Annotated in this window: 61 protein-coding genes (1 of these 61 running past the window's edge); 15 read left to right on the forward strand and 46 right to left on the reverse strand. The window is 51.4% G+C overall.

Annotation, left to right across the window (positions count from 1 at the left end; all coding sequences use genetic code 11):
* Positions 1 to 619: 619 nt before the first annotated feature.
* The gene (gene queC, locus BW941_RS06925) at positions 620 to 1282 is read left to right on the forward strand and encodes a 7-cyano-7-deazaguanine synthase QueC (RefSeq protein ID WP_076514894.1); all 663 of its coding nucleotides are present in this window, start codon (positions 620 to 622) and stop codon (positions 1280 to 1282) included.
* Positions 1282 to 1986, forward strand: a complete 705-nt coding sequence (gene queE / locus BW941_RS06930) for a 7-carboxy-7-deazaguanine synthase (protein ID WP_076514895.1) — start codon at positions 1282 to 1284, stop codon at positions 1984 to 1986. The genes queC and queE overlap by 1 nt, the downstream gene beginning before the upstream one ends.
* A gap of 12 nt (positions 1987 to 1998) precedes the next feature.
* Here the strand turns inward: queE and BW941_RS06935 are convergent, their stop codons facing one another.
* Both BW941_RS06935 and hdfR read right to left on the reverse strand, forming a co-directional pair.
* Positions 1999 to 2973: an alcohol dehydrogenase catalytic domain-containing protein gene (locus BW941_RS06935; protein ID WP_076514896.1), complete on the reverse strand. Its 975-nt coding sequence runs from the start codon at positions 2971 to 2973 to the stop codon at positions 1999 to 2001.
* The gene (gene hdfR / locus BW941_RS06940; RefSeq protein WP_076514897.1) at positions 2966 to 3817 is read right to left on the reverse strand and encodes an HTH-type transcriptional regulator HdfR; all 852 of its coding nucleotides are present in this window, start codon (positions 3815 to 3817) and stop codon (positions 2966 to 2968) included. The genes BW941_RS06935 and hdfR overlap by 8 nt, the downstream gene beginning before the upstream one ends.
* 132 nt (positions 3818 to 3949) lie before the next feature.
* On the opposite strand from hdfR, the gene BW941_RS06945 reads away from it, so the two are divergent.
* From BW941_RS06945 to argF, 5 genes are all read left to right on the forward strand, one after another.
* Entirely contained in the window at positions 3950 to 4294 is a 345-nt protein-coding gene (locus BW941_RS06945; RefSeq protein WP_076514898.1) for a MaoP family protein, read from the forward strand.
* Positions 4269 to 4694 carry an ATP-dependent zinc protease family protein gene (locus BW941_RS06950; RefSeq protein WP_068440268.1) on the forward strand — a complete coding sequence of 142 codons (426 nt, stop codon included), beginning with the start codon at positions 4269 to 4271 and terminating at the stop codon, positions 4692 to 4694. Before BW941_RS06945 ends, BW941_RS06950 begins: the two co-directional genes overlap by 26 nt.
* Before the next feature lie 59 nt (positions 4695 to 4753).
* Positions 4754 to 5659: a 30S ribosomal protein S6--L-glutamate ligase gene (rimK, locus tag BW941_RS06955; RefSeq protein ID WP_068440265.1), complete on the forward strand. Its 906-nt coding sequence runs from the start codon at positions 4754 to 4756 to the stop codon at positions 5657 to 5659.
* A gap of 115 nt (positions 5660 to 5774) precedes the next feature.
* A complete protein-coding gene (locus BW941_RS06960) occupies positions 5775 to 6944 on the forward strand; it encodes an aspartate aminotransferase family protein (protein WP_076515164.1) in 1170 nt (389 codons plus the stop codon).
* Positions 6945 to 6948: 4 nt separating this feature from the next.
* A complete protein-coding gene (gene argF, locus BW941_RS06965; RefSeq protein WP_139325778.1) occupies positions 6949 to 7872 on the forward strand; it encodes an ornithine carbamoyltransferase in 924 nt (307 codons plus the stop codon).
* Between the two features lie 18 nt (positions 7873 to 7890).
* Here the strand turns inward: argF and BW941_RS06970 are convergent, their stop codons facing one another.
* The gene (locus BW941_RS06970; protein ID WP_076514899.1) at positions 7891 to 8979 is read right to left on the reverse strand and encodes a GGDEF domain-containing protein; all 1089 of its coding nucleotides are present in this window, start codon (positions 8977 to 8979) and stop codon (positions 7891 to 7893) included.
* Between the two features lie 120 nt (positions 8980 to 9099).
* Entirely contained in the window at positions 9100 to 10578 is a 1479-nt protein-coding gene (gene glpK, locus BW941_RS06975; RefSeq protein ID WP_076514900.1) for a glycerol kinase GlpK, read from the reverse strand.
* A 142-nt stretch (positions 10579 to 10720) separates the two neighbouring features.
* Between glpK and BW941_RS06980 the strand changes: the two genes are divergently transcribed.
* A complete protein-coding gene (locus tag BW941_RS06980; RefSeq protein WP_076514901.1) occupies positions 10721 to 11641 on the forward strand; it encodes a LysR family transcriptional regulator in 921 nt (306 codons plus the stop codon).
* Between the two features lie 238 nt (positions 11642 to 11879).
* On the opposite strand, the gene BW941_RS06985 is transcribed toward BW941_RS06980, so the two are convergent.
* Entirely contained in the window at positions 11880 to 13355 is a 1476-nt protein-coding gene (locus tag BW941_RS06985; RefSeq protein ID WP_139325779.1) for an ATP-binding protein, read from the reverse strand.
* Between the two features lie 109 nt (positions 13356 to 13464).
* Positions 13465 to 14205, reverse strand: a complete 741-nt coding sequence (locus tag BW941_RS06990; protein ID WP_068440255.1) for a response regulator — start codon at positions 14203 to 14205, stop codon at positions 13465 to 13467.
* 461 nt (positions 14206 to 14666) lie between these two features.
* Here BW941_RS06990 and nrdA point away from each other — a divergent pair, with 461 nt between their 5' ends.
* The 4 genes from nrdA (at position 14667) to bcp (ending at position 19207) form a co-directional block, all read left to right on the forward strand.
* Positions 14667 to 16946 carry a class 1a ribonucleoside-diphosphate reductase subunit alpha gene (nrdA, locus tag BW941_RS06995; RefSeq protein WP_076514903.1) on the forward strand — a complete coding sequence of 760 codons (2280 nt, stop codon included), beginning with the start codon at positions 14667 to 14669 and terminating at the stop codon, positions 16944 to 16946.
* Between the two features lie 56 nt (positions 16947 to 17002).
* Positions 17003 to 18133, forward strand: a complete 1131-nt coding sequence (gene nrdB, locus BW941_RS07000; RefSeq protein ID WP_076514904.1) for a class Ia ribonucleoside-diphosphate reductase subunit beta — start codon at positions 17003 to 17005, stop codon at positions 18131 to 18133.
* A gap of 11 nt (positions 18134 to 18144) precedes the next feature.
* Positions 18145 to 18657, forward strand: a complete 513-nt coding sequence (yfaE, locus tag BW941_RS18080; protein WP_297532895.1) for a class I ribonucleotide reductase maintenance protein YfaE — start codon at positions 18145 to 18147, stop codon at positions 18655 to 18657.
* 76 nt (positions 18658 to 18733) lie between these two features.
* Positions 18734 to 19207: a thioredoxin-dependent thiol peroxidase gene (gene bcp / locus BW941_RS07010; RefSeq protein WP_068440249.1), complete on the forward strand. Its 474-nt coding sequence runs from the start codon at positions 18734 to 18736 to the stop codon at positions 19205 to 19207.
* A 14-nt stretch (positions 19208 to 19221) separates the two neighbouring features.
* On the opposite strand, the gene BW941_RS07015 is transcribed toward bcp, so the two are convergent.
* Positions 19222 to 20232, reverse strand: a complete 1011-nt coding sequence (locus BW941_RS07015) for a helix-turn-helix domain-containing protein (protein ID WP_076514905.1) — start codon at positions 20230 to 20232, stop codon at positions 19222 to 19224.
* Positions 20233 to 20327: 95 nt separating this feature from the next.
* On the opposite strand from BW941_RS07015, the gene BW941_RS07020 reads away from it, so the two are divergent.
* The 3 genes from BW941_RS07020 (at position 20328) to BW941_RS07030 (ending at position 21711) form a co-directional block, all read left to right on the forward strand.
* Positions 20328 to 20804: an Mpo1 family 2-hydroxy fatty acid dioxygenase gene (locus tag BW941_RS07020; RefSeq protein WP_076514906.1), complete on the forward strand. Its 477-nt coding sequence runs from the start codon at positions 20328 to 20330 to the stop codon at positions 20802 to 20804.
* Positions 20805 to 20920: 116 nt separating this feature from the next.
* Positions 20921 to 21271 carry a hypothetical protein gene (locus BW941_RS07025; protein ID WP_076514907.1) on the forward strand — a complete coding sequence of 117 codons (351 nt, stop codon included), beginning with the start codon at positions 20921 to 20923 and terminating at the stop codon, positions 21269 to 21271.
* A gap of 65 nt (positions 21272 to 21336) precedes the next feature.
* Positions 21337 to 21711: an MAPEG family protein gene (locus tag BW941_RS07030; protein WP_068438495.1), complete on the forward strand. Its 375-nt coding sequence runs from the start codon at positions 21337 to 21339 to the stop codon at positions 21709 to 21711.
* Between the two features lie 54 nt (positions 21712 to 21765).
* On the opposite strand, the gene BW941_RS07035 is transcribed toward BW941_RS07030, so the two are convergent.
* The 39 genes from BW941_RS07035 to fliF all read right to left on the reverse strand — a co-directional run.
* Positions 21766 to 22014 carry a hypothetical protein gene (locus BW941_RS07035; RefSeq protein ID WP_076514908.1) on the reverse strand — a complete coding sequence of 83 codons (249 nt, stop codon included), beginning with the start codon at positions 22012 to 22014 and terminating at the stop codon, positions 21766 to 21768.
* A gap of 166 nt (positions 22015 to 22180) precedes the next feature.
* Positions 22181 to 22561 (reverse strand): DUF2802 domain-containing protein, encoded by a 381-nt coding sequence (locus BW941_RS07040; RefSeq protein WP_076514909.1) that lies wholly within the window; start codon positions 22559 to 22561, stop codon positions 22181 to 22183.
* A gap of 9 nt (positions 22562 to 22570) precedes the next feature.
* A complete protein-coding gene (locus BW941_RS07045) occupies positions 22571 to 23050 on the reverse strand; it encodes a chemotaxis protein CheW (protein WP_068440243.1) in 480 nt (159 codons plus the stop codon).
* Positions 23051 to 23225: 175 nt separating this feature from the next.
* Positions 23226 to 24107: a chemotaxis protein CheW gene (locus tag BW941_RS07050; RefSeq protein ID WP_076514910.1), complete on the reverse strand. Its 882-nt coding sequence runs from the start codon at positions 24105 to 24107 to the stop codon at positions 23226 to 23228.
* Positions 24100 to 24420 carry a hypothetical protein gene (locus BW941_RS07055; protein ID WP_076514911.1) on the reverse strand — a complete coding sequence of 107 codons (321 nt, stop codon included), beginning with the start codon at positions 24418 to 24420 and terminating at the stop codon, positions 24100 to 24102. The genes BW941_RS07050 and BW941_RS07055 overlap by 8 nt, the downstream gene beginning before the upstream one ends.
* 1 nt (position 24421) lies before the next feature.
* Positions 24422 to 25195, reverse strand: coding sequence for a ParA family protein (locus tag BW941_RS07060; protein WP_076514912.1), 774 nt, complete (start codon positions 25193 to 25195; stop codon positions 24422 to 24424).
* Positions 25196 to 25428: 233 nt separating this feature from the next.
* The gene (locus tag BW941_RS07065) at positions 25429 to 26481 is read right to left on the reverse strand and encodes a protein-glutamate methylesterase/protein-glutamine glutaminase (protein WP_076514913.1); all 1053 of its coding nucleotides are present in this window, start codon (positions 26479 to 26481) and stop codon (positions 25429 to 25431) included.
* A gap of 13 nt (positions 26482 to 26494) precedes the next feature.
* Positions 26495 to 28804, reverse strand: a complete 2310-nt coding sequence (locus tag BW941_RS07070) for a chemotaxis protein CheA (protein WP_076514914.1) — start codon at positions 28802 to 28804, stop codon at positions 26495 to 26497.
* A 12-nt stretch (positions 28805 to 28816) separates the two neighbouring features.
* Positions 28817 to 29593, reverse strand: a complete 777-nt coding sequence (locus BW941_RS07075; protein ID WP_076514915.1) for a protein phosphatase CheZ — start codon at positions 29591 to 29593, stop codon at positions 28817 to 28819.
* 14 nt (positions 29594 to 29607) lie between these two features.
* Complete coding sequence (cheY, locus tag BW941_RS07080; RefSeq protein ID WP_436286953.1) at positions 29608 to 29982, reverse strand: chemotaxis response regulator CheY; 375 nt, start codon at positions 29980 to 29982, stop codon at positions 29608 to 29610.
* A 169-nt stretch (positions 29983 to 30151) separates the two neighbouring features.
* Positions 30152 to 30859, reverse strand: a complete 708-nt coding sequence (locus tag BW941_RS07085; RefSeq protein WP_302473559.1) for an RNA polymerase sigma factor FliA — start codon at positions 30857 to 30859, stop codon at positions 30152 to 30154.
* A gap of 21 nt (positions 30860 to 30880) precedes the next feature.
* Positions 30881 to 31699: a MinD/ParA family protein gene (locus BW941_RS07090; protein WP_076514917.1), complete on the reverse strand. Its 819-nt coding sequence runs from the start codon at positions 31697 to 31699 to the stop codon at positions 30881 to 30883.
* Between the two features lie 6 nt (positions 31700 to 31705).
* On the reverse strand, positions 31706 to 33049 hold the full coding sequence (gene flhF / locus BW941_RS07095; RefSeq protein ID WP_076514918.1) for a flagellar biosynthesis GTPase FlhF: 1344 nt from the start codon (positions 33047 to 33049) through the stop codon (positions 31706 to 31708).
* Positions 33050 to 33061: 12 nt separating this feature from the next.
* Positions 33062 to 35272, reverse strand: a complete 2211-nt coding sequence (gene flhA / locus BW941_RS07100; RefSeq protein ID WP_076514919.1) for a flagellar biosynthesis protein FlhA — start codon at positions 35270 to 35272, stop codon at positions 33062 to 33064.
* 94 nt (positions 35273 to 35366) lie between these two features.
* Positions 35367 to 36512, reverse strand: a complete 1146-nt coding sequence (gene flhB, locus BW941_RS07105; RefSeq protein ID WP_076514920.1) for a flagellar biosynthesis protein FlhB — start codon at positions 36510 to 36512, stop codon at positions 35367 to 35369.
* A gap of 8 nt (positions 36513 to 36520) precedes the next feature.
* A complete protein-coding gene (gene fliR, locus BW941_RS07110) occupies positions 36521 to 37297 on the reverse strand; it encodes a flagellar biosynthetic protein FliR (protein WP_076514921.1) in 777 nt (258 codons plus the stop codon).
* Positions 37298 to 37300: 3 nt separating this feature from the next.
* Positions 37301 to 37570: a flagellar biosynthetic protein FliQ gene (locus BW941_RS07115; protein WP_076514922.1), complete on the reverse strand. Its 270-nt coding sequence runs from the start codon at positions 37568 to 37570 to the stop codon at positions 37301 to 37303.
* 41 nt (positions 37571 to 37611) lie between these two features.
* Positions 37612 to 38379 (reverse strand): flagellar type III secretion system pore protein FliP, encoded by a 768-nt coding sequence (fliP, locus tag BW941_RS07120; protein WP_084188738.1) that lies wholly within the window; start codon positions 38377 to 38379, stop codon positions 37612 to 37614.
* On the reverse strand, positions 38376 to 38783 hold the full coding sequence (fliO, locus tag BW941_RS07125; protein ID WP_084188740.1) for a flagellar biosynthetic protein FliO: 408 nt from the start codon (positions 38781 to 38783) through the stop codon (positions 38376 to 38378). The genes fliP and fliO overlap by 4 nt, the downstream gene beginning before the upstream one ends.
* The gene (gene fliN / locus BW941_RS07130; protein WP_076514923.1) at positions 38758 to 39294 is read right to left on the reverse strand and encodes a flagellar motor switch protein FliN; all 537 of its coding nucleotides are present in this window, start codon (positions 39292 to 39294) and stop codon (positions 38758 to 38760) included. Before fliN ends, fliO begins: the two co-directional genes overlap by 26 nt.
* 12 nt (positions 39295 to 39306) lie before the next feature.
* The gene (gene fliM, locus BW941_RS07135; protein WP_068442311.1) at positions 39307 to 40275 is read right to left on the reverse strand and encodes a flagellar motor switch protein FliM; all 969 of its coding nucleotides are present in this window, start codon (positions 40273 to 40275) and stop codon (positions 39307 to 39309) included.
* Between the two features lie 9 nt (positions 40276 to 40284).
* Positions 40285 to 40815 (reverse strand): flagellar basal body-associated FliL family protein, encoded by a 531-nt coding sequence (locus BW941_RS07140; RefSeq protein WP_068442309.1) that lies wholly within the window; start codon positions 40813 to 40815, stop codon positions 40285 to 40287.
* Positions 40816 to 41058: 243 nt separating this feature from the next.
* Complete coding sequence (locus BW941_RS07145) at positions 41059 to 42435, reverse strand: flagellar hook-length control protein FliK (protein WP_076514924.1); 1377 nt, start codon at positions 42433 to 42435, stop codon at positions 41059 to 41061.
* A 65-nt stretch (positions 42436 to 42500) separates the two neighbouring features.
* A complete protein-coding gene (locus BW941_RS07150; RefSeq protein WP_076514925.1) occupies positions 42501 to 42827 on the reverse strand; it encodes an Hpt domain-containing protein in 327 nt (108 codons plus the stop codon).
* Positions 42824 to 44530 (reverse strand): fused response regulator/phosphatase, encoded by a 1707-nt coding sequence (locus BW941_RS07155; protein WP_076514926.1) that lies wholly within the window; start codon positions 44528 to 44530, stop codon positions 42824 to 42826. Before BW941_RS07155 ends, BW941_RS07150 begins: the two co-directional genes overlap by 4 nt.
* 9 nt (positions 44531 to 44539) lie before the next feature.
* Entirely contained in the window at positions 44540 to 44842 is a 303-nt protein-coding gene (locus tag BW941_RS07160; protein ID WP_076514927.1) for an STAS domain-containing protein, read from the reverse strand.
* 59 nt (positions 44843 to 44901) lie between these two features.
* Positions 44902 to 45948, reverse strand: a complete 1047-nt coding sequence (locus BW941_RS07165) for a protein-glutamate methylesterase/protein-glutamine glutaminase (RefSeq protein WP_076514928.1) — start codon at positions 45946 to 45948, stop codon at positions 44902 to 44904.
* A gap of 12 nt (positions 45949 to 45960) precedes the next feature.
* Positions 45961 to 46605 carry a chemoreceptor glutamine deamidase CheD gene (cheD, locus tag BW941_RS07170; RefSeq protein ID WP_076514929.1) on the reverse strand — a complete coding sequence of 215 codons (645 nt, stop codon included), beginning with the start codon at positions 46603 to 46605 and terminating at the stop codon, positions 45961 to 45963.
* Positions 46606 to 46616: 11 nt separating this feature from the next.
* Positions 46617 to 47414 (reverse strand): CheR family methyltransferase, encoded by a 798-nt coding sequence (locus BW941_RS07175; protein WP_139325781.1) that lies wholly within the window; start codon positions 47412 to 47414, stop codon positions 46617 to 46619.
* A 57-nt stretch (positions 47415 to 47471) separates the two neighbouring features.
* Positions 47472 to 50219: a methyl-accepting chemotaxis protein gene (locus BW941_RS18030; RefSeq protein ID WP_281251175.1), complete on the reverse strand. Its 2748-nt coding sequence runs from the start codon at positions 50217 to 50219 to the stop codon at positions 47472 to 47474.
* Positions 50220 to 50262: 43 nt separating this feature from the next.
* Positions 50263 to 50784 carry a chemotaxis protein CheW gene (locus BW941_RS07185; RefSeq protein ID WP_245820066.1) on the reverse strand — a complete coding sequence of 174 codons (522 nt, stop codon included), beginning with the start codon at positions 50782 to 50784 and terminating at the stop codon, positions 50263 to 50265.
* Positions 50785 to 50792: 8 nt separating this feature from the next.
* On the reverse strand, positions 50793 to 52874 hold the full coding sequence (locus tag BW941_RS07190; protein ID WP_076514932.1) for a chemotaxis protein CheA: 2082 nt from the start codon (positions 52872 to 52874) through the stop codon (positions 50793 to 50795).
* 4 nt (positions 52875 to 52878) lie between these two features.
* On the reverse strand, positions 52879 to 53241 hold the full coding sequence (locus BW941_RS07195) for a response regulator (protein ID WP_068436128.1): 363 nt from the start codon (positions 53239 to 53241) through the stop codon (positions 52879 to 52881).
* A gap of 29 nt (positions 53242 to 53270) precedes the next feature.
* Positions 53271 to 53552: an STAS domain-containing protein gene (locus tag BW941_RS07200; protein ID WP_076514933.1), complete on the reverse strand. Its 282-nt coding sequence runs from the start codon at positions 53550 to 53552 to the stop codon at positions 53271 to 53273.
* Positions 53553 to 53681: 129 nt separating this feature from the next.
* Positions 53682 to 54122 (reverse strand): flagellar export protein FliJ, encoded by a 441-nt coding sequence (gene fliJ, locus BW941_RS07205; protein ID WP_076514934.1) that lies wholly within the window; start codon positions 54120 to 54122, stop codon positions 53682 to 53684.
* Positions 54119 to 55444, reverse strand: coding sequence for a flagellar protein export ATPase FliI (gene fliI, locus BW941_RS07210; RefSeq protein ID WP_076514935.1), 1326 nt, complete (start codon positions 55442 to 55444; stop codon positions 54119 to 54121). Before fliI ends, fliJ begins: the two co-directional genes overlap by 4 nt.
* Positions 55419 to 56534 carry a FliH/SctL family protein gene (locus tag BW941_RS07215; RefSeq protein ID WP_076514936.1) on the reverse strand — a complete coding sequence of 372 codons (1116 nt, stop codon included), beginning with the start codon at positions 56532 to 56534 and terminating at the stop codon, positions 55419 to 55421. The genes fliI and BW941_RS07215 overlap by 26 nt, the downstream gene beginning before the upstream one ends.
* A 3-nt stretch (positions 56535 to 56537) precedes the next feature.
* Positions 56538 to 57554 carry a flagellar motor switch protein FliG gene (gene fliG, locus BW941_RS07220; protein ID WP_068436148.1) on the reverse strand — a complete coding sequence of 339 codons (1017 nt, stop codon included), beginning with the start codon at positions 57552 to 57554 and terminating at the stop codon, positions 56538 to 56540.
* A gap of 4 nt (positions 57555 to 57558) precedes the next feature.
* Positions 57559 to 57671, reverse strand: the final stretch of a protein-coding gene (gene fliF, locus BW941_RS07225; protein WP_076514937.1) for a flagellar basal-body MS-ring/collar protein FliF. It continues 1627 nt past the right edge of the window; only the last 113 of its 1740 coding nucleotides appear in the window; its start codon lies beyond the right edge, outside the window; the stop codon is at positions 57559 to 57561.

Consider the following 57671-nt stretch of genomic DNA (forward strand, 5'->3'; position numbering starts at 1 on the left):
GAATAAAACTGTCAACATTCACGTAAATGAATTTTCGACGAGTTCTTACTTGAAATCTTATGTCTCCACAACATCTCAGTAAGCACCCACACGAATTACTTAATGCTAATTTTTAAAGAACGTTGCTTTGATTTCGCTAAAAGCTTTCTCTCAAAGCGGGCTGCGTATTTTACAGAAGCAGCTTTCAATGTCAACAAGTCTTTTAAACTTTCTCAAGAGGCGAACCTCTTAATTTTGACATCCGATCGAGTCACCAGAGCGTCTCAATCAGTGCGAATCATTCTACCAGAGAATCTTTCGCTGTCAACCGTTAATTTTCAAAAAATCTTTTAGAATCAACAAGTTGCAAACCTTTTCCAGACAACTCCAAGGAGCCTCTCTGTCGGATCAGGCGGCGCATTCTACAGTCTTTTCAGACTTGGTCAACACCTTTTTTCGACCCGTTTTCCTGGTCGTTGCCAGCGCTGCTGGGTAACGATCAAGAGCGGCGCATTATAGAGATGCGGCGATTTGGGTCAACTACTTTCTGTAATAAATTTTAAGTAGTTACGCATACGCGTATACTCCCGCCTGCTCGACCCAGAATGTGTTGTACCTATATATAGAAGAGAGTCTCGTGATGGCAGAGAAGGCAGTCGTAATTTATTCCGGTGGCATGGATTCGTTCACCATACTCAACCGCGCTAAGAATGAAGGCTTTGATCTGTATGCTCTTACCTTTGACTATGGGCAGCGCCATAGCAAAGAGATTCAGTTCGCTAAGCGTGTTTGTGATGAGCTGGAGATCAGCCATAAGATCATCGACATCACTGCTATTAACCAGCTATTACAAAGTTCGTCTCTGACCTCAGACATTGAAATCCCTGAAGGTCACTACGAAGCTGCCAACATGAAGTCTACTGTGGTACCAAACCGCAATATGATCCTTCTCTCTCTCGCGATTGGTTACGCGGTAGATATAAGCGCTAACAAAGTCTTCTATGGTGCGCACTCAGGAGATCACGCTATCTATCCTGATTGCCGGCCAGACTTTGTCCATGCGATGAACCGGGTTGCCAAGCTGGCCAACTACGAGCCCGTCGATATCGTCACGCCCTACCTTAATAGCGATAAGACGGAGATTCTGGCAGACGGCCTGAAGATGGGGCTGGATTATGGCAAAACCTGGACCTGCTACAACGGCCGCGACAAAGCCTGTGGTAAATGCGGCTCCTGCACGGAACGCCTTGAAGCATTTGCTGCTAATAGCGCCACCGACCCTATTGCCTACGAGTCGGTGTGATGGCAAAGAATACCTACCGCGTTAAAGAGGTCTTCTACACATTACAGGGAGAAGGCGCTCAAGCCGGACGCCCTGCTGTTTTCTGCCGTTTCTCTAAGTGCAATTTGTGGAATGGCCGCGAGGACAGCCGCACTGCCGCTGTCTGTAAGTTCTGTGATACCGACTTTATCGGTACCGACGGACACCTGGGTGGTGAGTATTCTGCAAGTGAACTGGTAACAATCATTGCATCGCAGTGGCCAGGAGAGACCTCAGGGAATTCAGTTCAGGGAAAGCCCTATGTGGTCTGTACTGGTGGCGAGCCAGCACTCCAACTTGATTCAGTACTTATCGATGAATTGCATAAAGCAGGGTTTGAGGTCGCCATCGAAACCAACGGCACCCTGCCCTTGCCTGACGGCATCGACTGGGTTTGTTTGAGCCCGAAAGGTGACTCCAAACTTGCCGTCATCAACTGCGACGAACTGAAACTGGTATATCCACAAGCAGATGCTCTACCAGAACGCTTTGATTACATCGTCGCTGAGCATTGCTATCTGCAACCGATGGCTGACTTCGAGCCTGTAGTGATCGCCAGCGACAAGCTTGAGGGGGCAAAAGAAGGTCTATCTGTATCCAACACCCGCAAAGCCGTGGATTACTGCATGAAGCACCCAAAATGGAAGCTCAGTCTGCAGACCCACAAACTCCTCGGAATAGAATAACGCCACTCAGCGTCACAGGGTAAAAGCGACCTTCGTTTTCAGCTCGCCGGCCTCATAGCGCCGATGAACCTCTGCAACCGCACTCGCCGGTTGCACCTCCGTTTCAGGCACTGTGATGCGCCCAGCATCGACTTCTTTCGCTAACCAGCTGAGAAAGCGGCCATGGGTCGCTCTGCCATTACCACTCAGTAAAGGTAACAACATAAACACGGCATGAATGCTCAAGGCTTTAGCATGCGCTTGAGTCAGGTCGTAAGTATTACGAGCATTGATGGTTGCAACCTGCCCCCCGGGAGCACAGGCGTATAGCGCTGTCTGAAAGCTCTCACCACCGAAGGTATCAAGCACCTTATCGAACTGGCCTGCGTGTGCAGCCGCCTCACTGTGCGACAGTGCGGTCACATTAAACGAGGCGATCTGATCCCGGCGGATGTCATCACCGGCAGTGGCCGTAACAGCAACACCACGAAGCTTAGCGAGTTGCAGAGCCATCTGGCCGACGCCACCAGATCCTCCCATAATCAGACAGGATTCATCTGCCTGTAACTTCAGACGTTCAATCGCTTCAAAGGCCGTGATCGACACCAGCGGAAGAACGGCGGCCTGCTGCGCAGTCACAGAGCGGGGAGCTAATGCCATCAGGTCAGCATCGACCGCGATGTAACGACACAGCGTCCCACTACTGCCTTTTACTCCACCCGCACAGCCATAAACGACATCGCCTTCAGAGAAACCGGTCACCTGCTCACCAACGGCAATGACCTCACCGGCGAGGTCACAACCAACCACATGATTATCCGAGGCAATTGGCGCCAGTCCGGCGCGGATTTTGGTGTCGATCGGGTTAAACCCTGAAGCTATGACCCTGACCAGCAGTCCGCCGGGCGAAACCTGCGGCATCTCAAGTGAGGTTTGCTCCAGAACTGTGGGGGCGCCTGTTTCAGCGAAATGCCAGCCGCTGTTACTCTGCTGTGCGGTATTACTCATGGTGACTGCTCCCCAATAGTTGGCTGATGATATCGCCTATGAGCTCATCATCTTTACGAGTGCTCAGGTAACTCGCGAACACCTGGCGCGTCATTTCAGGGACATCGGATACCTCATGCAACTCACCACTTTCGAGGTAAGGTGCAACCATAGTCGCAGGTAAGTAACCGGCACCACCGTGCATCAGGATGCTGTCGAGCGCAATCCGGCCAGTATTGGTTTTGAGCACCGGCGCCGCCATACCTTTAAATTCCTGAGCGTGCTGAATACGGAATGACGTCCCCCAATCAACCATCACGTAACCGAGTTCAGCGGCCTGGCTCCATTCAGAGCACTTCTCAGAAGCGACCATGACCAGAGGAACAGATATAACTTCGCGGGTCACCAGTTCATCAGCTTTTGGGGCATCAAACACTAACGCCAGATCTAACGAGCGTTCAAGGATCTGTCGTACCAGCGCACTACTGCTATGCGCCATTGCGCTGACTGCCATACCGGGCCGCCTCAACAGAGCCGGCAGCTTCTGCTGTAGCACTGCGTCCCACAGGTTTGGCGTAGCCCCAAGCGCGAACTGATAGTGACGGTCATCGGCAATGGCCACCTCGTGGCGGATGCGCTGCTCGAGAAGCACACTACTTTCAGCCAGGGGGATGAGTTTCTCACCCGCAGGCGTCAACTGGATGTTGTTTCGCTGTCGGGAAAACAACTCAACACCCAAAAGACCTTCGAGCTGGCGAATGCGGAAGCTCACCGCAGACTGAGTCAGGTAGAGATTTTCAGCCGCACGCCCGAAGTGTCGGGTGCGTGAGACTTCCATAAATGTTTTAAGTAGATCCGTATCCATTTCAACCAGAAAACTTTCACGTAACGAGAAGATTTTTTCGTTTTACCACAGACACGCCCCTGACCATACTCCGCCCAACACAAAAGACCGATTTCTTTTGTGATCGACAACTTTGATGATGGCAGGTGCTTTATGAGTCAAATTCAAGCGAAAAGCTTTGAAACTTCAAAGAAATTCTTTGACGATGCTAACTTTCCACGTGGTTTTCAGCGCTCAGGTGACTTTACGCGCCAGCAGGCTGACATCCTCGAGAATATGGGCGATGCTCTGAAGTCGCTGCACGAAGGAACACGCGAAGCGGCGACCGATGAAGAAGTCCGCTTTGTTGACTTCTGCCAGCAGAAACTTGAGCCTATTAACGCGGTCGAACGCGCATGGGCCGCCTATTGCAAAGCGCTTGCTCGCAAGCAGATTTATTTTACAGCCTCCTCCTCAGCATCGGAGGCAGACTATGAGAACACGGAAACAGATGACTGATCATGTACTCGGCTTCATCGAAGCTGTAGAACTCCCGGACCTTGGCATCGGCTGCGACGCCAAGGTGGATACCGGCGCTGCTACCAGTAGCCTTCATGCTGACCATATTGAAGAGTTCAGACGCGATGGCGAACTCTGGGTGCGGTTTCACGTAAAGTTTAATAAACAGTCAGCCCGGATTGATCAAACGTGCGAAGCGCCGGTCGTCGAGCAGCGTGTGATCACCAGTTCGAACGGGCATAGCTCACAGCGTTATATTATCGGTACAGAAATGAACGTAGGGGGCCTGAGCTTTAAAACTGAAATCAGCCTCAGTCACCGCGGCAGTATGAAGTACCCTATGTTGATAGGCCGAAAGGCTATCAAAGGCCGCTTTCTTGTGGATGTCAGTCGCGGCTGAGCGAAGCATCTTATCTATTAATTTTTTCAGTCGTTGCTATGACCCATCAGGAACCCGTTATGAAAATTGCCATACTGTCACGCAGTGCCAGCCTCTACTCAACCCGACGTCTGATTGAGGCAGCCGAGGCCCGCGGACATGAAGTGCATGTACTGGATACGCTGCATTGCTACATGAACATCAACAGCGTCGACCCCAAAATGCACTATAAAGGTGAGCAATTAGAGGGCTTTGATGCTGTCATCCCTCGTATTGGCGCATCAATCACCTTCTACGGCACGGCGGTACTGCGTCAATTTGAAATGATGGGCGTATACCCACTGAATGAATCCGTAGCCATCAGCCGCTCACGAGACAAGCTGCGTTCCATGCAGCTGATGTCACGCAAAGGCATTGGCATGCCGGTGACCGGCTTTGCCCACAGCCCGGATGATATTCCTGACCTCATCCAGATGGTCGGTGGCGCTCCTCTTGTGATCAAGCTTCTCGAGGGGACCCAGGGTATTGGTGTCGTACTGGCTGAGACGAAGAAAGCAGCAGAAAGTGTGATCGAAGCCTTCCTCGGCCTGAAAGCCAACATCATGGTACAGGAATACATTAAAGAAGCGTCCGGTGCTGACATCCGCTGCCTGGTCGTGGGCGATAAAGTTGTTGCTTCTATGAAACGTCAGGCTGCCGAAGGTGAATTCCGCTCGAATCTGCACCGCGGTGGTACAGCAACGGTTGTACGAATCACCCCTGAAGAGCGAGCCACCGCAGTGCGTGCCGCCAAAACCATGGGGCTTAACGTCGCGGGTGTCGATATCCTGCGTTCAAACCATGGGCCGGTTGTGATGGAAGTGAACTCATCACCGGGCATTGAAGGCATTGAGTCTTCTACCGGTATCGATGTCGCCACTAAAATCGTGATGCATATTGAGAAACATGCGCGCGCACACAACACCAAAACAAAGGGCAAGGGGTAAGCGTTTACAAACAGCATCCCCTCTCGTATAGTTCGAATGCGCCCCAGTAAAACCGGGCGCGGTATTTATCTGGGCAGCCATGGCTGCCCTTTTGCGTTCTGAGGAAGAAACACATATGCACGCCATCATGAATACCTATGGCCGTTTACCCGTCACCTTTACCCACGGTAAAGGCTGCTGGTTGTACGACACAGAAGGCCGTAAGTATCTGGACGCCCTGACCGGTATCGCTGTTTGTGGCCTGGGTCATGCGCACCCCGCCGTTACCGCCGCGATTCAGGAGCAGGCGGGCCAGCTCGTTCATACATCAAATCTGTACGGCATCGGCCGACAGCAGGAGCTGGCTGAAAACCTGACCCGTATTTCGGGAATGGATAATGTGTTCTTCTCTAATTCAGGCGCAGAAGCCAACGAAGCCGCCATCAAAATTGCGAGAAAATACGGCCACCAGAAAGGCATTTCAGAACCTGTCATTGTCGTGATGACCAAAGCTTTCCACGGCCGTACGATGGCAACACTGACGGCTACCGGCAACGCGAAAGCGCAGGAAGGTTTCGGTCCTCTGCTGAATGGTTTCGTACGTGTCCCATATATGGATGACGATGCCATCCGTGCAGTCGTTCGCGCAAACCCGAATATCGTCGCGGTTATGCTGGAACCTGTTCAGGGTGAAGGTGGCCTGGCAACGGCCGGCGAAGATTACATTAAAGCTGTGCGGGATATCTGCGACCAGAATGACCTGCTGATGCTGGTTGATGAAATTCAGACCGGCAACGGACGTACTGGCAGCTACTTCTGCTATCAACAGTTCGGCATTACTCCGGATGTTGTTACCACAGCCAAAGGGCTTGGCAATGGCGTACCTATTGGTGCCTGTCTCGCCCGGGGCAAAGCAGCCGAAGTACTGCAGCCCGGAAGCCACGGGTCGACCTACGGCGGAAACCCACTGGCATGCGCCGCCGCGAATGCGGTAGTGACGACCATAGAAAATGAGAAATTGGCTGAGAACGCGGCTCACATGGGCAACTACCTGGCCAGTGCTTTCAACGTGCGTTTACAGGACAACCCTCTGTTCTCCGAAATCCGGGGACGTGGCTTAATGATGGGGATTGTTCTGAAAAAAGACTGCACAGAATTAATGGCAAAGGGCACCGAAAAAGGCCTTCTGCTGAACGTTACCTCAGGCAATGTTATTCGTCTTCTACCACCACTGACACTGACAGAAGAAGAAGCAGATCTGATCGTAGAGGGAGTTATGGAACTGATCCATGAACTCAATGAATGACCAAATGGAAAAGACAGTGAGACACTTTCTGACGCTCTCGGATACTTCTCCGGATGAGCTCAACTGGATAATTGAACGGGCCATCGAGCTCAAAAAGAAGCAGCGTGCAGGAGAAATCTACGAGCCGCTGAAGAACAGAGTACTGGGGATGATCTTCGAAAAGTCATCCACCCGTACCCGAGTATCTTTTGAAGCTGGTATGAGCCAGCTCGGTGGCAGCGCGATCTTCCTGTCACCACGCGATACCCAGTTAGGTCGTGGCGAGCCCGTTGAAGACTCTGCACGTGTACTCTCGCGTATGGTTGATGTTGTCATGATCCGTACTTTTGATCATGACATTATCGAACGCTTCGCTGCCTACTCTTCTGTACCCGTCATCAACGCCCTGACGGACGATTTCCACCCCTGCCAGCTGCTTGCAGATATGCAGACCTATGTAGAGCACCGCGGTTCTATTGCTGGCAAAACGGTGGCCTGGATTGGCGATGGCAATAATATGTGCCACTCCTACATCAAGGCGGCGGTACAATTCGGATTCAATCTGCGTATTGCTACGCCAGAAGACTTCGAACCTGATGCCCGCATCGTCAGCGAAGGCGGTGACCGTATTCAGCTGTTCAAAACCCCTGAAGAAGCTGTCGCAGGTGCGAACCTCGTCGTGACTGACGTGTGGGCTTCAATGGGTCAGGAAGAAGAGCAGGAAGAACGCATTCGCAAATTCCAGGCATTTCAGGTTTCTCCTGCTTTGCTGGACAAAGCAGCGAGCGACGTGATTTTCATGCATTGTTTGCCCGCGCACCGTGGTGAAGAAGTGACTGATGAAGTCATGGAAGATCCGCGTGCAGTGGTCTGGGATGAAGCTGAGAATCGCCTTCACGCCCAGAAAGCACTGCTGGAGTTCCTACTCTGCCAGGAAGAAGAGGACTGAGGCTGTCCTCTGTGGCGCTCAGTGCAGTGACAACTGCTGAGCGCCTTCCAGATAGACCTGATTACGGCCAAGGCGCTTCGCCTCATAGAGCATCCGGTCAGCCCGGTTAAGGACATCCTCAGAAGCCTCATCCGGATGATACTCGGCACCGCCGATCGATACCCGCTGCTCCAGGTCGACCTCAGAGAATCTATGATTCTCGACAGAAACGCGTATACGCTCCAGAACTCCTGACGCCGCTTCAAGATTTAGCCCTGACAGCAGCAGAACAAACTCTTCCCCGCCGTAACGAGCCGCCAGGTCAATTTCACGGACAGAAACCCGAAGCAGATGGGCGAGTTCAGCAAGCACCTGATCTCCTATCCTATGGCCGTATTCATCATTAACCCGCTTGAAGTAATCGATATCGATGAAGGCAACGACGAACGGGATCTCTTGCCGGATAGACAGAGCCCTCTGCTTTTCGAGGGTCTTAAGCAAATAGCGTCGGTTATTCAGCCCCGTCAGTTCATCTGTGACCGCCAGTTCTTCGATACGAGCCAGCGCGCGTCGTAACTCGGAATTTTTCTCGCCGTAGGCTTTCCTCAGAATAAAGAACTCGCGACCGATAAATGCATATACCAGCAGGCTCGTCATCAAAGCCACACCGATGACGACTTCAAATTCGGGTACAAGCAGTTCACTGGCGCTGTAGTGCGTAGAGAAAATAACTAACGAATAACAAACAACAGTAAACAGCGATATGCCGACAAACCCGCGGCCCGATAGCCGGAATACACCAAAAGGCATTATGTTGAGATAACCCAGAATCATGATTCCGCGGAGTTCAGGGGCCAGAACCATTAGCCCTGACATGTAAAGAATCACGAGCGCCATCACTGGCATCGTCATACTGGGATCGGAGGTCTCCATTGCTCTGCCCGAGTATATGTACCAGACAGTAATTCCATGGACGACAAGATATAAAGATACCATGGCGCCGAACCATGCATTCGGCGAGGCTCCGTACTCAATACCAAAACCGACGTAGTAAAGAATGCTGAATAGAAGAACACCCGCTGCAGCAAGGCTGTGCCGGCGTAAAATGTCCTTTCTTAGCTGCCCCATAAAGGCTTCCCAAAGTATCTTATCTGTCAGAATAATGGGGGACGGCGCACCCCGCCAGAGCCTTTTACATAAGGACAACAATTCCGGCCCGATTCCATCCTGTTGTCCGTTATAACCACTTCATGCCGGGCGGCACAAGCGTCCTACAGCATCTTTCCAGCCATCGTACAGTTTGTCCCTTTTCGCTTTAGAGATTTTTGGCACAAAGACCCGCTCCGTCTGCCACAAGCCTGCAACTTCATCCAGGCTCTGGTATACGCCGGACTGAATCCCCGCGAGGTACGCAACGCCCAATGCTGTTGTCTCGGTGATCTGAGGCCGGGTAACACGTACCCCGAGAACATCACATAAGAACTGAACCAGCCAGTCGTTCTTGACCATACCGCCATCGACTCTCAGCTCTGCCGCCTTCGCGCCATCGCCTTCCATTGCCGACAGCAGATCCCGCGTCTGGTAACAAACCGCCTGCAGGCCGGCCGTAACCAGCTCTTTGATTCCGCTATCGCGGCTAAGACCAAAAATCGCACCGCGTGCATCCGGATCCCAGTATGGCGCTCCCAGGCCTGCGAATGCAGGAACCATATAGACTGGATTTTCGTAACCCGTTTTCTCAGCGAGCGACTGACTCTCTTTCGCGTCCTTAATCAGCTGCAAGCCATCCCTGATCCACTGAATCGTGGCACCTGCCATAAAAATCGACCCCTCGAGAGCATAGGTCGTTTCTCCATTGATCCGATAGGCGATTGTCGTCAGCAGGCGATGCTGAGATGTCACTGCCTCGCGCCCAGTATTCAGCACCATAAAGCAGCCAGTCCCGTAGGTGCTCTTGATCATCCCCTCAGAAAAACAACCCTGACCGATCAAAGCAGCCTGCTGATCACCGGCCACGCCGCCTATCTGTACCGCTCCACCTAACCAGCCGCTCAGAGTCTTTCCGAAGTCTGATGCGCTGTCCTGAACCTCAGGAAGCAGTGAAGCAGGGATATCAAACAAGGAGAGCAGATCAGCGTCCCAGCACTCTTCATGGATGTTATAGAGCATGGTGCGACAGGCATTAGTTGCATCCGTTAAGTGAGAACGCCCGCCTGTCAGCTGCCAGATCAACCAGGTATCGACCGTGCCAAACGCTAGCTCCCCCGCTTCAGCGCGCGCTCGGGCCCCCTCAACGTTATCCAGTATCCAGCGGATCTTGGTAGCTGAAAAATAAGGATCCAGCAAAAGTCCGGTGCGTGCAGATATCTCATTTTTCTGGCCTTCCCACTGACGACAAAGGTCCGCGGTTCGTCTGTCTTGCCAGACAATAGCAGGATACACAGGTTCGCCAGTTTGCCTGTCCCAGATCAGTGTTGTTTCCCGTTGATTGGTAATACCAATCGAAACAATATCAGAGGCTCTGGCACCCACCTGCTTAAGGACATCGCGCGCGCACTTCAGTGAGGTCTGCCAAAGGTCTGAAGGCGCATGCTCTACCCAACCCGGATTCGGAAAGTGCTGCTCAAATTCTTCCTGCGACTGCGCAATCACTTCACCCGACAGACCAAATAATATGGCGCGGCTGCTGGTTGTTCCCTGATCAAAGCTAAGCAGATACTTCGACATACAGTGAGATCCAATCTGACTAAAACTCCAGACTAACTGCTCCAGGAAGTCGCTTCCAGATATGTCAGTAAAAATGCGGTGTATATGAATAAAATAACAGATAGCGCTAAACTGTCATGAAATATCCTCAAGAACTACCTCTATGCTTGATATACGCCATATGAAAACGCTTGTTGCTCTGAGAGACGCTGGTAGCCTGGTCGATGCTGCCCGGCGTCTGCACCTCACTCAGTCGGCACTATCGCATCAACTTAAAGATCTTGAGTCGCGTCTGAATACCCGTTTGTTCGAACGGAAATCGCGTCCTATCCGTTTCACACGGGCGGGCCTTGAGGTACTACAACTCGCTGACAACGTCTTACCTATGATTCAACGCACCGAACAAACACTGAAGAAGATCGAAGCGGGGCATGATGGACGACTCCATATGGCGATCGAATGTCACAGTTGTTTTGAGTGGTTAATGCCAGCCATAAATCAGTTCCGCGATCACTGGCCCGACGTCGAGATTGATCTCACAACCAGTTTCCATTTTCAGCCACTTGAGGCACTCAGACGCGGCGACATTGATCTGGTGATTACGTCAGACCCCGCAGATGATCCGGTGGTCACGCACATCCCGCTGTTCAGATACCAGTCAGTTCTTGCAATCGCTAACCAACACCCCCTGACCCAATACGACTGGATCAGCCCGGAGCACCTGAGCGAGGAAACCCTGATTCATTATCCCGTTGACCGCCGGCGCCTGGATATTTTTGAACGTTTTCTTGAACCCCATGGCATTGAGCCATCAGCAACACGGGAAACCGAGTTAACTCTGATGATGATTCAGCTCGTCGCCAGCGGGCGCGGCGTCGCCTGCCTGCCAAACTGGGCACTTCAGACCTACCTTGATGCAGGGTTGATATCCGTACGGCCGTTAGGTGAAGCTGGAGTCTGGCCTGTGCTATATGCAGCCATCCGAAAAGAGCAATCCGGAACTCAGTATCTCAAGGACTTCATCGAGACCGCCGCAGAAAGCTCATTTGCAACATTGGAAGGAATAGTTCAACCGGAAGCCTGATGTAACAAAACCGGCCAAAAAAAAAGGGCCTCAACAAAGGAGGCCCATTAAAGCGACACAGTGTGTCGCAACATTCTCACCACGTCTCCAAAGGATACGTGCGTTTATAGTGACCTGTATGAACCAAGTAATCTATAGCTGGAAGGTGACTATTTGTAACGTTATGTTACAGGTGTCTAAAAACGCACCGATTCACGACTCTATTTGTCCTTCATTGCAATTCGTGGCCGATACATTGTCAGTCTGTGTGAACACGCGGCCAGATCAGGCTGAAACGCGCGCCACCCAGTTCGTCACTGCGCCCCACCATTGCCCGACCGCCATGCCAGTACATAATCCGGCGCACAATCGATAATCCAAGACCATAACCGCCAGAAGCGCGGGTCCGACTGTCATCCAGGCGAGCGAACGCGCTGAAAACACGATCCCAGTCCTCCTCCGGAATTCCAGGGCCATCGTCTTCGACATCCACACGGCAGATATCGTCCGCTACGCTGCATCGCACTTTGACACGCCCTTTAGCATAACGCCCTGCGTTACCGACCAGGTTCTGAATAGCCCGGTGCACGTACCTCGGTTCAACCTCAGAGAACGGGAACCCCTCTGGACCACCCCCCTCAAATGATACGGCAACATGCTCTGGCGGTCGGGCCTCGCCGACCACCTGTTTGGCCACTTCAGCAACATTGATTTTCTGGAAATCAAGAATCGGCCCGCCCTCTTCGAGACGCGCATAGGTAAGAATTTCATCAATCAGCTCATCAAGTTCCTGAATGTCCGCATCCATACCAGCAAGCTGTTTGGAAACAAATGGATCATCCAGTACAGAGTCTTCTATGATCTGAGCACCAAAACGAATGCGTGCTACCGGTGTACGTAACTCGTGAGAAACGGCGCGGACCATTTCACGCTGAATTGAGATCAGACGCTGAATATGTTCAGCCATCTTATTGAAGGAATGACCCAGGCGGCCAACAGCATCTTCACCAGAAGTGCTCACACGCGCATTCAGGTGTCCCTGAGACAGACGACTGGTCGCCTGTTCAAGTTTTCGCAGACGCGTTTCAAAGGTGTTAACCACCCAATAAACGCCCAGGCCTATTAGTAAAACACCGATAGTGCCAATGACGAAAACAGCTCTGAAAGAATATGGATTGAATTTTTCAACCGGACCGAGACGCACCACCTGCTCAGCCCCCGGGATTTGTATGTAAGCATCCGCACCAGTGCCATCGACGGCAAGCTGCACTAGCACATCACCGTACTGCATACGCGCAAGGTCAGTTGCCGATATTTCCAGATCGGCGATATTCACCACGGACAGAGGGTAACCGAAGCGGCTCTGTACATCCGCCAGAAAGCTTTCGATTGCCTCTCCGCTGCGTTGCCATAGTTCGACTAACAGGCGAGCGGTGGCCCTGACCTGAAGCTCAGAAAGCTTATTAAAGTCGACATACAGCCACTGTCCATCAGGCATCATGCTGCGCATAGAGGCTGTTTTGCCATCAGGTGAAACAGTAACGATGACCTGACCTCGCATTAAGCGCGACCGCTCATACTCATCTTCCGGCCCACCGTCTTCAGAACGAATCGCAATAGACGCATCAAACGCTGCTTCAAGACGCGGCAAGGTCCCCTCATCCGATGCGAGGCGTTCACCAATCAGATACAGACTACCGCGGGAGACTTCTTCGTAGAACTGTGCAGAACGCACAAGGTTAACGAGCTGTAAAGCAGCTGAGCACAAGACTGCAACTGCCAGAAGAGCACCAAGGAGCCCGAAATATACCCGGATAAAAATAGCCGTTTACTCCTGTAACGGGTCAGAGCTCTTTAACGAACAAATAACCTTTGCTACGTACCGTCTTGATACGTTTAGGATTCATCGGGTCATCACCCACCTTCGGACGAATCCGCGAGACACGCACATCGATGGATCGATCCTGGCCGTCATATTCAATGCCACGTAACTGGTTAAAAATTTCTTCACGGGTCAGAACCCGTCCGGCGTTGCTACTGAGCAGCCACAACAGATCAAATTCGGCACTGGTCAGGTCAATACTCTCACCTTCCAGCCAGGCTTCACGCATCGAACTGTCGACAACCAGGTTACCGAACGTCAGGCGGGAAGATGAGCTGCCTTCTTCTTCCACTTCCTCTACGCCATCGCCAACTCGGCGCAACAGCGCGCGAATACGGGCCAGAAGAACACGTGGGCGGACAGGCTTAGCGACGTAATCATCAGCCCCCATTTCAAGACCCAGAACCTGGTCAAGGTCTTCAGTGCGTGCCGTCAGCATCAGGATAGGCCCTTTGTAGTGCGGACGAACAATGCGGCAGACAGCCAGACCATCTTCACCCGGCAGCATCAGATCAAGAACAACCAGATCCGGTTGTTCAGACTTGATACGATCAATAGCACGGCTACCATCGCCCTCTACTGTCACAATCAGGCCGTTGCTTTCAAGGTAATCCTTGGTCAAGGCAGCGAGACGCTCATCGTCTTCAACGATAAGGATTCGCCAGTTTTCCTCGGGGCTCTGTGTATTTTCGTGCTTTAACATGAAGACCTACCATTCCTAACAATCGAATGTTCCATTCAAGGAACCTGTGCTCGGCTACATCAGCCACAGCAACGCCTCTATCATAACTATAGATAACTTTAGACGCTGTTACGCTTTGTTGCACAGTAACAGTCGACATTTATATCAGAACGGCCGTTTTCACACTGAGAAACGATGTTCATCAGGCGGTGACTGGGCTGGCGTCGGTTACCCCCTTCATGTCCACCACATACGCACAACTTATCCACAATACGAGCTGTCCAATAGTGCCGAAACAACACAAGATATGGGGTTGAATTCACCCACCGGGCGCATTATCTTGTGGCGAAGTAAAAAACCTACATGACGTCAGAGACTTAGCGCGCTTCCGCAGTTAAAACAACCGGAATGTCAAGCATTAAGACACCGGCGCCGTCAGGGAAAGATGGAGTAGATTCCCCTTGAATACAGGCACAGAAAACATGAACGCTACCCTCAGAGTCACCAAACGCGACGGCAGTCAGGAACCGATTGATCTCGATAAGATCCACAAAGTTGTCACCTGGGCTGCAGAAGGGCTGGAGAAGGTATCTGTGTCAGAAGTTGAGCTACGTGCTCATCTTCAGTTTTTCGATGGCATCCAGACCTCGGAAATTCATGAAACCCTGATCAAAGCCGCGGCCGACCTGATTTCAGAAGAAGCCCCTGATTACCAGTATCTGGCCGCTCGCCTGAATATTTTCCACCTGCGCAAGAAATCCTACGGCCGTTTTGAGCCGCCAGCTCTGCTTGATCACGTTAAAGCGATGGTTGAAGACGAGCGTTACGACAAGCACCTGCTTGAGGATTACACCGAAGAAGAATTCGCGGCGATGGACGCATTCATCGATCATTCACGCGACATGAACTTCAGCTACGCCGCGGTGAAGCAGCTCGAGGGGAAATACCTTGTCCAGAACCGCGTAACGGGTAAAGTCTACGAAAGCGCTCAGTTCCTTTATGTCCTGATCGCTGCATGTCTGTTCTCGTCGTACGATAAAGAGCGCCGCCTCGACTACATCAAGCGCTTCTACGATGCGGTTTCCACGTTCAAGCTTTCTCTGCCGACACCCATCATGGCCGGTGTGCGCACCCCGACTCGTCAGTTCAGCTCGTGTGTACTGATCGAAGCCGGCGACAGTCTGGATTCCATCAACGCAACAGCCGGTGCCATCGTTAAGTACGTTTCACAACGTGCGGGCATTGGCATCAATGGCGGGCGCATCCGTGCACTTGGCAGCCCGATCCGTGGCGGCGAAGCATTCCACACAGGTTGTATTCCGTTCTACAAGCACTTCCAGACGGCAGTTAAGTCTTGTTCTCAAGGTGGTGTGCGTGGCGGAGCAGCGACTCTGTTCTACCCGATCTGGCACTACGAAGTTGAAAACCTGCTGGTTCTGAAGAACAACCGCGGTGTTGAAGAAAACCGCGTGCGTCACCTGGATTACGGTGTTCAGCTGAACAAGCTGATGTACGAGCGTATGATCAAGAATGGCAATATCACCCTGTTTTCACCGAGTGATGTGCCTGGGCTTTACGACGCCTTCTTTGAGGACCAGGAACTGTTCGAGCAGCTCTACACCAAGTACGAAGCTGATGACAGCATCCGCAAAAAGACCATCAAGGCGGTCGACCTTTTCTCAATGATGATGCAGGAACGTGCAAGCACCGGTCGTATCTACATTCAGAATGTGGACCACTGTAATACCCACAGCCCGTTCAATCCGAAGAAAGCGCCGGTGCGTCAGTCAAACCTCTGTCTTGAGATTGCACTGCCAACCAAGCCGCTGAACGATATCAACGATGAAAGTGGCGAAATTGCCCTGTGTACTCTCGCGGCATTTAACCTGGGTAAGATCGACGACCTGAACGAACTCGAAGATCTTTCTGATCTTATTGTGCGTGCGCTCGATAGCCTGCTCAGTTATCAGGACTACCCGGTACCGGCAGCACAGCGCGCCAGCCTTGCGCGCCGCACCCTGGGTGTTGGGGTGATTAACTTCGCCTATTTCTTAGCGAAGAACGGTGTTAAGTACTCCGACGGCTCAGCCAATGGCCTGACGCACCGCGCTTTCGAAGCGATTCAGTACTGGCTGCTGCGCGCATCAAACCAGCTGGCGAAAGAGCAAGGCGCGTGTGAAGCGTTCAGCGACACGACTTATGCTCAGGGTATTCTCCCGATCGACTCTTACAAGAAAGATGTCGACAAGTTCTGTGAAGAGCCTCTTCAGTACGACTGGGAAACGCTGCGCAAAGACATCGTGGATACCGGCCTGCGTAACTCTACCCTGACCGCTCTGATGCCATCAGAGACCTCATCGCAGATCAGTAACGCGACCAACGGTATTGAACCACCGCGTGGATACATCAGCGTTAAGCAGAGCAAAGACGGTATCCTGAAGCAGGTTGTGCCTGATTATGAGAACCTGAAGAAAAACTACGAGCTTCTGTGGCAGATTCCGGACAACCAGGGCTACCTGCAGCTGGTCGGTATCATGCAGAAGTTTGTCGATCAGGCGATCTCGGCGAATACAAACTATGACCCGTCCCGCTTCCCGGGCAATAAAGTACCGATGCAGCAACTGCTGAAAGACCTGTTGACCGCATACCGTAACGGCGTGAAGACTCTGTACTACCACAACACCCGCGACGGCATGGAAGACCCGCAGAAAGAAGCCGTACAGGAAGACGACGATTGTGCCGGCGGTGCATGTAAAATCTGATTTATTAAGGGGCGCGGCTATGGGGCAGCGCCCATAGCACGAGACTAAAACAGCGAATGGCTTACACAACTTTTAACCGTAACGAGTTTGACACTTTTGAGCAGCCGATGTTTTTCGGCGAGCCCGTCAACGTTGCACGTTACGACCAGCAGAAGCATAAGATCTTTGAAAACCTGATCGAAAAGCAGCTGTCCTTTTTCTGGCGCCCGGAAGAAGTCGACCTGACCAACGATCGCAAAGATTTTATGGATCTTCCGGAGCACGAGAAGCATATCTTCGTCTCTAATCTGAAGTATCAGACACTGCTGGATTCCGTTCAGGGCCGTTCTCCAAATGTCGCACTACTGCCTGTCGTGTCTCTGCCAGAACTCGAAACCTGGATTGAAACCTGGTCTTTCAGTGAGACTATCCACAGCCGCTCTTACACGCACATCGTGCGGAATATTGTCCCGAATCCGGCTGTTGTCTTCGATGACATCACCAAGAACGAATACATCGTCCGCCGTGCAATTTCGGTAACCAAGTACTACGACGACTTTATCGAACTGAGTAACTACTATCAGCAGCTCGGTGAAGGCAAGCACACAGTGAATGGTGAAACCATTGATGTGAACCTGCACGAACTGAAGCGCCGCCTGTACCTGACAATGGTCTCGGTCAACGTTCTTGAAGCGATTCGTTTCTATGTCAGTTTTGCCTGCTCATTCGCATTTGCTGAACGCGCGAAAATGGAAGGCAACGCGAAAATCATTAAACTGATCGCGCGTGATGAGGCCCTGCACCTCACCGGTACTCAGCACATGCTCCAGATTATGGCACGTGGTAAAGACGACGCTGAATTCGCACAAATCGCTGAAGAGTGCCGCGATGACGTCATCGGCATCTTCCGCGAAGCAGCTGAGCAGGAAAAAGAATGGGCTGATTACCTGTTTAAAGACGGTTCAATGATCGGTCTGAACAAAGACATCCTGAGCCAGTACGTTGAATACATTACCAACCAGCGTATCGGCGCGCTGGGCTTCGATCCGATCTTTGAAGTGCGTAACAACCCACTCCCGTGGATCAACGCCTGGCTGAACAGTGATAACGTTCAGGTGGCGCCACAGGAAGCTGAAATCAGCTCTTATCTGGTAGGTGCGATTGACAGTGAAGTTGATACTGCAGACTTCGGTGACTTTGACCTCTAATCTCTGATTCCATGACCAACGCACGCAGGGCGGCCCGTATCGGCCGCCGTCGCTGGGCCAGTTCGAGAACATTTTATTCTGACGCCCAGACCGAAATGGAACTGACCGGTGGCAGCACCACTCAGCTGGAAATGGATCTGGGCGAACTGCCCCTTCCCGCCACTACCAGATCGCTCCCCAAAGAAGATACCGTACTCGAGCAGGGTGACCTGTTTGATCTGCTGGCAGAATCTCCTGAGCCAACGCCGCAGACCATCTTTGAAGGCATGGAGAAACCTATCTTCGAAGTGGCATTCGCGGACGGTCGTAACGCACGTTTCCAGCACGCAAACACCTTGCTGGAATCCCTCGAGGCTCAGGATATTCATATCGAATATCAATGCCGCGAAGGCTACTGTGGCAGTTGCCGGGTGCGCTTAGTTGAAGGCGATGTTCACTATATCGAAGAGCCTATGGCATGGATTGATGATGATGAAATTCTGCCCTGCTGCTGTATACCGAAGTCGGCCCTGAAACTTCAATAGTTCAAAGTCTTGCATTCAATCGCCGCCTTCCGGTAGCCTTCATAAATTCTTATACACCTTTTATACAGAGGACACTATGGCACTCGACTTCCCAGAACTGGGTCAACCAGCTCCAGACTTCACCACCCTGAATCAACGCGAAGAAGAGGTTGCCCTCAGCGACCTTAAAGGTAAAAAAGTCGTACTCTATTTTTACCCGAAAGCTATGACACCAGGCTGTACCGTTCAGGCTTGCGGTCTGCGCGATACCCAGAAAGAGCTGGACGACCGTAATGTGGTTGTTCTGGGTCTTAGCCCGGACGCTCCGAAGCGCCTGCAGAAGTTCATTGATCGCGATGAGCTGAATTTCGACCTGCTTTCAGATGAAGATCACGCCATCGCTGAGAAGTACGGCGTGTGGGCCATGAAAAAGTTTATGGGGCGCGAGTTTATGGGCGTTCATCGTATTACCTTCATCATTGATGAAGACGGCAAGCTCGTCCACATCATGGAAAAAGTCAAAACTAAAACCCATCACGACGACCTGATCGCAGCGTTGGATGCTCTGTAATTTCAAAACAGAAGTCAGTCACTACGACGATACTGCAGGGGAGTCATCCCCTGCCAGCGTTTAAACGCTTTGCTGAAGGCGCTGCCGTCGGCAAAGCCCAGCAGAGCACTGATGTCGGCAATCGGTACGTCTGTTCCCCTAAGCAACTGCGTCGCCCGACGCTCACGTTCGGCATCCAGTAACTGTTGAAAACTGGTTCCGGCTTCAACGAGGCGACGCTGTAGCGTACTGACGCTCATATATAAGCGTGAGGCAATTTCCTCACGGTCAGTAGCAAGGTGCACAGCTTCCTGCAAGCAACGCTCTACCCGTACTCTTACTTCAGGCTGCTGAACCCGCTTTAACTGCGCATCAAGCAATTGCTGGTGCATTCCTGCAAGCGCAGGCTCCCCACCGGGCAGAGGCTTCTGAAACCACCCAACGTCATACACCAGAGCGTGCTTGCCCGCTCCGAATTCCGGAATACATCCATACGCACGTTCGTATTCTTCTGCCTCCGCCTCGTCAACGGTAAAACCCAGCAGCACTCTCACCGGCGGCACCGGGCGGCAGTATAGCCACTCTCCAAACTTCTTAAGTAACAGGAGTACGGTGTCTATCTGATCACGACTGAATGACCTGTCACCCGGCAGATAGATCACATGCATCTGGCCATTATCTTGATTGAGAGAAAAACGCCCGCCTTCACTGATGACCGACGAATAACGCTCTGCCATGCTCAATGCCTCCAGCAGACTCCGACTGTGCATAAGGTTCATGGCAAGTAGGGGGAAATGCAGCGGCGTCAGATACTCCCCCAGCCGCAGACCCAGCGGCTGGTCTGTCGCCGCTGCTGCGGCTCTCCAGAATAAAAGTGTACGCTCCAGATCAATACGCGCATCAGGTTCTGACAGCTCACCAGGCATAATGCGAGCCTCCCGCAGGACGTCCTCTGCAGAAATGCCAAGGGAACGAAAACCCTGAAGTAATACGGTCAACCAGTGTACCGATACACGTAACTGGGTTGTTTTGCTCTCTCGCGTCATAATGATTGTTTAGAACAAACCTCTGACCTGCAATGACAAGATAAAGCCCGAAGGCTGGCGTAGACTGGATATCATAACAACAAACGGAGACTGCGATGAGTCGTAAAACTGTTGATCAATGGTTCGCCGAGTATGGCGAGAGCCATCAAAACCCGCTGAACAAACTGATCCACTGGTTCTGTGTACCACTCATTTACCTGGTGATTTTTGCGCTACTGTGGGAGATTCCGCAACCTGACTGGCTCGCTTCCATACCACTGGTCAACTGGGCTGTCCTCGGCGCGGTCGTTACCATGACCTTCTATGTAAGGCTGTCTAAACCATTGGCCAAAGGCCTGGGAATATTCACGCTGATTTGCCTTCTTTTTCCTGTTATCTATGAGCAGATGACTGATACCCCACTATGGCTCACCAGCATTATTGCCTTTGTGATTCTCTGGATTATGCAGTTTGTCGGTCACCATATCGAAGGTAAAAAGCCGTCATTCTTTAAAGATATTCAGTTCTTACTGATTGGTCCCGCCTGGGTGGTCGGCTTTCTCTATGACCGCCTGGGTATCAGCTATCGCTAAACTGACTAATGCGACATGTGGGCCTTACGGCCTGCATGTGCCATTGGCCACCCGTGAGAGATCCGTTAAGGTCAGTGAACTGGAATCATAACCACTTCACATCAGGGACAGCCATCTTGCGTTTTTCACTCCGTACCTCTGCTGGTTTTTCAACCTTGCAGACCACCGCAGGGATCATTATCAGCGGTATACTCACAGGTACTGCTCTCCACTACTTTCCTGACCTGCTCGATCAGGCAGATCGCGAAGTAACCCGTTACGCAGCGTCTGCGGAAGCAATTCACCAGGAAGTATGGGAAACCTATGAGGAAACACAGGGCATAAACGCCAAACCTCGACGGGAATCGGTGCGACACGGCTTCTCTGCCGCAAATGACCTTGTCGCTTCTCCACTCGGTGGCTACTGTTTTGACCCGGAAGCACCTGAGGGCAACCTCCAGGACTGTCCTGTCGCGGCTTCAGATTAGGCCCTGTTAACTCTGCGTAACTGAGGTCTGTTGAGAGCCAATCAATATCAGAACAAGGAAATACTATGACTCTCGCCTACTGGTGCGTGCTGGCAGCCGCACTGATGCCATTCCTTTTTACGGGTATCGCCAAATTCAGCGGTGGACGTTACAACAATTACTCGCCGCGCGAGTTTCTTGAAAAACAGGAAGGTTTCCGCAAACGTGCCCACTGGGCTCAGCTGAATAGCTTCGAAGCATTCCCGATGTTCGCTGCTGCCGTGATTATTGCTCACCTGACCGGTGCAGAGCAGGATTACATTAATACTCTGGCGATTGCGTTTATTGGTATCCGTATCGTGTACGGTGCAATGTATCTGGCAAATCTAGCCGCACTGCGCACACTGGTGTGGGCCGCTGGTCTGGCCTGCGTGATCGCTCTGTTCGCAGCGGGCGCATAAGAGCAAGGGGGCAGTACCTGACTGTTCAGAGACTGATAAGCAAGCAGTCGACAGTTATGCAGTCAGGTGGTGACCCCGGAGTTTGTAGCAATACGATGGGTTGCAGTAGATGACGATCTGACGGCCCTTGTCAGGCGTCTCAATCATATACAGGTCATTGAATCCCGGAGTGTGCTCAGAAAACATCGTGTTCTTCAGGACCTGTGCGTGCCATTGAACCGATCTGTCATACTCGTGTACAGCAGGTTGATCCGTCGCAGCAACAAGTGCCACAGCCATGATCGTCGATAGCAGGTATTTCATCGATACCCCTCCTCGCTGACGCAAACACCTTTCTGTTCATCAAAAAGGCAGTATCAGTAAGTATAGAAGAGCTTTCTGAGCCGGCATGGCCTTTCACGTTGAGATTCGTAACCGGTTCACATATTCAAAGCGGGAAACGCCTGAAATGTTATCGAGGTCTCACCGATCAGGCATTCACACTCTGACGCATAGAGACAAGAAGCTCAGCTTCGGCTCTGGCAACACCCAGTGAGTCGATCAGGTCTTCAGCAGACGCCCCCATTCCCGCGAGACGAGATGCCTGCTCAAAACGCGCATCAGGTGCCGCAGACGCAGGCCGCTTGTCTGCCGCTGCCGCCCTGGCTTCTACCTGCTTCATCCGGCGCCCGAGACCAATTGCACTTTTGCTGATGGCCTCCTGCCCCTGCTGCAGCTGGAAAATTTTGTCCTCCAGTTGCTGTGTCTCCCTGCTTTGCTGTTTACGCAGCGCGACGATAAATCCTGCCGCTGCCAGCAAAACAGTGAAATTTCCGATGAGTAACCAATGAACCAGCGTCAGTGTTGGCATGACAGACCCCTATAGACCGTGAAGTTCTGTCCACTCCTCATCTGTCATCAGTTTTTCAAGATCCACCAGAATAAGAAGTTCATCGTTCTTATGGCAGACACCCTGAATAAACTTGGCGCTTTCTTCATTGCCGACATTCGGAGTGGTTTCGATTTCTGACTGACGTAGATAAACCACCTCAGCCACCGCATCCACGAGAATGCCCACGACCTGATTCTCTGCCTCGATAATGACGATACGAGTCTGGTCTGTGGTGTCCGATGTCGGCAAGCCAAAACGCTGTCGGGTGTCGATCACAGTGACGACATTACCCCGCAGGTTAATGATGCCCAGTACATAAGGTGGCGCCCCGGGTACTGGTGCTATTTCGGTATAACGCAGTACTTCCTGAACCTGCATTACGTTAATACCGTAACTCTCGTTTTCAAGCCGGAAGGTTACCCATTGGAGTACCGGATCTTCCGCACTTTTAGCGGCAATTGCTGACATAAAACATCCTCGCTAAGAAAGGCCGATGCCTGACAGTGTCAAAAACACTACAAACCTTTCTTAACTATAGATCAGAGCACAAAGTGTACCAGCCGAAATGAAGGAAAATTTGTAACTTAAAAAAAGAGAGCCCAAAGCCGGGTAAAGCGCTGGTTTACAGCGGCTTTCCAGGGGTTCAGCCTTGCGTCGACTTCAAGTGAGACTCAAGAAGATCGACCAGGCTGGGTACATCCAGCAAAGCACACATCTCTGAAATGACAGTGCCCGCCAGCCAAGGGCGTTTACTTGCGTCTCCGCGCCATTTAATTGACTCAGAAACCAGTGTAATAGTGTCGCAAATACCTTCGCAAGCGAGCGCCCAAGGCGTACGATCCAGCTGAATGAGGTATTCGTATCCAGATTCACGTAAAGATATGCCGCGCTCTGGCATAATCAATCTGGCGCTGTCGACGATCGTCAATTTGTCCGTATCGCTCTGCCATACCCCCAGAGACCAATCGGATTGACCAAACAGTGGCGTTACTTTCATGTTTTCAGCTGGGTATACGCCCCCCAACTGGGAAAGAGGAATCGCGAGCTTTAAACCAGCAACACTGAACAACAGACACTCGACACCCTGACTCGAATCCCACAGCAACTTCTTTTTATCTTTCGTAACTGTGGCGTTCTCGCCTGCTACGGTGACGCTGGTCTGTAGCTCCTGCGAAACAATATTTGCCTCTGGGGATGCCTCTTCAACCTTAACTTCTGGATCAAGGGCGTATGGGTCCCAGTCCTGAATTTCATCTGTGACTACCTCCGGCTGAAGCGAAAGTGACGCTTCTTCCATCAGAGTCCCGACAATCTCCGATGTATCGACATCATTCACCACCACAGGCTCTGTTGCAGCTGCTGTTTCAGTCAGAACTGGGGTCTCAGTCACCACAGATACTTCTGTAGCGACAATCAGGAGTTGGTCGAGATAGTTCTGGAGAACACCATCAACCTGATTTTCTTTAGTAAGAGTACTGGCTTCCTGCGCAGTGACTTTGTCGTCCGTCAGCTGGCTTTCAGACATCGAGGACACCTGCGCAACACGACAGGACGTGAAGTTTCAGCCGGCTGGGGGGAATCGTCTGAACGACATGCAACAACCGCAAAGCGGTAATGCGGTTGATCGCTACGGCATTAACCTTCAGCGGTGGCTTTAATGGAATAACCCGCATTCCCAGAGCAATGGTATCGGTCGCAACCGGTTTGTACTCTTCTTCAGGCGCCTGTGCCGCAGCGCCAGCGAGCAGGTCGCTGACGATAGCTTTTCTCGGGTCCTCATCGACTGTCGTCAACAGACTGTCGAAGTACCCCATCAAGACATCCGTATTCCCCGACATATCAGCGTTTCTCTCCACTTAATTGGGCAAGCAGATGGCGATACGCCCGGACACCACGAGTATTCGGATCTAACTGGTGGGGAAATATTCCCTCATGACTGGCATCACGCAACCGGGTATCCACTGGAATTGCTTCATCCCATAACGCTCCCTGATAGGTACGTCGCATTTCTTTGAGGCTGGTTAATGAAGCGGATGTACGCCGATCGAACAGCGTCGGAACGATTGTATATGGCAGCTCACGCTTTTGTGACTTCATGACCATTTTAAGGGTATGCACCATTCGCTCCAGACCTTTGAGCGCCAGGTGTTCAGTCTGGGTTGGAATAACCAGCTGCTGGCAGGCAGCAAGGGCGTTGACTAACAGGACTCCCAGAATAGGCGGAGTATCCAGCAAGGCATAGTCATAATCATCCCAGAGCTGCGCCAGGCTCCTCGCGAGTACCAGCCCCATACCGTCCTGACCACTTACCTGCCGCTCAAGAGTGGCAAGGGAGGTTGTCGCAGGAAGCATAGAAACATTCGGCAAGCTGGTTGGCTTCAATGTATCGCGGATGTAATCCACATTGCGCCAGCGTTGCTCAAAGAATAAGTGATACAGACTTCTTTCAAGACCGTCCGGGTCCTGGCCAAAGTAACTGGTCAGAGAACCATGGGGGTCGAGGTCTACCAGAAGCACACGGTGCCCCTGGTCAGCCAACAGCCCCCCCAAAGAAACTACCGATGTCGTTTTACCCACCCCACCTTTCTGATTGGATATCGACCAGATTTTCACAATAGTATTCCTCTCCGCTCAAAGCAGAACGTCTGCTTATCGCATGAATCTCAATGCCCTACCAGAAACCAAGCAAATATCATGTCAGTTTTAAAATAAACTGGTATTTACGGTCAGAAGTTCACCTGCAACGGTGGGTTGTCAGGCAATGAGCTAATGAGCACAACCCAGATTATGCATAGCACAGAAAGAAGCGGCAAAAGCCTGCCGTGTGAGTGGAGTTCCAGACAGAGTCAGAGCTGACTCATGAACTTACTAACATCATTAAGTGGAAGGACACGATCAGCTAACCCTGCATTGATCACAGCCATCGGCATTCCATAAATAACGCAGCTCTGTTCATCCTGAGCCCACAAGTGACCACCCGACTGTTTGAGTAACCGGGCTCCTTCACGCCCATCTGCTCCCATCCCCGTCAAGACAATGCCTAACGCCTTACTACCGTAATGTTTTGCAGCAGAGGCAAGAGCAACATCGACACTCGGTCGATAGCTTACCCGCTCGTCACTTTCCAGAATATGAATCGATCCACCGTGGCGTTTATCAACAATCAGCTGCTTGCCCCCCGGTGCAACATAAACGTGCCCCGGCTTTAAAACATCACCCTCTTCTGCCTCTTTAACACTTAACGCACTGAGATTATTCAGCCGCTCAGCAAACGCTGCGGTGAACGAAGCAGGCATGTGCTGCACGATAATAATGGGCTTGTTAAATCCTGCAGGCAAACTCTTGAAAATATTCTGCAGAGCAGCAGGGCCACCGGTGGACGTACCAATGACCACCAGTTCAAGATGACGCGGTACCGGCTCGTTCGCCCCTGCCGCAGTGGGCGTCTTTTTTTGTGAAGGTTGAGATGGGGAGGTTGAAACCTGCGCTGTGCCCTTCAGCTGCCCCCTCGCTACGCCAATAATTTTTTCGGCAAGTAACTTACGGATAGAGGCTGCGTTGCGGGCAATAGCATCGAAATTCTTCGGTAAAAAATCGACGGCTCCAGCGTCCAGAGCATCCAGAGTTACCCGGGCACCTTCAAAGGTCAATGACGAAAACATCAGAACTGGCACCGGGGTCGATGCCATTATTTTTCGTACTGCGGTGATGCCATCCATGACAGGCATCTCGTAATCCATGGTGATTACGTCAGGTTTGAGTTTGTCATTCAGCTCAATGGCCTGAAGTCCGTTTTCAGCAACGCCAATGACCTCAAGACGAGGATCGGCATTGATAATATCTGTCACCCGGCGGCGGAAAAAACCTGAATCATCCACCACCAGAACTTTTAAAGCCATAATACTTCCTGTGTCAGGCCGCGCTCGATTGTCGAGTCGCATAACGCGTCAGCATGCTTGGAATATCAAGGATCAAAGCAATGCGGCCATCACCTGTAATGGTTGCTCCAGCCATCCCGGCGGTACCGTGGAGCATTTTCCCGAGTGGCTTAATAACCACTTCTTCCTGACCAATTAACTGATCAACGACAAAGCCGACTTTGTTTGTACCTACCGAGACCACTACCACATGAGCGGACTCGTCGGCTTTCGCAAACTGCTCGCCTTTCACCAACCAACGCTTGAGATGAAACAGTGGAATAGCACGTTCACGCACAACCACAACTTCCTGCCCATCGACGACATTGGTCTGAGTAAGATCCAGGTGGAAAATCTCATTTACGTTCACGAGTGGGAAGGCGAACGCCTGATCTTTCAGCATTACCATCAGCGTCGGCATAATCGCTAGCGTTAAAGGCACTTTAATACTGATCGTTGTACCTTCACCCTTGAACGAGTCAATCGATATCGTACCGTTGAGCTGTGTGATTTTTGTCTTAACAACGTCCATTCCCACGCCACGGCCAGAAACATCGGATATCTGTTCTTTAGTGGAAAAGCCCGGCGCGAAAATAAGATTAAAACATTCATTGTCTGTCAGGCGGTCTGCGGCATCCTGATCCATAACACCTTTTTCTACCGCCTTGCGTCTCAGAACATCAGCGTCCATACCGGCACCGTCATCCTGAATCCGTAGCAGAATATGATCGCCTTCCTGCTCTGCTGAGAGAATGACCGTACCCACGCGACTTTTGCCACTGGCTTCGCGCACATCTGGTTGCTCAACGCCGTGGTCTACCGAGTTACGTACAAGGTGAACCAGTGGATCTGCGAGTGCTTCCACCAGGTTTTTATCCAGATCCGTTTCTTCACCACGCAATTCGAGGTTAATTTCTTTCTTAAGCTGTCGCGCAAGATCCCGAACAACACGGGGAAAACGCCCAAAGACTTTCTTGATAGGCTGCATCCGCGTTTTCATAACGGACGACTGAAGATCACCTGTGACCACATCCAGATTGGCGACCGCTTTCGCCATCGACTCATCGCTGCTCTTGAGTCCCAGACGAACCAGACGGTTACGCACCAGCACCAACTCACCCACCATGTTCATGATGTCATCGAGGCGCTTAGTATCAACACGAACAGTCGCCTCGGCCATGGCCTCTTTTTCGTTCTTACGAGCGTCCGGTTTTGCTTTTGGTGCAGAGGCCGCTGCAGGAGCGGAAGATTTAGCCGCAGGTTTTGCTGCTTCAGGCTTGGCTGCCGGTGTAGCTGCTGGTTTAGGCGTTGCTGCTTCAGGCTTTTTAGCGCCGGTTTCTTCTGGCGCTTTCGCAGCAGGAGGTTTAGCTCCTGCCGCAGATGAGCCCTGTGGTGCCGCTGTGTCTGTTGCACCAGGCTTACCTTTTCCGTGTAAGCGATCAAGCAATTCTTCAAATTCAGAATCGGTGATCAGGTCACTGTCCCCTGCTCCCGCCGGCGACTCTGGAGTAGCTGTTTTTTCTGGTTCTGCAGGTGCCGGGGCTTCTGGCTTATTCGATGCCGACGAATCGCCGGGCTTACCTTTTCCATGAATCTGATCCAGCAGAGCTTCAAATTCATCTTCTGTGATTTCATCGTCAGACGCTGATGCAACAGGTCCACTGTCTGTGTCGAACAGATCATCTCCACCAAAAAGGTTATCATCATCACCAGTATTCTGTGCGGCAGCAGGGGCCTTCGTAGCAGCAGATGCAGCATCAGATTTTTCATCTAACGCATCAAGCAATTGCTCAAATTCATCATCGGTGATGTCGCCGTTGTCCGCATCCGCTAAAGTGCCTTCTGCAGAAGGCGCTTCAGCTTCTTCGACTACTGATTCTTCCACTGCAGCAGCTTCAACTGCTGGGGCTTCGTCCTCAGGCAATGCCAGATGATGCAAATTATCCAGCAAGCTCTGCTCTGCGGGCTCTGGCATTTCACCAGAACGCACACAGTCAAACATTTCATTCACGGTATCCAGAGCACTGAGAACCACATCCATCAGGTCTGCATTCACCGATCGTTTGCCATTACGAAGCGTATCGAACACGTTCTCAGCTGCATGGCAACAATCAACCAGGGGGTTCAACTGCAAAAAGCCTGCACCGCCTTTTACCGTATGAAAACCACGGAAGATTGCGTTCAGGAGATCCTTATCGTCTGGACTGTTTTCCAGATCCACCAGCTGCTCTGACAGCAGTTCCAGGATTTCTCCCGCCTCTACGAGAAAGTCCTGGAGAATCTCTTCATCAGCATCGAAACTCATTCAACCGCTCCTCTAAAACCCTAAGCTCGACAACAGATCATCGACATCATCCTGGCTACTTACTACACCATCGGCTTTGCTATCGGTCTGCGGACCTTCAGGGTTAATGTCCGGGCCGCTATCGGGCGCCGGCGTACTTTGTTCAAACTCATGGTTGATGCCAGTAATCTGATCAACCTGCCCTGCCATTGAGACCAGTGTGACCAGTCGCCCTTCCACATCGCGGATCAGATTGATCACTTTGTGAATGACCTGCCCGGTCAGATCCTGAAAATCCTGGGCCAGAACAATTTCAGAAAACTGTTTTTTTATTTCCGACGAATCTTTAACGCTGCTGGAAAGATATTCATCAATATCACGACTGAGTTCGCGAAATTCGGAGGTATTCATTTCGCGTTTCATAAATCGTTTCCAGCGAGCAGAAAGTTCCGCTGCCCGATCGCCCATGGCGCCCGCCAAGGGGCCACCAGCATCGGCAATATCCATCGTACGATTGGCTGACTTATCCGTCATTTCGAGAACGTACGTCAGCTTATCGGTTGTCTCAGTGATATCAGACGCGGCACCTACCGTATCGACATTCAGATTCTTGATCGACTCATGCAAGGCACGGGTCAGTCGTCCGATCTCGTTATACAGTGTGCGGTCGCGCAACTGATTAAGGTCGTTTACCAGAGCAACCGCTTTACCAATATCTCCCTGCTCAAGCTGTTCAAGCATATTCTCAGCAAGCGAGCGTATCTCCGAGCCGACCTGGTTGTCCTTATTGTCCAGGTTTACATCCACCATGGCGCTACCTTTAATCAGCCTTCGACGCGTTCAAAAATCTTGTCGATTTTTTCTTTAAGTACTGCCGCAGTGAAGGGCTTAACGACGTATCCGTTCACGCCCGCCTGTGCCGCTGCAACGATCTGATCGCGCTTGGCTTCCGCAGTGACCATCAGAACTGGCAGAGTTTTGAGGCGCTCGTCTTCCCGCACATGCTTGAGAAGATCCAGGCCTGTCATCCCTGGCATGTTCCAGTCGGTGACCAGAAAATCGAAGTCGCCATTCTGCAGCATCGGCAACGCTGTTGTGCCATCGTCTGCCTCCTGAGTGTTGGTGAAACCAAGATCACGCAGCAGGTTTTTGACGATACGTCTCATTGTTGAAAAATCATCCACAATGAGAATTTTCATGTTCTTGTCCAAAACGACCTCCAATATACGACTTTTACAAACCAAGCCGGTCCTGAATTAAGTTTAGACCCAGTTAGCGGTTTATCCAGAAAGAGAGAGAAAGAATAGAAAAGAATAATGACGGCGTCTGATATGGTCTGAAAGCGCTGGACGCGCCGGTAGGGAAAAATCAGGCCCAATCACTCAGACGCGCGCGTAAACGGTGTGTGGCTTGAGAGTGCAGCTGACTCACGCGAGACTCGCTGACGCCTAATACAGCGCCAATTTCTTTGAGGTTCAGCTCTTCGTCATAGTAAAGAGCAAGAACGAGCTGCTCGCGCTCTGGCAGGCCTGAAATGGCTTCCGCCAACTGACGACGAAATGCATCCCTCTCCATGCCTTTTCCGGGCCCGGGGGTGGAGTCATCCATCAGATCGGGAGAACTGTCGTTTTCCAGCAACTCTTCATAGCTGAACAGACGACAACCCGCACTATCCTTCAGTATCTGGTGGTACTCGTCCTGGCTTATACCAAGGACAGCCGCAACCTCACTGTCGTCGGCATCACGACCTTTGACTGCTTCAACCTGTTTAATCGCATCCTGGATACGGCGGGCGTTGCGATGCACTGAACGGGGTGCCCAGTCACCTTTGCGTATTTCGTCGAGCATGGCCCCACGAATCCGGATACCGGCGTAGGTTTCGAAGCTCGCGCCTTTGCCGCCATCGTATTTACGCGCAGCTTCAAGCAAACCGATCATGCCCGACTGGATCAGGTCATCTACCTGCACACTGTCCGGTAAGCGTCCCATCAGATGATGAGCAATCCGCTTCACCAGACCCGCGTGTTCCCGGACCAGATCGTCGAAATTAGTATTCTGAACGTCGGAGTACACCAGACAACTTCCCGTCGACACCCGTCATGCTCCTACCTGATCAACCAGCCGGTCCACGAAGAACTCAAGATGTCCGCGTGGCGTGGATGGCAGCGGCCAGCTGTCTACTTTCTTGGCTAACGCCCGGAAAGACGTCGCTGCTTTTGACCGTGGATAGGCTTCAATTACCGCCTTCTGACGCTGTACCGCTCGCTTAACCGCATCGTCAGAAGGAACTGCGCCAACGTATTGCATAGCAACATCAAGAAAACGATCAGTGACTTTGGTCAGCTTGGCAAACAAAGCCATACCGTCCTGCGGTGACTTCACCATATTGGCAACGACACGGAAACGGAACAGACCGTAATCGCGGTTCAGAAGTTTAATCTGAGCATACGCATCCGTGATCGAAGTCGGCTCGTCAGTCACGACTACCAGTACTTCCTGTGACGCCCGGACAAAACTCAGGACGGTATCTGAAATCCCCGCTGCCGTATCGATGATCAGTACATCAATATCGTCGCCGATATCGCTGAACGCCTGAATCAGCCCGGCATGTTCCATTGGATTCAACTGCGACAGTTTCTGGGTCCCCGAAGAGGCAGGCACAATTCTGATACCACCGGGGCCTTTGACCAGAACTTCTCTCAGGTCACACTCGCCCTGCAGCACATTTTCAATTGTCTTGTTCGAGCTGATACCGAGAAGAATATCGATATTTGCCAGACCGAGGTCGGCGTCAAGAATAACGACACGCCGGCCCATTTCAGACAGGGCAATACCAAGATTTACGGAGACATTGCTTTTGCCAACACCGCCTTTACCGCCGGTGACTGCTATGACCTGTACAGGATGACTCGCCATCTTCAATTAAACTCCGTGTTGAAAGCTTTGCTGTTGTGTTGCCATATTCATTGCTTCTGCCGCCTGCCAGCGCGTACGCGCCATTCGAGCCATCTGCTCAGCCAGATTGACCAATCTCGATGCATCCGGGTAATGCAGATCATCCGGGATGTGAGGGCCGTCGGTGATCAGGGTCAGTGGCAAGCGGGTCAGAGCGGCAACACTGAGGCCAGCCCCCAGGCTGAAACACTCATCCAGTTTGGTGAAAATACAACCATCCAGCCCCGCTGGCTTGAAGTGCTCGTAGTTCTCCTGAAGGCAACGCGCCTGACTTGTCAGAGGCAGCACCAGAAACTTACGAACATCACGACCAGTCTGTTTAAGCATAGACAACTGTGACGAAAAATGTGGGTCCTGACTGGCAAGTCCAGCACTATCGATCAATACCAGTTTCTTCTTGCGCAGCGTGCTGAGCGTTTTCACCAGATCACCATTCTGCAGCACCACTTTCATCTCGACACCCAGAATCCGGGCGAACGCCTGAAGCTGGTCATGCGCTGCCATACGATAGTTATCAAGCGTCACAAAGGCGACCGAGTCCGGCCCATGGCGCTGAACAAATCGCGCAGCAATTTTGCCCAAAGTAGTTGTTTTGCCTGCACCGGTCGGACCGACCAGGGCGATGGTTCCGCCCTTTTCGAGTACGCCCTGAGGCAGTAACGGCAAGTCGCTCTGGATGACACCCAAGGCGGATTTCCAGGCCTGTTCAAGGTCACCGCTCTGATCACTCATGCTGACCACCCTGTCCGCCCACGCTGGCTCAAGACCAATATCCTGACAACGCTGCCACAACTGCGACTGCTGCCAGGTCAGAGGGCGACGGGTATCCCACGCACTGCCCTGATGACTGACCAGCCAGTCTTTCAGCTCGCGCAGTTCACCCTGCATTTCCTGCAGGCGGGTCTGGTAGGTTTCTTCTGATTGTTTACGCGCTTCAACAGCCTGCTCCGCCAGTCGGGTAGCGGCTGCCACATCCGCTTCAGTGCGACTCACCTGAGCTGACGCTTGCTGAGAATCTCTTTGCTGAGGTGCATAACGCGCCGCAGTGTCAGCTGCATATTCCTGACGCTGAGCGGCACTCGCCCGTGCTGCCTGCTTCGCTGCTTCCAGCTCACGCTGAAGGCGCAGCTGACGATCCAGTTCGCTCTGTTTTGCCGAATCGATCTCTCCCAGCATCTCGCTACTGGCCACAACTTCCATGCCGTTATCCAGGCGTCGGCTGGATACAATAACCGCATCCGGGCCCAGCTCAGCCGACACCATTTTCAGTGCCAGCTGCATGTTGTCTGCGACGAAACGTTTTACCTTCATAATTCAGCCTCGTTACGACTTGCCACCAACGGCAGCAACAATCGTAATGCTCTTGTTGTCCGGCACTTCCTGGTAAGCCAGTACGTGCAATTGCGGAATACTGTTCCTGACGAACTGCGACATCGCCGGACGTAATTGCGAAGTCACCAGAAGCACCGCTGGGCGGCCTGCCGCTTCTTGTGTCTGCACCGATTCATTCAGTGAGCGTTGCAAGGTATCTGCCATGCCTGGCTCAAGTACCAGACCTTGCTGGCTACCCTGTTGCGCACTTTGCTGTAAGCTTTTCAGCAATAATTGTTCCAGCCCCGGATCCAGCGTCATAACCGGTAATTCGTCGGTATTTCCGAAGATATTCTGAGTAATCATGCGGGCCAGAGCCAAACGAGCGGCAGAAACGAGAGCGGCAATATCTTGACTCTGAGCCGGAGAGTTCGCCAAAGACTCGGCGATAGAACGCAGATCCCGGATAGGCACCTGTTCACGCAGCAGGTTTTGCAGGACCGCGAGAAGCTGACTGATGCTGACTTTGTTGGGCACCAATTCTTCGGCCAGTTTCGGAGATGTCTTCGCCAGCATATCGACCAGATGCTGAGCATCCTCATGACCAATTAATTCATGAGCATGAGTCTGTAATTTCTGGTTCATATGCGTTGCGACCACGGTACTGGCATCGACGACGGTATATCCAAGCGTTTGTGCCCGGTCTTTCAGATCTGGAGTGATCCAGTAAGCTTCCATACCGAAGGCTGGGTCGGTCGTCGCCATACCTTCGATTTTGCCGTATACCTGGCCTGGGTTAATCGCCAGCTCACGCTCAGGATGAATTTCTGCTTCCGCCAGCGTCACACCCATCAGGGTGATCCGGTACTGATTGGGCAACAGATCAAGATTATCCCGGATATGTACCGACGGAATAAGAAAGCCAAGTTCCTGCGACAGCTTGCGACGAACGCCTTTAATGCGGCTGAGTAGTTGCCCGCCCTGGTTTTTATCCACCAGCGGAATCAGCCGATAACCCACTTCAAGTCCAACGCGATCCACAGGCTCCACGTCGTCCCAACCTAACTCTTTAACTTCCAACTGCTTCATCGCCTCGGCGGCTTTTTCCTGCGGCGCCGCTAAGGCATTCCCCGCTCCTGCACCGGCACCTTCAAGCGCCGGGGTCTCTTTTGGCTTCCCACCCAATCGTCGTACGACTGCATCGCCCAGCTCTCCGCCTTCTTTTTTCCAACGAATAACATAGGCAGCCAGGCCAGCAACAAGAGCGGCACTGATAAATACCGTGTGTGGCATTCCCGGAACAACACCCATTAACAGAAGTAGACCGGCAGACACAGCAAGCGCGCGGGAAGAACCAAACATCTGGCCGAAGACCTGCTGCCCCATGTCTTCGTCACCGCCATTACGGGTGACCATAATGGCCGTTGCAGTCGACAGCAGCAGTGATGGAATCTGAGCGACCAGACCATCACCAATCGCCAGCAGCGTATACGCAGATACTGCATCACCAAAGGTCAGGTTGTGCTGAGCCATACCGATGGCAAAGCCACCCACCACGTTAATGATCAGAATCAGAATGCCAGCGATCGCATCACCTTTTACGAATTTGCTGGCACCGTCCATGGCACCATAGAAGTCCGCTTCTGCGGCAATATCTGAACGACGTTTTTTCGCCTCTTCGGCCTCAATCAGGCCGGCATTCAAGTCAGCGTCAATGGCCATCTGCTTACCGGGCATAGCATCCAATGTGAAGCGCGCGCTCACTTCTGAAACACGGCCAGCACCTTTGGTCACCACCACAAAGTTGATGATCATCAGAATCATAAAGACCACCAGACCCACGGCATAGTTACCGCCGATCAGCACCTCACCAAATGCCTCAATTACTTTACCCGCAGCATCGCCACCTTCGTGGCCGTACAAGAGTACAACCCGGGTAGAGGCCACATTGAGCGCCAGACGCAATAACGTAGCGATCAGTAGAATGGTCGGGAAAATGGCGAAATCTAACGGGCGCTTTGAATAGACACTGACCAGCAGTACGACAATCGATAAGGCAATGTTAAAGGTGAAAAAAGTATCCAGCAGAAAGGGCGGCAGTGGCAGCGTCATCATGCCCAGCAACACCAGCAGCATGACCGGAATGCCGAGATTGCCCTGCATAAGGATTGAGGCTCCGCTCTTCAGTTGTCCGACTACATTGCTTCCGGAGGCCGCTGCCATTTAGATACCCGTCAAAAAAATGTTCTACCGACTGGGTATCGCAAGAAGTGTTCCCGTTTTAATTCAGACAGTCATTTTTATCGAACTTTTTAAGTTATGAAGGATCCGGGTCGACTCTCAGATCACGAGGAATTGGCATATCAGGCTTACGTTCAGGCTTCGGCCCTTTACCTTTGGCGAACTGATCCATCTGATAGATATACGCCAGTACCTGCGCCACGGCGACATAGAGCCCTTCTGGTATTTCATCGCCGACTTTGGTGTGTGTGAAGAGCGCCCGGGCCAAGGGCGGAGCCTGCATCTGAGGTACGTTATTTTCTTTAGCGATTTCACGAATTTTTAAAGCAACCCGATCTGAACCTTTCGCCAGCAACACAGGCGCAGCACTGGCGCCCGCGTCATAGCGTAGCGCAACCGAGTAGTGAGTTGGGTTAGTAATTACAACATCTGCTTCAGGCACATCAGCCATCATACGGCGCTGAGCCACTTCCCGTTGTAACTGACGAACCTTACTCTTAACCTCAGGCTTACCCTCGGTTTCTTTATATTCGTCTTTAATTTCCTGCATCGACATACGCATCTTCTTTGTGAAGCTGTATATCTGCCAGGGCACATCAACAATGGCGATCAGTGCCGTAGAGGCACACAGGGCAAGCACACTCCAGATAATGATAGTGACGGCATGGTCAATCGCGGATTCGGTGTTCTCATACTGAATGCGCATCGCATCCTGAAAGAAGAACATAAGCGTCAGCCAGGCGACGGTACCGACAACCAGTACTTTCGCCCAGGCCTTAAACAGTTCAACCAGAGAGTTGGCAGAGAACATCCGCTTCAGACCACTCAGCGGGTTTAAACGGTCGAGCTTCGGTGTGATAGCTTTCCCTGAAAATAACCATCCCCCGACTAAAAGTGGGCCGGCGAACGCGGCGATCAATACCACCACCAGCCAGGGCGCGAGCGCAATGGCAGCTTCAAGTGCAGATGCATCGAGATACGATGTCATCATACCGGTATCAAACGCAGTATCCCGATCAAATGAAAATGAATGTTTAGCCATCGCAGCGATGCGCTCTGACATAAAGGGACCAAACATCAGCAAGCCGGCAGCCCCCATGACCAATACCATGGTGGTGCCCAGTTCTTTAGATCGGGGAACCTGGCCTTCGTCCCGCGCCTTCTGCAAACGTCGGGGGGTGGGTTCTTCTGTTTTTTCCTGACTACTATCCTGCTCTGCCATAACAACCTCTAGAGAGTGATCAGCTTCTTCAGGAACTCGAAGAGAACATCCATGTAGCCATGAAAGCTAGATGCCATCTCATCAATGTTCAGCCACATAATTAACAGACCAACGATCATGGTCACCGGAAAACCGAGCGCAAAAATGTTCAGCTGCGGGGCCGCCCGGGTCATGACACCAAATGCCAGGTTCACAATGAGCAGCGCGGTCATAGCAGGTAGAGAAATCACCACCGCGGCAGCAATCATCCAGCCACTCCAGTTGACCAGGAGTCCGAATTGCTCAGCGGAAAAACTTGCCATACCAATCGGAATAGAGCGAAAACTGTCGACCAGTACTTCAATCAGTACCAGATGCCCGTTCAACGAAAGAAATACGAGGCTGACCATAAACAGAAACCACTGCGAGATCACGACCACCGAAGCGCCCTGACTGGGGTCTACCGTGGTCGCGATACCCAGGCCGGTCTGCATCGCGATCAATTGCCCGGCAATCACAAACACCTGCATGAGTAATTCGGTCACGAATCCGAGTAAAACGCCAATAAGTAGTTGTTGCAGGATAATAATAACGGACGCAAGGGAGATGGCTTCGACCATAGGAATCGGCGGTAACAGCGGTACGACGACTAACGTAACTGCAACGGCAAGAAGCAGGCGTACCCGCATTGATACCATGCGGGTACCGATCAGGGGCATCACCATCAAAAGACCGGATATCCGCGCAAAGGGATATACGTAACGAGTAATCCAATGGCTGATATCCAGAGCTTCGAACTCAATCACAGATCACCCGATCAGGAACGGAATATTAAGATAGATTTCGCGTGTAAAATCGAGCACAGCGCTGACGGCCCAGGGGCCAAACATGATCATCGCCAGCAAGGTAACCACTAAACGCGGCAGGAAACTCAGTGTCTGCTCGTTAATCTGGGTGGCCGCCTGAAAAGTACTCACCATCAGACCGATAATCAGACTGGGAACAATAATGACAACAACAATGGCCAGCACGATGTAGAGTGCGCTGGTAAAGATATCGCCGATGATCGCTTCAGACATTCTGGCCTCCTGCTGCTGGTAACGTCTTCATAAACCCCTGCCTATATCGTTCCGAAACTATTCGCCAGAGTGCCCATGATTAATGCCCAACCATCAATCAACACGAACAGCATGATCTTAAATGGCAACGATATAATGATCGGAGAGAGCATCATCATACCCATCGCCATCAGGATACTGGCAACGACAAGGTCAATGATCAGGAACGGAATAAATATCAGAAAGCCAATCTGAAATGCCGTTTTCAGCTCACTGGTAATAAACGCCGGAATCAGGATATGAATTGGTGTTTCTGCCGGACCTGCAATATCAGTACGACCACTGATGCGCACAAACAAATCAAGATCCGTCTCACGTGTTTGCGCGAGCATAAACTCGTGCATGGGCACTGCAGCTCGCTCTAGCGCTTCAAGCGGTGCAATTTCTTCAGCGAGATATGGCTGAATCGCCTCAGCATTCACGATGCGGAAGACAGGCATCATGATAAACAGCGTCAAAAACAACGAGAGGCCAAGAAGTACCTGATTCGATGGCGTCTGCTGCAGGCCAATGGCCTGTCGGAGAATCGCCAGTACAACAATAATTCGGGTAAATGACGTCATCATAATGAGCAGCGACGGTAATACCGTCAGCAGCGTCATTAATACAAGGATCTGGATAGTAACTGAGTACTGACCACCGTTGTCATTGGCGGTATAAACAACGGCAGGAATACCGCCAGGGCCAGTTACCGGGGCCGCAGGGTCTGCGCCGAAAGCGAACGCCGGCATCATAAGAAACAGAGGCAGCCAACGCATCAGAGTCTTCATTTGCGTACGGCCTTCTTCAGAATATCGGCAAAATCAGCGGGCTTATTTTCTGCAACATCAATCGGTTGGTCCAGCGTTGCCAGCGTGTTAATGCCGTGCGGTGTAATACCAATCACAAGCTGTTGTTCACCGGCCTGAATAATGGCCACTTTTTCGCGCTGCCCTAAGGGTAGTACCGCAAGTGTTTTCAGGTGTTGAGCACCGCCTGTCCACTGACCAACGCGGGTTTTATTCACCAGCCAGGCCAAGCCAACAATAAGACCAAGTATCAGGATCAGGAAAAGCACGACCTTTCCAGCACTGGCCATCGGTGTCGCTTGCAGCATAGGCGTCACCTGTTCTTCAGCGAACGCCATGCCGGGCAGCAAGAGTAAAAATTTAGCGCAGGCGGTGTATACGTTCACTCTGACTCACCACATCCGTCAGGCGGATACCAAATTTATCGTTAACCATGACAACTTCACCGTGCGCAATCAGGGTTCCGTTCACCAGTACATCCAATGGTTCACCAGCAAGACGATCAAGCTCTACAACAGAGCCCTGATTTAACTGCAGCAGATTCCGGATAGGTATTTTGGTCGCACCTACTTCCATTGAAATACGAACCGGAATATCGAGGATGACCTCCAACTCAGGGTTATCACCATTGCCACCGGGGCGACCTTCATCCTGCAGTTCATCAAGTTCAACCTGCTTTACAGGGTCAGGCTCTGGTTCAGGTTCTTCATCATCTGTTTCTCCCGCTTCTTCCATGGCAGCGGCCCACTCATCGGCCAGCGCCTGATCATCTTCTTCACCTTCCGCTGCACTTTCCTCGCCGCTGGCCTCTTCAATACCACCCGCTACTTCATCAGCAAGTTTCTGAGGATCTAATTCTTCTTCGGGTGACTGATCCTGATCTTTTTCGTCACTCATAACCTGCTCCTGTCAGCGTTTTCTGTGAGAAATCTGTTCTTTAATTTTGACAGCCAGATTCTCATTGGATATGCCCATTTTCCCGGTAAAGATTGGAATGCCATTCGCTTCCAACACAAAGTCTTCGGGGATTTCAATCGGTATGACATCACCGGTTTTTAATGCGGCAACTTCTCGTAGTGTAATGTCGCGCTGCGCCAGTGTTCCGTGTATTTCGACGGGAGCCTCGAGAATGTCCTCACGCAGCGACTGCTGCCAACGTTCATCAACGTCGTCCACGTCACTCTGGAAACCAGCGTCCAGAACCTCGCGCATCGGTTCAATCATCGAATAAGGGATAGTCAGGTGGAGGTCACCACCACCGCCATCAAGCTCAATATGGAAGGTACTGACAACTACGACCTCGCTTGGACTGACGATATTGGCCATGGCTGGATTTACTTCCGACCCCACGTATTCAAATTCAACAGGAATCACCGGCGACCAGGCTTCCATCATGTCGTTGAATACCTGCGTCAGAATCAACTGAACAACCCGAACCTCTGTCGGCGTAAATTCACGTCCTTCAATCTTTGCATGACGCCCATCGCCGCCAAAAAAATTATCCACCAGTTTAAAAACCAGCTTGGCATCAAGAATAAATAGTGCCGTACCACGCAAGGGACGCATTTTCACCAGATTCAGACTGGTAGGTACATACAGAGTGTGTATGTACTCACCAAATTTCATAATCTGTACACCGCCAGACGCGACATCAGCGCTGCGACGCAGAAAATTAAACATGCTGATGCGGGTGTAACGTGCAAATCGCTCATTGATCATTTCCAGCGTTGGCATACGTCCGCGGACAATACGGTCGTTGCTGGTAAGATCGTAGGATTTGATTCCGGCCGCATCGACCTCTTCTTCAGGGCCAATGTCGCCGTCGTCTACACCATGCAATAAGGCATCAATTTCATCTTGCGACAGTAAATCCTGCACACTTAATTCCTACTGCATTACAAAGTTGGTAAACAGCACAGCTTCGACACCGTCAGAGCCTGCTTCCCGTTCCATCATTTCCGTGATCGCGCTTTTCAACGCATTTTGCAGAGCAACCCGTCCTTCGGCTGTTCGTAATTTCGCGAACTCCTGGCGGCTGACGATATTGATCACCTCGTTTCTCACCATGGGTTCATGCAATTCAAGAGCATCTACGATGGATTGCTGACGCGTCATAATTTCGATGCTTGCCTGTACATATCTCTGACGCGTACCGACCTGAAAGCTGATGACGAATTCTGGCTTCAGTTTGACGTACACCGCAGGAATTTCAGGCTCTTCAACGACCTCTTCGACCACTTCTTCGTCTGTGACCTCTTCCTCTTCGCCACCGAGTAAGAAGAAGGCTGCGGCACCGCCGCCCGCCAGTAAGACGATCAGAACGATGGCGATGATGATAATGAGCTTCTTCTTACCACCACCCGACTGTTCTTCTTCGCCTTCCTGACCTTCCAGCTTGAGGTCCTGTTCTTTTGCCATTTGGGAATCTCCTGTATGAAGTCAAATTTGCAAAGCTTGTGCCACGTTTTTTCGCCAAAAAAATGACATCAAAACCCTACGATAAGTCTGACTTCAGTGTAGAAGTAAATTGCTGTGGCAGCCGATGGAATTGGCCAATCAAACAGAGGACGCGAAGAAACCGATGGGCCGGAGTCTCAGTTAGCTATAGAGAGAATGGCAATGTCAGGCCTGACGCAAACACTGCAGGCCTGACCGATCTGGTTAAGCGAATGTATCCAGTAGGGAATCAGGGGCCGGTGTATGAGCCTGATTTATGCCGACTACCTCCTCCCCTTCAGCGCCAGATCCGCCAGCAAAACCCGCATTTGAGCCGTCAGAGTTATCAGAAGCACCGCCCCTACCTTGACCACCACTGTCGGCAGAAACACTGAACTCACTCAACTCAATCCCCTCAGCAGCAAGTGCATCCCGCAGCCGCTGGGCGCTGTTGTCGAGTACATCTTTCACCTGGTGACTCTGTGCAGACACCTGGACACTGGCTTGATCGTTCTGTACCTGCATACGGATTTCGAGGCTGCCCAACTCAGGAGGGTCAAGCTGAATACGCGCCTGCTGAACATCGTTCGCGACCATAGTCATCAAACGAGCACCTAACGCTGGCGTCCACTCCCTACGGTCCTGCCCAAATTCCAGTCGCTCCCGGAACTGGCGCTGGAGCTTCTGCTCAAAACCTTCCTCAAAACTGTAGTCTTCTGAGACGAGTTCTTCGGTTGGGCTCTCTGCATTAATCATGTCTGCATTAGCGGCGGCAGCGGTCGTCGCTGCGGCTGGCTGAGACTGAACCGCTGCAGGCGTTACAGAGGCTTGTGTCATCGATGCCCCTCCCTGACTGTTCAGCATACTCTCTCTGAAACCGGACGTTTCCAGGCGCGTATCATCGGCAGTGACTGGTTTAAATACGTCACTGACCAGTTCACTCTCGGCTTCTTCTGAAACGGGTTCAGCGCCATTAGCTGTCGCGGCGGTAAGTTGCGGCTTACCTGAGATTCTCTGATCACTCTGCTGGCGCATCTCGCCAGAGTTCTGGCTGCGTATCGCATTCGCCATCGGCGAAACAGTCGCGACCGCAAGCGGTGAAGCAGTATCTGTCACACGATCCGAAGGCGTGGCTAGTGTAACGTTAGCCGATGCATCAAGATCAGCACCGTCAAAGTCTTCAGCTATATGACCGCCTGACGCCACTTCTGTATCGGCGTAACGCACTGAAATGTCTTTTCCTTTCTGAATCTGAGCCATCAGGGTGTCGCCCATCAGCTCCTGGCCTGATGTATCAACAGGCTCACCAGTAGAGAGAAGCGAGAGGCTTTCCCCCGACAATGCGGTGTCCTTGTCGCCTGATAAACCGAGCGGCAAGTCCAGCGGCAGATTTTGCCCCTCTGAGATTGCCGCCAGGGCCGAAGGTATGCCGCCAGTTTTTTCTGTATCCAGCGGTTGAAGCTGCATCTCATCAAGCAAACTTGAAAAGTCACTCAGGCCAGAGGCCCCGTCACCACTGAGCTTCAGGTCCTGAAAGTCGATATTTCCGCCAAGCGACATCAGCAGTGACGCCATCGGGCTGTTTGGAAGAGAAGGGTTCATCCCGGTCTCCTGTTATCTGGGTTACCGGGGATATCGCAAAAGGTGGGCCAGTTTTTAATGAAGAGCTACAGAAACTCGCTCAATTGTTCGCGAACATGGAGATAGGATTGCTCCAGACGATCAATCGCGCCACCAAGTTGGTTTACAGCACCATCAATCGCCATCTTTTCTACTGTGTGCGCTTGCTCTGCTAAATCAACCGCGCAGACATTGCTGCTCGCACCCTTAAGACTGTGCACAGTCATCCGGACACTTTCGCAATCCCCCTCACTCAAAGCCTTTCGCATGTCTGGGAAACGTCGGTCGCTATCGCGGATATACAACTCAATAAGAGGCTGAAACTCCTCCTCCATAATCTCCTTAAGCATGTTCAGCGACTCAAAATCAATCATGTCGCCTGCTCCAGTGGCCATTGAATAACTACAGACACCTCGTTACCTTTGCCGCGATACTCAATCGAATCACAGATACTTTCAATGAGAGGGATACCTCTGCCTGAGTAATGATTTCCATTAGCTTCCCCTGCATTATGTCGCTTGTAATCAAAGCCATCACCACTGTCTTCCAGGGTCAGGGTCAGAGTGCCACTATCACCTACTCCGGTATGATGCATATTAATGCGGACGAAGCCTTCCTCAAGTTCAGCCACACGCTTCTCTCTCTGACGGTAGTATTCCATAAATCCATCCGGAGATTGTTTCATGGAAGATTGTAGCCCTAACACGCCATGCTCAAAGGCGTTAGAGAATAGCTCAGCAACAACAGTGTATAACTGCCCGCCAATCGCCCGTAATCCCGGAACCTCCATCATTATATGATTCATCAGCGGCACTGGGTTGAACGACTTTAAGGTCGACGCCTCCAGTCGGTATTCCATACTCCAGTCTCGTGGTCCCTGAGATATGCCGGCTTTTGTAACACCACTTTCTTTTTCTTCGCGGAGCGCATCAGCCATGACAACTTCAATCAGCGTAGTGTCATCATCCTGCTCTGAACCGTCAACAAACTTATCCACGGCGCGCTGTATATCATCATAGACATCGCTGGCATGGGCCGAGTCCCGAACAACGTTCAGTAGCCTTTCTTGACCGAACATTTCACCGTCAGAATTCCGTGCCTCTATGATACCGTCTGACCAGAGGAATAAACGATCCCCGTTCGCCATTGGAAATTCCGTCATCTGGTCATTGAACTTATCGGCAGACATCACACCAAGAGGCAGATGACGCGAAGACAGTGTCTCGATCATTTCGCCATCGTTACGCAGCAGGTAGCAGTCCGGAACGCCCCCCATCCAGACGCTGGCGGCCTGACGATCGGGTGCCAGATCTACTGCAGCGGCACAGCAGAAAAAACCGACGGGAAGAATACTTTTCAATTTCTGATTAATCTCACGAAGTACTTCACGTAAGCCGAAACCCTTTGCCGTCATACCGTAGAAAATATCAGCCATCGGCATTGCACCAATTGCAGCCGGAAGGCCATGCCCGGTAAAGTCTCCGAGCAGTACATGCATCCCGCCACCGGGCTTACGGGCTGCCAGCAGAACATCGCCATTAAAAACGGCTAATGGAGACAGTTCGTAACGGATATTCGGGGATGTCAGACAGCCTGCATGAGCGACGTTATCATATACCGCCTTTGCCACTCGTTGCTCCTGCAACATATGACGGTTGACCCGAGCAATTTCATCACGCTGATTCAACAGCGTGCGATGCATCTCCGACATGCGGTGGTAAGAGTCAATTTTTGCTTGAAGAACAACATGATTATAGGGTTTGGTGAGGAAATCATCCCCCCCTGATTCGAGACAATCTGCCAGGCTCTGTGCGTCCGAAAGTGATGTCAGAAAGATGACAGGAATGAAATCTTCTTCGGCTATGGATTTGATCTGGCGGGTGGCCTCCTTTCCGTTGAGGCCGGGCATCATTACGTCCATCAAAACAATATCAGGGCGATGCTCCGTGAAGATATCTACCGCTTCAAATCCATTTGTTGCTTCTATTACATCGTTTCCCTGGTTGCGGACTACGCGTGATAACACTTTGCGATCAACGCTGTTATCGTCCGCGATCAGGACCTTATAAGCGGTCATGATTACCTGTTACTGAATAGTGAAAAGTTGCTCAAAGTTAGAAATCGCTAATATCTTACGAACATCGTCATTACAGTTCGTAATTGAAATTTCAGAGTGGTCGCCTCCCGCATGATCGCGGAGCAAAAGCAGCATACCCAACGCCGAGCTATCGAGGTAAGTAGCACTGCCCAGATCAACAATATATTTCCGCACCTTAGATGCACTTTCATAGGCATCGCGAAACTCCTGATGAGCACTGAAATCAAAGCGTCCGTCAACCTGAATGACCAATTCCTGGCCGTTACCCGCCAATGTTGCACGTACAGACATGCGACTATCTCCTGAAATAAATCCCGTACATTAGGTTTAGCACAAGCCACAAGAAGTGGTCATAGCAATCGTGCTTTTTTAATCATTTCTGACGCAATTCCCGTCAAAGGAACAAGTTCATCAACCGCCCCCAGCTCATACGCTGACTTTGGCATCCCCCAAACCACGGAAGAGGCTTCATCCTGGGCCATGGTCAACGCACCTGCGTCATGAAGCCGCTTCATAGCGACTGCGCCATCCGCGCCCATACCCGTCAGCATCACAGCCACCAGGCGCTTCCCCCCAGCAACCTGTAACAGTGAATCAAACATTGCCTCCACTGAAGGTTTATGAAGATTCTGCTTGGGGCCATCGTCGACGATGGTAAATAGCTGATCACCTTTCCGCCTGAAGCGCAGATGGCGCCCGCCCTGAGCAATGATCACTCTACCGGGGATCACCTCCAGATCATTTCTCGCTTCAAGCACTTCCATCGGATAGCGGTTATCAAGGCGTTTTGCCAACGAGGCACTGAAGACTTCAGGAATATGCTGACTGATCACTATTGGTGGGCAGTTAACAGGTAGAGTAGAAAGAACCTCTGATATCGCCTCAGTCCCGCCAGTAGAAGATCCGACAGCGATAATACGCCTGTAGTTATCATTGGTCTCACGTGTCACAACTCGTGTCGTTTTCTGACTTCTGGTCGTTTCAACAGCAACAACCCGTGCCTGCGATGCAATCCGGACTTTATTACACAGCGCTTCGGCGAAATCGTAAAAATCATCAGGACTTTGTGCTTTTGGCTTACAGATGTAGTCAACAGCCCCCATCTCCAGCGCCTCCAGCGTTTCAGGCGCACCCTTCTCGGTGAGAGTCGATACCATCACTACCGGCATTGGTCGAAGACGCATCAGATTGCTGAGAAACTGCAACCCATCCATTCTTGGCATTTCAACGTCGAGCGTAATGACATCCGGGTTCAACTGTTTAATTTTATCGCGTGCAATCAGTGGGTCGCTGGCCACTCCGACCACATCGATATCCTCAGTACTGTCAAATACTTCACGAAGCATTTTTCTGATGAGAGCGGAATCATCAATGATCAAGACTTTAATTTTACTCATACCCGTTCCCCCTCAAAAAAGATCAATACCGCTGTCTCCCTGCTCCATGTCTTCCATTTTAACTTTGCGGCTATATTCCGTTTCACGTTTCATCAATGTATCGTTCTTAACATTCGAGATGCGGCGCATTTTCACCGATCCCGTGTCGGGGAAATACAGAACCTTACGGGCGTATACATCACCGACATCAGCACTGGCAATTTCGAGCCCTTCGTTATGCAGATAGTTGTATACAAAGAGGATGTTCCGCTGACCAATATCACTCATGGAAGCAATCATCTGACCGCCACCAAAGAGCTTCACTTCAAGATTCTGACGGCGACCACCGCGCTTGAGTATTTCGTTGATCAGAAATTCCATCGCCCACGTACCGTATCGCGAGTTCTGGGTCACTGGGTTAGATCCCCAAACATCACTGGAGTGCTCACTCTGCTCCGGAAGCATAAAGTGATTCATTCCGCCGATTCCCAGCTTACGATCACGAATACACGCTGAGACACAAGACCCTAAAACGGTCGCAATCATCTCTCCTTGTGTCGAAACGTATAGTTCACCGGGAAGAATTTTGGCGGCCCAGGTGTTGTGAACCCCGTCCCAGTATCGCGCGACATGTTCAAAACCACTGAGAGGTTTCGGTTCGGGTGGGCGCTGATGCATAGGCAGATCCCTTAGTAAATTTTCTGGTATATGGTATTACCCAGCGACTTGAAGCGGTCTGTAAGACCGTTCAGTGATTCTGAGTGACCTATGATCAGATAGCCCCCTACCGGTAGATAATCAGCATAGCGATTGAACAGGGTTTTCTGAGTTTCTCGATTGAAATAAATCACGACATTACGGCAAAAAATAACGTCGAATTTGCCTTTCATTGGCCAACCTTCCAGGAGGTTCAGACGTTTAAAATGCACGAGATCACGTATGCTCTTTTTCACGCGAACCTGGTTACCAGTCCGGTTCTTTTCAAAGAATTTTTCAACAGCATCATCTGGCACAGACATCAGACTGTCTGCAGGGTAGACTCCCTCAGCGCCCGTACTGACGACGTTAGAATCCAGATCAGTCGCCAGGATTTTCACGTCAAACGCTGAAGCCATATGCGCTTCAGCCAGAGTGAAGGCGATGGTGTACGCCTCTTGTCCGATGGAACAACCAGAAGACCAGATTCTCACCTTCTTATCTGATTTTTTCTTCAATTCCGGAATGACTGTATCTCTTAAGAAATCAAAGTGATGCGACTCCCGGTAAAAAGACGTCAGATTGGTTGTAATTAAGTTGATGAAATTAGTCGATTCATCCCGAAAGTTGTCTTTCAGGTACTCCAGATAATCAGCAAAGTTCCGGTATCCCGTCTGACGCAGCCTGCGAGCGATACGTCCATACACCATATTCGCCTTATGACGGCCCAGAACGATCCCTGTATGCTTAAGAGCAAGAGCGGCGATTTCGTCAAAATCGCGCTCTGTCATTAAAAACTCCTTGTCGGCTAACAGGGGCTTATCAGACACATGTGCGTTCATACCTGATCAAAACTCTTCCCAGTCGTCGTCAAAGTTACTCACCGACAATCCACCCTGGTCGGCAGCTGACGCAGACGGAGCAGGTGCCACCTTTGGAGCAGCAGCTGGAGCAGGTGCTGCCGCAACGGGTGCATCCATCGACATAGACCCGGAGGCGAAAGATGCATCAACTGTGAAGAATTCCATTAACTGGGTCATTCCCTGAGCCTGGCCCGCCATGGCCTCACCCGCCGCCGTTGCCTGCTCAACCAGAGCAGCGTTCTGCTGCGTCATTTCATCCATCTGGGCAACCGCGCTGTTCACCTGATCAATACCTGCAGACTGCTCAGCAGCCGCAGTACTGATTTCCTGGATCATAGCCGATACACGATCAACTGCGCCGATAATTTCATTCAGGGTTTTACCCGATGCATTCACCAGAGACGTCCCTGCTTCAACCTTATCCACACTGTCGCGGATCAGATCCTTGATCTCTTTCGCAGCACCGGCAGAACGCTGCGCCAGATTTCTTACTTCGCCAGCAACCACCGCGAAGCCCCGACCCTGTTCTCCCGCTCGCGCGGCCTCAACGGCTGCGTTCAGTGCCAGCAGGTTGGTCTGAAAGGCGATCTCATCAATCACGCCGATAATGTCTGAGATCTTCTTACTGGCCTGATTAATTTCATCCATCGCAGTGACGGCTTTCTCAACAACTTCGCCACCTTCTTCCGCTTTGTTCTTCGCCGAGCTCGCCAGCTCGTTGGCATGCACGGAATTTTCGCTGGTCTGTTTCACCGCACTGGTCATTTCTTCCATGCTGGAAGCGGTTTCTTCGAGGCTCGATGCCTGAGACTCTGTGCGTTTACTCAGATCGGCATTGCCCTGAGCTATTTCGCTGGCGCCCGTAGCAACAGTCGATGCAGACTCACGGATACGGGTCATAATTTCGGTCAGACGCTCAACCGTTGAGTTGGCATCCTGCTTGAGCTTACCGAATGAGCCCATATAGTCTGTTTCGATCTTACGTGTCAGATTACCGTGTGCCAGAGCATCGAATATGCGTACCGTGTCGTTAACAACATCATCTGCTATTCCGAGCAGGCGATTGAGGCCTTCGGCCAGACTAAGGAAGAAGCCTTGCTTGCCGATAGTATCGATTCGACGGGAAAGGTCACCGCCCGCAGCCGCCTCAACAATGGCATCTATTTCACGTTCAGCGCGGACTTCAATCGTGCGATCATTCCACTCAACAACCGTACCCAACCGTTCGTTGTTGTCGTTAATAATTGGGTTCGCAATTAGCGAGTAGTGGCGACCACCCACTTCAATTTGAGTTTTGTAGGTCTGTGTTAACGCTGCCAACATGGAGCGCTGGTGCGCTGGGTTCTTATGGAATGTGTCGATATTTTCACCCATCAAAGCCGAGGCATTAAATGCCGGAAGATCTTTGCGCAGATCGGCTTCAGAGTCCTTCATCATATTCTCAACGGCTTCGTTCATGTAAATGATATTGCCGTCCGTGTCAGCGATCATAGCGTTCGTACTCACACAGTCGAGCGCCTGACGCACACGAAGGTTTTCGTTCGCAATGCGCTTTTCTTCTTCACGGGCTTTAAGAATATCGGTCATATCCACCCACTCAACCACGGTACCGATGCGGTTACCGTCGGCGTCGTACCATGGTGATGCAGTCAGGTCGAACTTAACGTCATCGAACGACAACTGGGTCTCAATTGGTTTATCAAGTGATTGAAGAATACCGCGTTGATGAGAAGGATTTTTATGGAAGACATCGACATTGGTGCCGATCAACTCAGAGACCTTGAAGTTACTCAGATGTTTCTGAATATCCTTTTCACGTTTTTCAAGTGACTTAATCATTTCATCGTTCATATAAACGATATTCAGATCATTATCCGCCATCATCACGGTTGCCTGACACAACTTCAGTGCACTGGCGATCTGAGCGTTCTTTTCGTTAACCGTCGCCTTCGCCTTTTGCTCGGTGATATCGGAAGCAAATTTTACCACCTTAACAACGACACCATCGTCATTGACGATTGGGTTGTAAGTTGCCTGAATCCACACAGAGCTTCCGTCTTTGGCCACTCGTTCAAACTCGTCCGCACTGAACTCACCCTGGCCCAGCTTCTTCCAGAATTCTGCGTATTCTGCGCTATTTGCATAGTCTGGCTTCACAAACATACGATGGTGTTTACCCTGGATTTCATTAAGTTGATAACCCAGAGTCTTCAAGAAATTATCGTTTGCAGTCAGAATTTCACCAGTTGGCGTAAATTCAATAACAGCCTGCGCACGACTGATAGCCTCAACTTTACCGGCAAAGTCGATATTCCGTCGTTTTTGCTCAGTGATATCGGTAGCATACTTAACGACCTTGATCACTTTGCCTGTTTCGTCAAAGATGGGGTTATACGTCGCCTGTATCCAGATGCTCTCGCCTGCTTTATTAAAGCGTTCGAACTCAGCGGTCTGAAAATCGCCACGCGCCAGCGAGTTCCAGAAGGCGGCATATTCTGGTGTTTTGGAATATTTTGGCGATACAAAGATACTGTGGTGCTGACCCTGTATCTCTTCCAGACGATACCCCATCGCATCCAGGAAATTCTGATTCGCTGTGACGATGGTGCCATCTGGCTTAAATTCAATAGAGGCCTGACTTTTTTCAATAGCTGCCAGCTTCCCTTCCATTTCGCGGATTTTATTGGGGTCGATGGCTGGGCCACCGGAAATGATATTGCGGAAAAAGCTCATAGTTACCTTCCTGTACCTTCTTCAGGCAAATACCTTACGGCAGTTAATCTTCGTCAATAGAATAAGGAGTTGCAGCCATACCCATGCGTAGCATCAGTAGCTCTTCTACATCGAGCAGAATGACCATCTTCTCGTTTACGTTCACCAGACCTTTAATAAAATCTGAATTATCGTCCTCGGTCAGCTCCGGAGGACGACGGGTATCATCGTCAGCAATGGTATAAACATCAGATACGGCATCAACGACGATCCCCATCACCCGCTCCCCATTGTCGCTATCAAACTTTAAGATAATGACAACAGTCGTCGCGGTATAACCGGCCTCTTCAAGGCCAAATCTCAGGCGTAAATCCATGATGGGCACGATGGTGCCGCGAAGATTGATCACACCGCGAATGTAGGATGGTGCGTTAGGAATAAGAGTGGGTTCTTCCCAGCCCCGAATCTCCTGTACCGCCAGAATATCAACACCGTACTCTTCACCTGACATAATAAAGGTCAGGTATTGCTGCTCGTCACCGATGTCACCTTCCGGCAAAACTATCTCTTTCTTAAGCTCTTCCATCCCGGACCTCATGCCGCTCGTTCTGATCGGTTCTGATTTCGTTTAACAGGGACAATGTTCTTGCCGATACTGGATATGTCGATAATCAAAGCAACAGTGCCATCACCCAGAATTGTGGCGCCTGAAATGCCAGAGACCTTTTGATAGTTCTGTTCAAGACTCTTGATCACAACTTGTTGTTGCCCCAGAAGATCATCAACAACAATACCGATTTTTTCGTTATCGCCTTCCACGACCACCAGCATCATTTCGTCAACGACGTCTTTTTCATCACGCAGTCCAAAAATCTTATCCAGGCGGACAATAGGTATATATTCGTCGCGCAGCTGCATAACATACTGGCTACCCGTGACATGGTTCAGTGATGAGCGATGAATCTGAATTGATTCGACGATGGATACCAGTGGGAATATATAGGTCTCTTCACATACTTTGACGAGCTGACCATCCAGAATTGCAAGCGTCAGTGGCAGGCGAATGATGAAGGTCGAACCCACATTGCGCTGAGACTTCACTTCAATACTTCCGTTGAGCGCCTGGATATTACGACGTACCACATCCATACCCACACCACGACCTGATATATCGCTTACTGCTTCCGCCGTCGAGAAACCCGGCAAGAAAATCAGATTGTGGATTTCTTCCGGTGTCAGACTGTTATTCTCGGGAACCAGCCCTTTTTCTATGGCTTTTTTAAGAATTCGATCTTCGTTCAGACCGGCACCATCATCAGCAACTTCGATAACGATATTTCCACCCTGATGATAGGCATTGAGGGTGATGGTGCCCTCTTCACATTTACCGGCTGCTATACGTTGTTCTGTGGTTTCAAGTCCGTGGTCCATGGAGTTACGTACGAGGTGAACCAGAGGATCATTGATTTTTTCCATGACCGTTTTGTCGAGTTCGGTCTGCTCACCGATAGTTTCAAGGACAACCTTTTTGCCGAGCTGACCACCCAGATCACGTACCAGGCGAGGGAAGCGACTGAAAGCAAAACTGATTGGCATCATGCGTATCTTCATAACGCTTTCCTGCAACTCGCGGGTGTTTTGCTCGAGCTGCGAAAGACCTTCCTGTAATTTCGCCAGTCGACTCAGGTCAAAGTCCTGACCAAGCTGGCCCAACATCGACTGAGTAATGACCAACTCACCAACCATATTAATCAGGCTGTCCACCTTATCGATTGACACCCTGATAGAGGAACTCTCTGCGGCTTTCTTTGGCGCTTTTGCAGGCTTGGCGCTCTTCTGCGCCTCAGCGATCACAGGCGCTTTTTCAGTTGCAACCTCGGGTGTCTCCTGAGGTTGCTGCTCTTCAGCGGCATTCTTATCAGGTGTTACGTTATTATCTGAGGTTGTTTCTGCATCACCCGTTAACGGCAAATAGGTCAGGTCGCACTCGTCCTCAACCCACTCAAAAATCGCTTTAATCTCATCGAGTGGCACTGAAGTAGTGACTTTGATCTGCCAGTTGATGATGCATTCTTCTGGCGTCAGACTGCTCAGTTCCGGGACATTATCGATATCGGCGGTAACATCAAAGTTGTCTTCACCAACCAACTCGCGCAGTTCACGGAACATCCTGAACGGCTCATTCCCCGTCATGAGCAGGTCGGTATGTGGATGTACATCAATTAACCAGCCACTGTCTTTTCCGTCAGAATCCGCGGAGGTCTCTTCTGCAGCAGCACTCTCCTGCTCCATTCCAAGAATCTTCTCGAATTCTTTGCGTAACTCTGCAGGGCGTTCTGTCTCTGGATCGTTTCCATCCTGCATATCTGAAAGCATGCCACGTAAACAGTCGACGGACTGCAAAAACAGGTCGACATAGCGGGGCTCCATCGAGCGCTTTCCGGAGCGTATTTCGTCAAGTAAGGTTTCGAGAACGTGAGTGAACTCGGACACTGGCATAAAACCGAATGTGCCGGCACCACCTTTAATGGAATGAGCAGCGCGGAAGATATTATTGACGGTCTCGTCATCAACATCGGCGGGGTCCATGTCCAGCAGTTCACTTTCCATAACGTCCAGGCCTTCGAAACTTTCTTCGAAAAATACCTGATGAAATTGCGACAGATCGACACTCATGTGCTTACCCCAGAACGCGCTTGATCGTACTCAGCAATTGATCCGGATTAAACGGCTTAACGATCCAGCCAGTAGCACCTGCCTGTTTACCCTGCATCTTCATATCACCTGCCGATTCGGTGGTTAACATAAGCATCGGGGTAAACTTATAGTTGTCGAGTTGACGGAGATTCTTCACCAACTCAATGCCATTCATGTTTGGCATATTTACGTCAGTCAGCACCAGGTCAAAGCTCTCAGTTTTAGCGATTTCTAGCGCCTCCACACCGTCAGTCGCTTCGCGTACGTCAAAGCCCGCACCTTTCAGTGTGAAACTCACCATCTGACGCATGGATGCCGAATCATCGACCGCTAAAATACTCGTCATAGGAGTACTCCCTCTTAGTAAACGAATAATTAATCTGGCAGGTTTATCGCCTGCTTGAGGCCAAGGTAGCCCGTTATCTCCCGGATATTGTCAGAGACCGCATGCCATTGAATGCTGTTTCCCGTAGTTTCCAGCGTTTTCCGGAGACTGATCAGAAGCTGGTAACCCGCAGTGTCCGAGTACTGCACTTCACTGCCATCAAGAACAACATCCCCGCCCGCCTGAACAGCAGTTTCAAGCTTCTCCAGGAGCGCTTCAGCCTGATCAATGCTCAGACGATTACCGCAGTTAACTGGGCTGGTGTCGGTCATGGTTTTATTCCGGTCATGGACATGACCTTAAGATTAGTAGGCAATCTGTGAGCTGCCACACAATGTGTAGTTTTTTTTATAGATCAATGAATGAAGGTATGAAAGTCAGGAAATATGCGATTTGGATGATCAGCGACGGCGGTTTGCCCACTCGTCCGCTTCACGCTGCTCAGCACGACTGATAGACAGCTTATGTTCTTCTTCGAGCTTATCGATCATGCTTTCCATCGCATCGGCTTTATGATGAACCTCTAAATAGGCATCGCGCGCACGCTGACTGAGTGCCTCAAGTTCCTTGAGTTGGTTGTCCTGCTGCGCCAGAGCAGTTTCTATCTGACCAATAAATTCGAGAGAGTTGTGTATTTGTCCGGCAGCAACACTCTGGTCGGCGGGGCTGGTAATCTGGCGCCGATATTCCTGAGCGTACGTGTCCAGCTGCGTTCGTTTGTCTTTTTCGGCGGTCAGACGCTGCTCAATATCGCCCCAGCGCTGCAGCGCTTCTTTTTCTTCTCTTCGCTTAAGGTTAAGAACAACGGCCAATCGTTTGGAGCGAGGGTGCTGGTAGGTCACTTATCGGTACCCGGAAACAGATCATTGAGGGCCTTCCGGCTGTTCGCAATATCCGCACCTTCGGTCAGCCCTTGCCTGAGCATCGCTTTAATCTGAGGCATACGATCAATTGCAACATCCAACACCTGGTCGGTGCCAGCCTGATACGCCCCAACAGCGACGAGATCCTGGTTCTGACGGTAATGCGCCATAAGGCGTCGGCACAGCTGCGCTTGCTGTAGCCAGCCTTCGTCGACAACCTGAGGCATCACACGGCTGACGGAAGCCTCGACATCAATCGCTGGGTAATGCCCCTCTTCTGCCAGCTTTCTGGACAGGACGATATGACCATCAAGAATTGCCCGGCTGGCGTCGGCGATCGGGTCCTGCATATCGTCGCCTTCACTCAATACCGTATAGAACGCCGTAATAGACCCGCCACCTTGTTGACCATTACCCGTACGCTCAACCAACTTTGGAAGCTTATTAAATACTGAAGGTGGGTAGCCTTTCGTGGCTGGAGGTTCCCCCACGGCAAGAGCGATCTCTCGCTGCGCTTGTGCATAACGCGTCAATGAATCCATGAGCATAAGAACGTTCAGTCCCTGATCTCGAAAGAACTCAGCAACCGAGGTAGTATACATGGCGGCTCTCAGGCGCATTAACGGCGAGTCATCGGCTGGTGACGCAATCACAACGGCACGTTTGAGCCCTTCTGGCCCGAGAATTTCGTCAATGAACTCTTTAACCTCACGGCCACGCTCACCGATCAGTCCGACGACAACGACATCAGCGTTGGTGAAGCGAGTCATCATACCGAGAAGCACACTTTTACCGACACCCGAACCCGCAAACAAACCGATACGCTGTCCGCGTCCTACTGTCAGCATGGAATTAATGGCGCGGATACCAACATCGAGCGTTTCACGAATGGGCGCGCGGTGCAGCGGGTTAATATAGCGACCCTGAAGATTTCCGGATTCGGTATTGAGAAGCGGGCCATCAAGATCCAATGGCCGACCAGCACCGTCAACCACCCGCCCCAGAAGAGAGAACCCAACCGGCACATCCGCACTGCCTTGCAACGGCCAGACGCGCGCGCCTGGACGCAGACCATCGACCTGCTCAATCGGCATCAGGAAAATACGCTGGCCATCAAAACCGACAACCTCAGCTTCAACATCACCGCCGCCCGGACGTTCTACACGGCAGCGATCGCCTGTGCGAACATCGATACCGATAGCCTCAAGCGTAAGGCCGACCATGCGTACAAGACGACCGGATGTGCGCGGTTGATATACCGCCTCGGGTGCTATATCACGCCAACGGCTGCTCAGAGTCATCGTCTGATTCCTCCGTCGTCGAATCCGGATTTGTGTCCGGTTCCGTGTCTGTTTGTGTGTTTTGTTCCGTGCTCTGTTCTGAACCTGAGCCGTTTTCAGTTTCAGGCTGCTCAGCTTCGGACTGCTGAGTTTCAGACTTCAGAGCTTCTGATGTTGATGCCTCCGGCTGCTGAATGTCGCCCTGAATGATCTCTTCAGTGTCATCGTAGTCATCCAGTACATCTTCTGAGCTGGTATCCTCTGGCACATCAATCAGCGCAGACTCACCGGAAGCGTCGTCCGGATAGCCGTCTGACGCCGTCAGTAACTTACTCGCCAGTGCGACGATTGTTTGCTGAAGACTTTCACTGACTGAATACTCAACAAGAGTATTTTCACTTTCAACACGGCACTCACCCGCATTCAGCGTCTTATCGACGAGCAGTTTATTCGCTACAGAATGCGATGCCAGTAATTCAGAGTCGGCTTCTGAAACGTAAACCTTTGCCAGAGTCTCACCCGATGGCAACGCCGCAATGGCCTTGTCGACAAACTGCGCGATGCTGTCGGCCCCAGAATTCAATTCGTGCTCAAGCACCTGTTCGGCGAGCCGGGTAAGAAGCATCAGCATGACTTCCGGCAGTTCGGCCTCGCGCTCTTTTAATGCTGCGGTCAGCGTTGCATTAATCTGACGCAGGCGCTGCGCCTCGTCAGTAACTTCCTGACTGCCCAGTGCTTTGCCTTCCTGAAAGCCCGCAGTCGAACCTTCTTTTTTACCAGCATCAAAGCCTTTAGCCTGACCATCCGCCTGTCCTTCGGCGAAACCAGCATCGTAGCCGTCTTTATGGCCCTGCTGACGTCCTTCAACCAGGCCCTGCTCTAAACCCGCGTTGTAGGCTTCCCGGCGAATCGCTTCCAGTTCTTCGGCGGTCGGGAAATTAGGTGGGGAGTCGTCGTCGGCAGATTCTGCATCCACCTTCTCTGCGTCCGGATCAGGCTCTCGCTCAACAGTGTGAACCGGTGGTTCAGTCCAGAAAGGGAGTCGCCACGGGCGCGCCTCTTCCGCACTTTCAGCGGGAATTGGCGCGTCACGTTTCTTTAGTTCGGTCATGGGTTACACCATGGCCTCACCACCACCACCCAGCATAATTTCACCGGCATCCGCCAGACGACGGGCAATGGTAAGAATCTCTTTCTGAGCGCCTTCAACGTCACTGAGTTTAACCGGCCCTTTCGCATCCAGGTCATCACGCAACAGCTCGGCAGCACGCTTCGACATGTTCTTGAAAATCTTTTCCTGGACGCCCGGATCGGCCCCTTTCAATGCCAGCACCAGAAGATCGGTTGACACTTCACGCAGCAGCGTCTGAATACCCCGATCATCAACGTCAACGAGGTTATCGAAGACAAACATAAGGTCTTCGATCTGAGTACCCAGGTCTTCGTCGACTTCTTTGATCTGCTCAAGCAGTTCAGAAGCAATCGTGCTGTCCACGAAGTTAACAATGCTGGCAGCACATTTGATACCACCCATAGTCGTGGTCTGCGTGCCTGCTTTGCCAGAAAACTGGCGTTCGAGAATATCGTTGAGTTCCTGCAATGCGGCTGGCTGAACAGCCTCAAGCGAAGCAACACGCATGATGATGTCGAGGACAACTTTCTCATCAAACAGAGACAGCACTTCCGCCGACTGGTCAGCGTCCAGATACGACACAACAATGGCCTGAATCTGAGGGTGCTCGTGGCGGATCAGGTCGGCTACCTGACGCGGTTCCATCCACTTCAATGAATCCAGACCTGTGGTGTTACCGCCAAGGAGAATCCGGTCAATAAGCGCACCCGCTTTATCCTGACCCAGAGCCTGAGTCAGCATATTACGAATGTAATCGTCAGCGCCAAGGCCCATACCGGTCTGACCGCTGACGGCATCAAGAAACTCTGACACCACACCTTCGACCTGAGTCTGATTCACACTGGTCAGAGTGGCCATGGCCGAGCCCACGCGCTGAACTTCTTTCGGGCCCATGTGTTTGAGGATTTCAGCAGCGTCTTTCTCACCGAGAGACATCAGCAGAATCGCAGCACGTTCGGTGCGGTTCAGGTTGGCTAGTGCATTGCCCGCTTCGGGCATCGTATTATCCGGCATCGCTATTTACCCACTGAATAACTACCTGAGCGACCCGGGCCGGATCTTCTGCGATCAGCCCTTTCAAGGCATCCAGCTGACGCTCATAACTTTCTGACGCAC

Source organism: Thalassolituus maritimus, assembly GCF_900156675.1.
GTDB classification, from domain to species: Bacteria; Pseudomonadota; Gammaproteobacteria; order Pseudomonadales; family Oceanobacteraceae; genus Thalassolituus; species Thalassolituus maritimus.

Bases quoted from the DNA above. Each gene is read 5' to 3' on its own strand.
- BW941_RS07185 (WP_245820066.1), bottom strand. From the start codon at position 50,784: ATGGAAGAGCTTAAGAAAGAGATAGTTTTGCCGGAAGGTGACATCGGT.
- BW941_RS07020 (WP_076514906.1), top strand. From the start codon at position 20,328: ATGAGTCGTAAAACTGTTGATCAATGGTTCGCCGAGTATGGCGAGAGC.
- fliN (WP_076514923.1), bottom strand. From the start codon at position 39,294: ATGAGTGACGAAAAAGATCAGGATCAGTCACCCGAAGAAGAATTAGAT.
- fliI (WP_076514935.1), bottom strand. From the start codon at position 55,444: ATGACTCTGAGCAGCCGTTGGCGTGATATAGCACCCGAGGCGGTATAT.
- BW941_RS07150 (WP_076514925.1), bottom strand. From the start codon at position 42,827: ATGATTGATTTTGAGTCGCTGAACATGCTTAAGGAGATTATGGAGGAG.
- BW941_RS06945 (WP_076514898.1), top strand. From the start codon at position 3,950: ATGAGTCAAATTCAAGCGAAAAGCTTTGAAACTTCAAAGAAATTCTTT.
- BW941_RS07215 (WP_076514936.1), bottom strand. From the start codon at position 56,534: ATGACCGAACTAAAGAAACGTGACGCGCCAATTCCCGCTGAAAGTGCG.
- BW941_RS06970 (WP_076514899.1), bottom strand. From the start codon at position 8,979: ATGGGGCAGCTAAGAAAGGACATTTTACGCCGGCACAGCCTTGCTGCA.
- BW941_RS07015 (WP_076514905.1), bottom strand. From the start codon at position 20,232: ATGACGCGAGAGAGCAAAACAACCCAGTTACGTGTATCGGTACACTGG.
- BW941_RS07030 (WP_068438495.1), top strand. From the start codon at position 21,337: ATGACTCTCGCCTACTGGTGCGTGCTGGCAGCCGCACTGATGCCATTC.
- flhF (WP_076514918.1), bottom strand. From the start codon at position 33,049: ATGAAGGTAAAACGTTTCGTCGCAGACAACATGCAGCTGGCACTGAAA.
- BW941_RS07155 (WP_076514926.1), bottom strand. From the start codon at position 44,530: ATGACCGCTTATAAGGTCCTGATCGCGGACGATAACAGCGTTGATCGC.
- BW941_RS07160 (WP_076514927.1), bottom strand. From the start codon at position 44,842: ATGTCTGTACGTGCAACATTGGCGGGTAACGGCCAGGAATTGGTCATT.
- BW941_RS07065 (WP_076514913.1), bottom strand. From the start codon at position 26,481: ATGGCTTTAAAAGTTCTGGTGGTGGATGATTCAGGTTTTTTCCGCCGC.
- nrdA (WP_076514903.1), top strand. From the start codon at position 14,667: ATGAACGCTACCCTCAGAGTCACCAAACGCGACGGCAGTCAGGAACCG.
- flhB (WP_076514920.1), bottom strand. From the start codon at position 36,512: ATGGCAGAGCAGGATAGTAGTCAGGAAAAAACAGAAGAACCCACCCCC.
- rimK (WP_068440265.1), top strand. From the start codon at position 4,754: ATGAAAATTGCCATACTGTCACGCAGTGCCAGCCTCTACTCAACCCGA.
- BW941_RS07190 (WP_076514932.1), bottom strand. From the start codon at position 52,874: ATGAGTGTCGATCTGTCGCAATTTCATCAGGTATTTTTCGAAGAAAGT.
- BW941_RS07175 (WP_139325781.1), bottom strand. From the start codon at position 47,414: ATGACAGAGCGCGATTTTGACGAAATCGCCGCTCTTGCTCTTAAGCAT.
- BW941_RS07200 (WP_076514933.1), bottom strand. From the start codon at position 53,552: ATGACCGACACCAGCCCAGTTAACTGCGGTAATCGTCTGAGCATTGAT.
- bcp (WP_068440249.1), top strand. From the start codon at position 18,734: ATGGCACTCGACTTCCCAGAACTGGGTCAACCAGCTCCAGACTTCACC.
- BW941_RS18030 (WP_281251175.1), bottom strand. From the start codon at position 50,219: ATGAGCTTTTTCCGCAATATCATTTCCGGTGGCCCAGCCATCGACCCC.
- BW941_RS07075 (WP_076514915.1), bottom strand. From the start codon at position 29,593: ATGGTGGATGTAAACCTGGACAATAAGGACAACCAGGTCGGCTCGGAG.
- BW941_RS07055 (WP_076514911.1), bottom strand. From the start codon at position 24,420: ATGTCGGGGAATACGGATGTCTTGATGGGGTACTTCGACAGTCTGTTG.
- cheY (WP_436286953.1), bottom strand. From the start codon at position 29,982: ATGAAAATTCTCATTGTGGATGATTTTTCAACAATGAGACGTATCGTC.
- cheD (WP_076514929.1), bottom strand. From the start codon at position 46,605: ATGCATCAGCGCCCACCCGAACCGAAACCTCTCAGTGGTTTTGAACAT.
- yfaE (WP_297532895.1), top strand. From the start codon at position 18,145: ATGACCAACGCACGCAGGGCGGCCCGTATCGGCCGCCGTCGCTGGGCC.
- BW941_RS07050 (WP_076514910.1), bottom strand. From the start codon at position 24,107: ATGTCTGAAAGCCAGCTGACGGACGACAAAGTCACTGCGCAGGAAGCC.
- queC (WP_076514894.1), top strand. From the start codon at position 620: ATGGCAGAGAAGGCAGTCGTAATTTATTCCGGTGGCATGGATTCGTTC.
- hdfR (WP_076514897.1), bottom strand. From the start codon at position 3,817: ATGGATACGGATCTACTTAAAACATTTATGGAAGTCTCACGCACCCGA.
- flhA (WP_076514919.1), bottom strand. From the start codon at position 35,272: ATGGCAGCGGCCTCCGGAAGCAATGTAGTCGGACAACTGAAGAGCGGA.
- BW941_RS07115 (WP_076514922.1), bottom strand. From the start codon at position 37,570: ATGTCTGAAGCGATCATCGGCGATATCTTTACCAGCGCACTCTACATC.
- fliP (WP_084188738.1), bottom strand. From the start codon at position 38,379: ATGAAGACTCTGATGCGTTGGCTGCCTCTGTTTCTTATGATGCCGGCG.
- BW941_RS06990 (WP_068440255.1), bottom strand. From the start codon at position 14,205: ATGTTAAAGCACGAAAATACACAGAGCCCCGAGGAAAACTGGCGAATC.
- queE (WP_076514895.1), top strand. From the start codon at position 1,282: ATGGCAAAGAATACCTACCGCGTTAAAGAGGTCTTCTACACATTACAG.
- BW941_RS07165 (WP_076514928.1), bottom strand. From the start codon at position 45,948: ATGAGTAAAATTAAAGTCTTGATCATTGATGATTCCGCTCTCATCAGA.
- BW941_RS07140 (WP_068442309.1), bottom strand. From the start codon at position 40,815: ATGGCAAAAGAACAGGACCTCAAGCTGGAAGGTCAGGAAGGCGAAGAA.
- BW941_RS07145 (WP_076514924.1), bottom strand. From the start codon at position 42,435: ATGAACCCTTCTCTTCCAAACAGCCCGATGGCGTCACTGCTGATGTCG.
- nrdB (WP_076514904.1), top strand. From the start codon at position 17,003: ATGGCTTACACAACTTTTAACCGTAACGAGTTTGACACTTTTGAGCAG.
- BW941_RS07035 (WP_076514908.1), bottom strand. From the start codon at position 22,014: ATGAAATACCTGCTATCGACGATCATGGCTGTGGCACTTGTTGCTGCG.
- fliG (WP_068436148.1), bottom strand. From the start codon at position 57,554: ATGCCCGAAGCGGGCAATGCACTAGCCAACCTGAACCGCACCGAACGT.
- BW941_RS07195 (WP_068436128.1), bottom strand. From the start codon at position 53,241: ATGACGAGTATTTTAGCGGTCGATGATTCGGCATCCATGCGTCAGATG.
- BW941_RS06980 (WP_076514901.1), top strand. From the start codon at position 10,721: ATGCTTGATATACGCCATATGAAAACGCTTGTTGCTCTGAGAGACGCT.
- BW941_RS06935 (WP_076514896.1), bottom strand. From the start codon at position 2,973: ATGAGTAATACCGCACAGCAGAGTAACAGCGGCTGGCATTTCGCTGAA.
- BW941_RS07090 (WP_076514917.1), bottom strand. From the start codon at position 31,699: ATGGCGAGTCATCCTGTACAGGTCATAGCAGTCACCGGCGGTAAAGGC.
- BW941_RS06950 (WP_068440268.1), top strand. From the start codon at position 4,269: ATGAGAACACGGAAACAGATGACTGATCATGTACTCGGCTTCATCGAA.
- BW941_RS06960 (WP_076515164.1), top strand. From the start codon at position 5,775: ATGCACGCCATCATGAATACCTATGGCCGTTTACCCGTCACCTTTACC.
- BW941_RS07040 (WP_076514909.1), bottom strand. From the start codon at position 22,561: ATGCCAACACTGACGCTGGTTCATTGGTTACTCATCGGAAATTTCACT.
- BW941_RS07045 (WP_068440243.1), bottom strand. From the start codon at position 23,050: ATGTCAGCAATTGCCGCTAAAAGTGCGGAAGATCCGGTACTCCAATGG.
- glpK (WP_076514900.1), bottom strand. From the start codon at position 10,578: ATGTCGAAGTATCTGCTTAGCTTTGATCAGGGAACAACCAGCAGCCGC.
- argF (WP_139325778.1), top strand. From the start codon at position 6,949: ATGGAAAAGACAGTGAGACACTTTCTGACGCTCTCGGATACTTCTCCG.
- BW941_RS07070 (WP_076514914.1), bottom strand. From the start codon at position 28,804: ATGAGTTTCGATGCTGATGAAGAGATTCTCCAGGACTTTCTCGTAGAG.